At 37.2% G+C, this 57,671-nt stretch carries 53 protein-coding genes and 4 pseudogenes (1 of these 57 running past the window's edge); 23 read left to right on the top strand and 34 right to left on the bottom strand.

The annotated features are described in order from the left end of the window. The 9 genes and pseudogenes from recO to B3P17_RS05665 form a co-directional block, all read left to right on the top strand. A protein-coding gene (gene recO, locus B3P17_RS05705; protein WP_252637689.1) for a DNA repair protein RecO crosses the window boundary here: on the top strand, positions 1–131 show its 3' end. Its footprint begins 592 nt before the window's first position; the window shows 131 of its 723 coding nt (coding positions 593–723); the start codon falls outside the window, past its left edge; its stop codon occupies positions 129–131. A 38-nt stretch (positions 132–169) separates the two neighbouring features. Then, positions 170–1,911: pseudogene (locus B3P17_RS05700) on the top strand (MutS-related protein). 22 nt (positions 1,912–1,933) lie between these two features. Next, positions 1,934–3,199: a DUF2851 family protein gene (locus B3P17_RS05695; RefSeq protein WP_252637687.1), complete on the top strand. Its 1,266-nt coding sequence runs from the start codon at positions 1,934–1,936 to the stop codon at positions 3,197–3,199. A 7-nt stretch (positions 3,200–3,206) separates the two neighbouring features. After that, complete coding sequence (locus B3P17_RS05690; protein ID WP_135103794.1) at positions 3,207–4,421, top strand: DUF6051 family protein; 1,215 nt, start codon at positions 3,207–3,209, stop codon at positions 4,419–4,421. Between the two features lie 126 nt (positions 4,422–4,547). Next, a complete protein-coding gene (ybaK, locus tag B3P17_RS05685) occupies positions 4,548–5,024 on the top strand; it encodes a Cys-tRNA(Pro) deacylase (protein WP_252637686.1) in 477 nt (158 codons plus the stop codon). A 201-nt stretch (positions 5,025–5,225) separates the two neighbouring features. Further along, on the top strand, positions 5,226–5,456 hold the full coding sequence (locus B3P17_RS05680; protein WP_006842397.1) for a 4Fe-4S dicluster domain-containing protein: 231 nt from the start codon (positions 5,226–5,228) through the stop codon (positions 5,454–5,456). Positions 5,457–5,519: 63 nt separating this feature from the next. Further along, on the top strand, positions 5,520–6,602 hold the full coding sequence (locus tag B3P17_RS05675; RefSeq protein ID WP_006842396.1) for a 3-methyl-2-oxobutanoate dehydrogenase subunit VorB: 1,083 nt from the start codon (positions 5,520–5,522) through the stop codon (positions 6,600–6,602). An 88-nt stretch (positions 6,603–6,690) separates the two neighbouring features. Beyond that, a complete protein-coding gene (locus tag B3P17_RS05670) occupies positions 6,691–7,449 on the top strand; it encodes a thiamine pyrophosphate-dependent enzyme (protein WP_006842395.1) in 759 nt (252 codons plus the stop codon). Between the two features lie 10 nt (positions 7,450–7,459). Then, complete coding sequence (locus tag B3P17_RS05665) at positions 7,460–8,014, top strand: 2-oxoacid:acceptor oxidoreductase family protein (protein ID WP_006842394.1); 555 nt, start codon at positions 7,460–7,462, stop codon at positions 8,012–8,014. Positions 8,015–8,080: 66 nt separating this feature from the next. On the opposite strand, the pseudogene B3P17_RS05660 reads toward B3P17_RS05665, so the two are convergent. Then, a pseudogene (locus B3P17_RS05660) lies at positions 8,081–9,973 on the bottom strand (beta-galactosidase). 130 nt (positions 9,974–10,103) lie between these two features. Here B3P17_RS05660 and B3P17_RS05655 point away from each other — a divergent pair. Together B3P17_RS05655 and B3P17_RS05650 are read left to right on the top strand one after the other, a co-directional pair. Beyond that, positions 10,104–10,904, top strand: a complete 801-nt coding sequence (locus B3P17_RS05655; RefSeq protein ID WP_252637684.1) for a threonine/serine ThrE exporter family protein — start codon at positions 10,104–10,106, stop codon at positions 10,902–10,904. A gap of 6 nt (positions 10,905–10,910) precedes the next feature. Further along, positions 10,911–11,420, top strand: coding sequence for a threonine/serine exporter family protein (locus B3P17_RS05650; protein WP_006842391.1), 510 nt, complete (start codon positions 10,911–10,913; stop codon positions 11,418–11,420). Between the two features lie 27 nt (positions 11,421–11,447). Here the strand turns inward: B3P17_RS05650 and B3P17_RS05645 are convergent, their stop codons facing one another. The 12 genes from B3P17_RS05645 to B3P17_RS05590 all read right to left on the bottom strand — a co-directional run bounded on the left by B3P17_RS05645 (position 11,448) and on the right by B3P17_RS05590 (position 25,905). Next, the gene (locus tag B3P17_RS05645; RefSeq protein WP_252637683.1) at positions 11,448–12,290 is read right to left on the bottom strand and encodes a metal ABC transporter permease; all 843 of its coding nucleotides are present in this window, start codon (positions 12,288–12,290) and stop codon (positions 11,448–11,450) included. Between the two features lie 136 nt (positions 12,291–12,426). Beyond that, on the bottom strand, positions 12,427–16,119 hold the full coding sequence (gene metH, locus B3P17_RS05640; RefSeq protein ID WP_252637682.1) for a methionine synthase: 3,693 nt from the start codon (positions 16,117–16,119) through the stop codon (positions 12,427–12,429). A 4-nt stretch (positions 16,120–16,123) separates the two neighbouring features. Then, positions 16,124–17,470, bottom strand: coding sequence for a DUF3329 domain-containing protein (locus B3P17_RS05635; RefSeq protein ID WP_291104279.1), 1,347 nt, complete (start codon positions 17,468–17,470; stop codon positions 16,124–16,126). A 38-nt stretch (positions 17,471–17,508) separates the two neighbouring features. Further along, positions 17,509–17,961 carry an SsrA-binding protein gene (smpB, locus tag B3P17_RS05630; RefSeq protein ID WP_006842387.1) on the bottom strand — a complete coding sequence of 151 codons (453 nt, stop codon included), beginning with the start codon at positions 17,959–17,961 and terminating at the stop codon, positions 17,509–17,511. Positions 17,962–18,178: 217 nt separating this feature from the next. Continuing rightward, a complete protein-coding gene (dnaA, locus tag B3P17_RS05625; RefSeq protein ID WP_252637680.1) occupies positions 18,179–19,582 on the bottom strand; it encodes a chromosomal replication initiator protein DnaA in 1,404 nt (467 codons plus the stop codon). A 322-nt stretch (positions 19,583–19,904) separates the two neighbouring features. Continuing rightward, positions 19,905–20,792: an MlaD family protein gene (locus tag B3P17_RS05620; protein ID WP_135103784.1), complete on the bottom strand. Its 888-nt coding sequence runs from the start codon at positions 20,790–20,792 to the stop codon at positions 19,905–19,907. A gap of 38 nt (positions 20,793–20,830) precedes the next feature. Beyond that, the gene (locus B3P17_RS05615; protein WP_252637679.1) at positions 20,831–22,000 is read right to left on the bottom strand and encodes an N-acetylmuramoyl-L-alanine amidase family protein; all 1,170 of its coding nucleotides are present in this window, start codon (positions 21,998–22,000) and stop codon (positions 20,831–20,833) included. A 24-nt stretch (positions 22,001–22,024) separates the two neighbouring features. Continuing rightward, on the bottom strand, positions 22,025–23,032 hold the full coding sequence (locus B3P17_RS05610; protein WP_006842383.1) for a 2-hydroxyacid dehydrogenase: 1,008 nt from the start codon (positions 23,030–23,032) through the stop codon (positions 22,025–22,027). A gap of 252 nt (positions 23,033–23,284) precedes the next feature. Beyond that, positions 23,285–24,814, bottom strand: coding sequence for a ribonuclease Y (gene rny / locus B3P17_RS05605; protein ID WP_006842382.1), 1,530 nt, complete (start codon positions 24,812–24,814; stop codon positions 23,285–23,287). 115 nt (positions 24,815–24,929) lie between these two features. After that, positions 24,930–25,235, bottom strand: coding sequence for a cell division protein ZapA (locus B3P17_RS05600; RefSeq protein WP_006842381.1), 306 nt, complete (start codon positions 25,233–25,235; stop codon positions 24,930–24,932). Between the two features lie 15 nt (positions 25,236–25,250). Further along, positions 25,251–25,547 (bottom strand): hypothetical protein, encoded by a 297-nt coding sequence (locus B3P17_RS05595; RefSeq protein WP_135103781.1) that lies wholly within the window; start codon positions 25,545–25,547, stop codon positions 25,251–25,253. A gap of 160 nt (positions 25,548–25,707) precedes the next feature. Beyond that, positions 25,708–25,905 carry a winged helix-turn-helix domain-containing protein gene (locus B3P17_RS05590; RefSeq protein WP_006842379.1) on the bottom strand — a complete coding sequence of 66 codons (198 nt, stop codon included), beginning with the start codon at positions 25,903–25,905 and terminating at the stop codon, positions 25,708–25,710. A 188-nt stretch (positions 25,906–26,093) separates the two neighbouring features. Here B3P17_RS05590 and B3P17_RS05585 point away from each other — a divergent pair. Further along, a pseudogene (locus tag B3P17_RS05585) lies at positions 26,094–26,669 on the top strand (RNA polymerase sigma factor). Next, entirely contained in the window at positions 26,666–27,484 is an 819-nt protein-coding gene (locus B3P17_RS05580) for a hypothetical protein (RefSeq protein WP_252637677.1), read from the top strand. Before B3P17_RS05585 ends, B3P17_RS05580 begins: the two are co-directional and overlap by 4 nt. Here B3P17_RS05580 and trmD read toward each other — a convergent pair. The 6 genes from trmD to B3P17_RS05550 form a co-directional block, all read right to left on the bottom strand. Continuing rightward, positions 27,481–28,164, bottom strand: a complete 684-nt coding sequence (gene trmD, locus B3P17_RS05575; protein ID WP_252637676.1) for a tRNA (guanosine(37)-N1)-methyltransferase TrmD — start codon at positions 28,162–28,164, stop codon at positions 27,481–27,483. The genes B3P17_RS05580 and trmD overlap by 4 nt on opposite strands. A 421-nt stretch (positions 28,165–28,585) precedes the next feature. Continuing rightward, the gene (locus tag B3P17_RS05570; protein ID WP_252637675.1) at positions 28,586–29,497 is read right to left on the bottom strand and encodes an EamA family transporter; all 912 of its coding nucleotides are present in this window, start codon (positions 29,495–29,497) and stop codon (positions 28,586–28,588) included. Positions 29,498–29,731: 234 nt separating this feature from the next. Then, complete coding sequence (locus B3P17_RS05565; protein WP_252637674.1) at positions 29,732–30,496, bottom strand: SDR family oxidoreductase; 765 nt, start codon at positions 30,494–30,496, stop codon at positions 29,732–29,734. 6 nt (positions 30,497–30,502) lie between these two features. After that, on the bottom strand, positions 30,503–31,777 hold the full coding sequence (locus B3P17_RS05560) for a DUF4468 domain-containing protein (protein WP_252637673.1): 1,275 nt from the start codon (positions 31,775–31,777) through the stop codon (positions 30,503–30,505). A gap of 134 nt (positions 31,778–31,911) precedes the next feature. Continuing rightward, positions 31,912–32,805 carry a DUF3078 domain-containing protein gene (locus tag B3P17_RS05555; RefSeq protein ID WP_393925031.1) on the bottom strand — a complete coding sequence of 298 codons (894 nt, stop codon included), beginning with the start codon at positions 32,803–32,805 and terminating at the stop codon, positions 31,912–31,914. Positions 32,806–32,839: 34 nt separating this feature from the next. Beyond that, entirely contained in the window at positions 32,840–33,778 is a 939-nt protein-coding gene (locus B3P17_RS05550; protein ID WP_291104269.1) for a glucosaminidase domain-containing protein, read from the bottom strand. Positions 33,779–33,813: 35 nt separating this feature from the next. Here B3P17_RS05550 and B3P17_RS05545 point away from each other — a divergent pair, with 35 nt between their 5' ends. Then, a complete protein-coding gene (locus tag B3P17_RS05545; protein WP_252637671.1) occupies positions 33,814–34,296 on the top strand; it encodes a cytidine deaminase in 483 nt (160 codons plus the stop codon). 1 nt (position 34,297) lies between these two features. On the opposite strand, the gene B3P17_RS05540 is transcribed toward B3P17_RS05545, so the two are convergent. From B3P17_RS05540 to B3P17_RS05485, 12 genes are all read right to left on the bottom strand, one after another. Continuing rightward, the gene (locus B3P17_RS05540; RefSeq protein ID WP_291104265.1) at positions 34,298–34,996 is read right to left on the bottom strand and encodes a M48 family metallopeptidase; all 699 of its coding nucleotides are present in this window, start codon (positions 34,994–34,996) and stop codon (positions 34,298–34,300) included. Positions 34,997–35,058: 62 nt separating this feature from the next. After that, positions 35,059–35,817, bottom strand: coding sequence for a uroporphyrinogen-III synthase (locus B3P17_RS05535; RefSeq protein ID WP_252637669.1), 759 nt, complete (start codon positions 35,815–35,817; stop codon positions 35,059–35,061). Then, positions 35,814–36,653, bottom strand: coding sequence for a DUF4271 domain-containing protein (locus B3P17_RS05530; RefSeq protein WP_252637668.1), 840 nt, complete (start codon positions 36,651–36,653; stop codon positions 35,814–35,816). Before B3P17_RS05530 ends, B3P17_RS05535 begins: the two co-directional genes overlap by 4 nt. A gap of 99 nt (positions 36,654–36,752) precedes the next feature. Beyond that, the gene (gene metK, locus B3P17_RS05525) at positions 36,753–38,021 is read right to left on the bottom strand and encodes a methionine adenosyltransferase (RefSeq protein WP_291104261.1); all 1,269 of its coding nucleotides are present in this window, start codon (positions 38,019–38,021) and stop codon (positions 36,753–36,755) included. Positions 38,022–38,239: 218 nt separating this feature from the next. Continuing rightward, positions 38,240–39,892: a tetratricopeptide repeat protein gene (locus tag B3P17_RS05520; protein ID WP_135103769.1), complete on the bottom strand. Its 1,653-nt coding sequence runs from the start codon at positions 39,890–39,892 to the stop codon at positions 38,240–38,242. 55 nt (positions 39,893–39,947) lie between these two features. Then, positions 39,948–40,931: a PstS family phosphate ABC transporter substrate-binding protein gene (locus B3P17_RS05515; RefSeq protein ID WP_252637666.1), complete on the bottom strand. Its 984-nt coding sequence runs from the start codon at positions 40,929–40,931 to the stop codon at positions 39,948–39,950. Positions 40,932–40,952: 21 nt separating this feature from the next. Then, a complete protein-coding gene (locus B3P17_RS05510; protein WP_252637665.1) occupies positions 40,953–41,147 on the bottom strand; it encodes a hypothetical protein in 195 nt (64 codons plus the stop codon). Positions 41,148–41,259: 112 nt separating this feature from the next. Further along, positions 41,260–42,096, bottom strand: coding sequence for an energy transducer TonB (locus B3P17_RS05505; protein ID WP_006842363.1), 837 nt, complete (start codon positions 42,094–42,096; stop codon positions 41,260–41,262). 24 nt (positions 42,097–42,120) lie between these two features. Then, the gene (locus B3P17_RS05500; RefSeq protein WP_006842362.1) at positions 42,121–42,783 is read right to left on the bottom strand and encodes an ExbD/TolR family protein; all 663 of its coding nucleotides are present in this window, start codon (positions 42,781–42,783) and stop codon (positions 42,121–42,123) included. 33 nt (positions 42,784–42,816) lie between these two features. After that, complete coding sequence (locus B3P17_RS05495) at positions 42,817–43,428, bottom strand: ExbD/TolR family protein (RefSeq protein WP_135103764.1); 612 nt, start codon at positions 43,426–43,428, stop codon at positions 42,817–42,819. 70 nt (positions 43,429–43,498) lie between these two features. Then, entirely contained in the window at positions 43,499–44,320 is an 822-nt protein-coding gene (locus B3P17_RS05490) for a MotA/TolQ/ExbB proton channel family protein (RefSeq protein WP_006842360.1), read from the bottom strand. Between the two features lie 410 nt (positions 44,321–44,730). Next, complete coding sequence (locus tag B3P17_RS05485) at positions 44,731–46,116, bottom strand: aspartate kinase (protein WP_006842359.1); 1,386 nt, start codon at positions 46,114–46,116, stop codon at positions 44,731–44,733. Positions 46,117–46,311: 195 nt separating this feature from the next. Between B3P17_RS05485 and B3P17_RS05480 the strand changes: the two genes are divergently transcribed. The 8 genes from B3P17_RS05480 to secG all read left to right on the top strand — a co-directional run bounded on the left by B3P17_RS05480 (position 46,312) and on the right by secG (position 54,280). Beyond that, positions 46,312–48,759, top strand: coding sequence for a DUF5686 and carboxypeptidase regulatory-like domain-containing protein (locus tag B3P17_RS05480; protein WP_291104245.1), 2,448 nt, complete (start codon positions 46,312–46,314; stop codon positions 48,757–48,759). Positions 48,760–48,866: 107 nt separating this feature from the next. Next, on the top strand, positions 48,867–49,772 hold the full coding sequence (gene menA / locus B3P17_RS05475; protein WP_252637663.1) for a 1,4-dihydroxy-2-naphthoate octaprenyltransferase: 906 nt from the start codon (positions 48,867–48,869) through the stop codon (positions 49,770–49,772). Beyond that, positions 49,772–50,272: a metallophosphoesterase family protein gene (locus tag B3P17_RS05470; protein WP_252637662.1), complete on the top strand. Its 501-nt coding sequence runs from the start codon at positions 49,772–49,774 to the stop codon at positions 50,270–50,272. Before menA ends, B3P17_RS05470 begins: the two co-directional genes overlap by 1 nt. A gap of 59 nt (positions 50,273–50,331) precedes the next feature. Then, positions 50,332–51,168 carry a lysophospholipid acyltransferase family protein gene (locus B3P17_RS05465; RefSeq protein WP_252637661.1) on the top strand — a complete coding sequence of 279 codons (837 nt, stop codon included), beginning with the start codon at positions 50,332–50,334 and terminating at the stop codon, positions 51,166–51,168. A 127-nt stretch (positions 51,169–51,295) separates the two neighbouring features. Continuing rightward, positions 51,296–52,582: a sigma 54-interacting transcriptional regulator gene (locus B3P17_RS05460; protein WP_252637660.1), complete on the top strand. Its 1,287-nt coding sequence runs from the start codon at positions 51,296–51,298 to the stop codon at positions 52,580–52,582. After that, entirely contained in the window at positions 52,579–53,082 is a 504-nt protein-coding gene (gene lptE, locus B3P17_RS05455; RefSeq protein WP_006842353.1) for an LPS assembly lipoprotein LptE, read from the top strand. Before B3P17_RS05460 ends, lptE begins: the two co-directional genes overlap by 4 nt. Before the next feature lie 38 nt (positions 53,083–53,120). Continuing rightward, entirely contained in the window at positions 53,121–53,900 is a 780-nt protein-coding gene (locus B3P17_RS05450) for a hypothetical protein (protein ID WP_291104241.1), read from the top strand. Beyond that, positions 53,897–54,280: a preprotein translocase subunit SecG gene (gene secG, locus B3P17_RS05445; RefSeq protein ID WP_252637656.1), complete on the top strand. Its 384-nt coding sequence runs from the start codon at positions 53,897–53,899 to the stop codon at positions 54,278–54,280. The genes B3P17_RS05450 and secG overlap by 4 nt, the downstream gene beginning before the upstream one ends. A 281-nt stretch (positions 54,281–54,561) precedes the next feature. Here secG and B3P17_RS05440 read toward each other — a convergent pair whose 3' ends face one another. The 3 genes and pseudogenes from B3P17_RS05440 to B3P17_RS05430 form a co-directional block, all read right to left on the bottom strand. Next, positions 54,562–54,987 (bottom strand): DUF5606 domain-containing protein, encoded by a 426-nt coding sequence (locus B3P17_RS05440; protein WP_252637655.1) that lies wholly within the window; start codon positions 54,985–54,987, stop codon positions 54,562–54,564. Between the two features lie 137 nt (positions 54,988–55,124). Then, positions 55,125–56,067 (bottom strand): annotated as a pseudogene (locus B3P17_RS05435) (bifunctional methionine sulfoxide reductase B/A protein). Continuing rightward, entirely contained in the window at positions 56,064–56,402 is a 339-nt protein-coding gene (locus tag B3P17_RS05430; RefSeq protein ID WP_135103752.1) for a hypothetical protein, read from the bottom strand. The pseudogene B3P17_RS05435 and the gene B3P17_RS05430 overlap by 4 nt, the downstream one beginning before the upstream one ends. Before the next feature lie 117 nt (positions 56,403–56,519). Between B3P17_RS05430 and B3P17_RS05425 the strand changes: the two genes are divergently transcribed. Beyond that, a partial coding sequence (locus B3P17_RS05425; protein ID WP_291104237.1) for a DNA recombination protein RmuC occupies positions 56,520–57,671 on the top strand: 1,152 nt, incomplete at its 3' end.

Here is a 57,671-nt window from a genome sequence, read left to right as displayed (position 1 = left end):
ATATGCATCATTTTGTTTTCTCTCGGCAAGATCGGATTAACATCATAAATAGAATATTGGAATACTACCGTTTGCATCTGTACGACTTTCCGGCACTGAAGTCGCTCGATGTCTTACACGAATTGTTTTAGCATACGATTAATTATAATAAAATCTATAACTTTAGCGAATGACACTAGAAGAAGTACAAGAATCATATAAGGATCTTATAAAAAGAGAAGACGAAAAGCTGACTAAATTAAAAAGTTCTATTTTTCAGATCGGAACTTTGCGATTAGTTACTGTTTTGGGATGTATCCTCCTTTGCTGGGTAATGTGGGGACATACTGTTTCGGTTGTCTCTATTATTTTTATAACAGTCGTCATCTTTCTCTATCTGCTGAAATATCACAACAAGCTATNNAAAGTATCGATTATGATTTTTCAGCTTTCGATGGAGCACCCGAAAAGGTTGATGGCAGCCATAGCTATAGTGTAGATCTCGACTTATTTGGAAATCACTCATTCTTTCAGTCTATAAACCGTACTGTTACTTCTTTTGGCAAGAATAAACTGGCAGACTCCCTGCTAAAGACCTTTGAGAAAAAAGATGATATTATTGCACATCAGGAAGCCGTAAAAGAATTGAGTCGCAACCCACGGCTACTCAACCACCTGAGAGCAACAGGACAGATGAGCGAAACCGAAGGGCTGGATATAGATCACTTCTCCCGTCAATTTATGCAAACTCGCTTATTATCTGAAAGCTATTGGCGATACTTTGTATATATCGCCCCTGCTGTGTTTACTCTATCTATTATTCTAAGTTCTTTTGGATTGATGCCTATTGCAATACTAGGATCTTGTTGGACTATTTTCTTTATAGCAAGCCTTACTCCGATGAAAGACATTCGACTGAAGATGAGTTTTTTTCAAAAGAAAATAGAAACACTACAAACATACTCAAGCCTATTTGAAATAATAGAGACCGAAGAGTTTAAATCACCGTTATTAATCGAATTACAAAATAAAATTAAAGATCGGGAACTTGCCTCACTAGCTATCCGCCAGCTAAAATCATATAGCAACAACCTCGATCAGTCATCCAATGTCTTGGGGTTGCTTCTTCTCAATCCCATTTTCTTCTGGAATATTATTTATTCAATAAAGATTGAAAAGTGGATAAGCCGCCATCAAGAAAATATCGGAAGCTGGTTAAAAGTTTTGGCAGAGTTTGACAGTCTGGTGTCTTTTGCTGTATATGCTTACAACCATCCCGACTATATTTATCCCGAGGCATCTGAAACATATATATTGGAAGGTGAAAACCTTGGTCATCCGATGCTCCATCGGAAGGTATGCGTAAGCAACGATGTAACAATAAAGAGCCATCCCTTTTTCCTTGTAGTCACGGGAGCAAATATGGCAGGCAAAAGCACATACTTGCGAACCGTAGGTATAAACCTCATGCTGGCTTGCGCCGGGGCTCCGGTGTGTGCCTCTTCATTGAAATTCTATCCATACAAGCTAGTGACCAATCTTCGTACCTCCGATTCGCTTACAGAAAACGAATCTTACTTTTTTGCAGAGCTTAAGCGTCTGAAAATGATAATCGACCGTCTGCAATCGGGCGAGCCGTTATTTATTATCCTCGACGAGATACTGAAAGGCACCAACTCGGAAGATAAGCAAAAAGGCTCTATAGCTTTAATGAAACAATTGGTGTCACTTGTGGCGAATGGTATCATCGCTACACACGATTTATTGTTGGGCGACCTTGAAAAAGAGTTTCCCGATGCTATAAAGAATTACCGCTTTGAGGCGGATATTAAAGACGATCATCTCTCATTTACCTACAAAATCAGGGAAGGAGTAGCTCAAAATATGAACGCAAGCTTTCTGATGAAAAAAATGGGTATTACCGGATTATGATCGACAACCTAACACTTAACTTATGGAAGACATTTTACACTACATCTGGAAATTCAAACTCTATCAGAAAGAACTGAAAACGACTGATGGTCGTCAGATAGAAGTTTTGGACGTAGGCTTGCCAAATACGAATGAGGGTCCCGACTATTTTAATGCTAAAATAAAAATAGATGGTGAACTATGGGCAGGAAATATAGAAATACATACAAGCTCTGATCAATGGAAAGTGCATAACCATCATAAAAATAAAAGCTACAACTCGGTGATACTTCATGTCGTAGAGAAGGCTAATTGTGAAGTGTTTAATGAACTGGGGCAATCTGTTATCCAGTGCGAGATAGTCTATCCGCAGCATATAAAAGAGAATTATGATTTCCTCATTCATTCCAATACAGACATTCCTTGTCGCAACTATATAGGAAACATTCCATCTTTTCATCTCAACTCGTGGATGAATACGTTACTGATAGAGCGTCTTGAAAGAAAAGCAAACCATATAGAAAGCTTACTTAAGCGTTTCCAGAACTCGTGGGAAGATGCTTTTTATGTGCTGCTTACCCGAAATTTTGGATTCGGTCTCAACTCCGACTCCTTTGAGCGATTAGCTCTTAGTCTGCCGTTGAAATGTATTCAAAAACAAGGAGACAATATTATTCAAATAGAAGCTCTTTTATTCGGACAGGCGGGTATGCTTGATAATGTGAAAGTTGAAGACGATTACTTCTCTTTGTTGAAAAAAGAATATGAGTTTCTGAAAAATAAATATGATTTGAAACCGTTAGATTCATATATATTCAAAAGTATGAGATCACGGCCTACGGCTTTTCCTCAGATAAGAATTGCCCAACTGGCTTCTTTGTTGCATAGTTCACATGGATTATTTTCTAAAATTACAGCTTGTGATGATATCGGACGTATCCGGCTGATGTTTCATGTCAATGCTTCTGAGTATTGGCAAACCCATTACGCATTTGGAGTAACATCGGAACGTAAGTCTAAATATCTAGGTGATTCGTCTCTCGACATTTTACTGATCAACACTGTAGTTCCGATATTATTTATATATGGGAAAAGTATAGACAATGAAACCCTTTGCGAACGAGCTCTAAAGTTTTTGGAAATGCTAAAACCTGAACAAAATAGTATAACCAAGCTTTTTGCAAAATTGAAAATGCCATTAAACAGTGCAGCCGACTCACAGGCTATGATTCAACTGAAGAGAGAATATTGCGAACTTCGCAAATGTTTGTTTTGTAGAATAGGACATCAATTACTGGTAGAAAAATAAAAATAAAATGAAGTACATAGACCTTTTTAATCATCTAAAGAAGATCGAGAACTATACAGATAGTGAGATCGAGATCGATCAAAATTTGGTAATGCGTAACTTTACCTTCGACTCCAATTATCGTTTTATCCTTCCCGGAGGATTGGGCAATAACGATGATTATGAATTTATACCGAGTGTACCTGAAGATTATGAACCCGATGTGATTCAGGAAATGTTGAACAAGAGAGATGCTGAAATATTAGAGAATATCAAGTTCAGATATCACATGATAATGCCTAAAAAAGAAACGAAAGCGAAAGGCATTATACTCATGTTTCACGGCTTTAATGAGAAAACTTGGTATAAATATTTACCGTGGGCTAAGCATATAGTCGACAAAACGGGTAAATCAATAGTTATGTTCCCTATAGCATTTCATATGAATCGTGCTCCTGCGGTTTGGAGTAGTACTCGTGAAATGTACAGAGTGAGCGAGCAACGAAAAATGCGCCACCCCGATGTTATCTGTTCCAGTTTATCCAATGTAGCCATCAGTACACGTTTGCATAATAAGCCTCAACGTTTTATTTGGTCGGGGTTGCAAACTTACTATGATGTAATCGACTTTGTAGAGAATTTCAAGGAAGGATTACATCCCGCTATAGATAAGGATGCTTCTATCGATTTCTTTTCATATTCTATAGGTACATTCTTAGGCGAAATACTGATGATGAGTAACAAAGACGGGCATTTCTCTAACTCCAAGTATGCTACTTTTTGTGGAGGAGCAGTATTCAACAGACTATCCCCTGTGTCAAAATTTATTCTCGACAGTGAAGCCAATGTAAGTCTTTATTCCTATGTCGTAGAACATCTGGATAGCCATATGAAGCGCGACGAAGTGCTTCGTCATTATATGCATACACATCCGGAAGGCAACAACTTCAGAAGCATGCTCAATTATAGGGTACTGACAGAATGCCGAGAAGAAGTATTCCGAAAAATGAGCCATCAATTTTATGCTATAACATTGGCGAAGGATGAAGTTGTTCCCGCCTATGAAGTGATAAATACACTGCAAGGTTCACGCAGGGATATCCCGATCAATATCGAAATTCTGGATTATCCATACAAATATATACATGAAGATCCATTCCCTGCGCTACCAAAAATCGCAGATGAAGTAGACGAGCAATTTAGATTTACGTTTGACAAAATCAGTGCTTTTCTCCAATCTTAGCGCTGTATTTTTTCTTTCTGAACTTAATATATGAGAAAGCAATAATGGCAATTAATATGAGTAGAAAACATACTTTGTAAACATCTATCGTGTTTAGTTGTTTTATTTGCAGGAAAATAAGAAGAAATGAAGATTGATAAAACAAACGCCGTCCGGCTTTTGGATAAAGAGAAAATAGAATATAAGCTTATTCCATACGAGGTTGACGAGTCCGATCTTAGTGCCATACATGTGGCCGAACAGTTACAAGAACCTGTTGAACAGGTCTTTAAAACACTGGTACTGAAAGGAGATAAATCCGGTTATTTTGTTTGTATTATACCCGGAGCAGAAGAGCTTGACTTGAAAGCAGCTGCGAAAATCTCAGGAAATAAGAGTTGTGATATGATACCGATGAAAGAGCTTCTTAACATCACAGGATATATAAGAGGCGCTTGCTCTCCTATTGGTATGAAAAAATTATTTCCAACCTATATCGATAAATCTTATGAAGCGTTCGAATATATTTACATTAGTGCCGGAAAAAGAGGTTTACAAATTCAGTTAAATCCGCTAGATTTAGTACAAATAGTAAGTACAACCAGCGGAAACCTAACCAAATAAAGACCGAACCTCCCCAAAGATAGAGATTATTGGATTTTGTATGATAAAATGCTAGCTCAATATGTTTTAAGACATCTTTTTTTTAACATCTTTATTCATAAAAAAAAGGAATATAATAAGAATAACATCTACCTTTGTGTGGGGATCAAATGAGAACTTTATTATAGTTAGCGATTACTAAAAAAATTATTATAAAGAAAAATGGCCAAAATAAAAGGAACAGTAGTTGTAAACGAAGAACGTTGTAAGGGCTGTGACCTCTGTGTGGTTTCATGTCCTTGTGATGTTTTAGAACTTCAACCTCGTGAAGTTAACAGTCGGGGTTATCACTACGTTTACATGAAAAATCCAGATGCTTGTATAGGTTGTGCCAATTGTGGTTATGTATGTCCTGACGGATGTCTCACAGTCTACAAGAAAAAATTTGAATAAATGATGACGAATCAATACAGCTTTTTCGCTTAGTAGATTCGTTTTTTTAATTAACCAAAAATTATGTCAGAAGAAATAGTTTTAATGAAAGGCAATGAAGCCATAGCTCATGCTGCAATTAGATATGGGACAGACGGATATTTTGGCTATCCTATTACTCCTCAATCGGAGATAATGGAAACGTTGATGGCCGAAGCACCGTGGAATACTACCGGTATGGTTGTACTTCAGGCTGAAAGCGAAATAGCATCTATAAATATGGTTTACGGGGGAGCCGGATGCGGCAAGGCCGTGATGACCTCATCTTCAAGCCCGGGCATGAGCTTAATGCTCGAAGGGGTGTCTTATCTTGCCGGAGCCGAATTGCCTTGTTTGTTAGTGAATGTTATGCGTGGAGGACCCGGATTGGGTACAATACAACCATCGCAAGCCGATTATTTCCAAACTGTAAAAGGAGGAGGGCATGGCGATTATAACCTGATAACTCTTGCTCCTGCGTCGGTACAAGAAATGGTGGACTTTGTTGCATTGGGATTCGATCTCGCGTTCAAATATCAAACACCGGCTATGATACTTACCGATGGTGTTATCGGGCAAATGATGGAAAAGGTAAAACTTCCGGAATTTAAACGAAGAAGAACCGAAAAGGAGATACGCGAACAATGTCCTTGGGCTACCCTTGGAAAACCAGCTGATAGAAAACCGAATGTAATAACTTCGCTGGAACTTGATCCGTATAAGATGGAGATAAATAACCTCCGTTTTCAAGCTAAGTTTAAGAAGATAGAGAAAGATGTTTGTTTGCACCAGGAAGTAAACTGCGAAGATGCAGATTATATACTTGTTGCATTTGGGTCTGCTGCCCGTATATGCCAAAAGGCAATGGAGATAGCACGTGCTCAAGGAATAAAGGTGGGTCTTATACGCCCAATAACTTTGTGGCCGTTCCCATCGAAGGAGATTGACAAATATTCAACAAAGGTAAAAGGAATGCTTACAGTGGAAATGAACGCCGGACAGATGGTCGAGGATGTTCGTTTGGCTGTAAACGGTAAAGTAAAGGTTGAACATTACGGACGTTTGGGTGGAATTGTTCCTACACCAAGCGAAGTAGTAGACGCCTTGCAGAATAAATTTGACTGTTGAAAAACGATATTAAGATAGGCAAGTGTTCATTACATTTGCGAGAATAGTAAGTAGGTCTGAGACCTTAAAATTCAAAGTTTAAACAATTATGAGTACAAATATTATAGATCCGGCTAACCTAGTATATGCCAAGCCTGCGTTGATGAACGATGTGGACATGCATTACTGCCCGGGTTGTTCACATGGTGTAGTTCATAAGTTGATAGCTGAGGTTATTGATGATATGGAATTGCGTGATAAAACAATCGGTATAGCTCCGGTTGGTTGTGCTGTGTTTGCATACAACTATTTGGATATCGACTGGCAGGAAGCTGCACACGGACGTGCTCCGGCACTGGCTACAGCAGCAAAACGACTGAATCCCGATAAAATGGTATTTACATATCAGGGAGACGGAGACTTAGCTGCCATTGGTACTGGTGAAACGATACATGCGGCTAATAGAGGTGAAAATATTGCTATAATCTTTATAAATAACGGAATTTATGGCATGACCGGGGGACAAATGGCTCCAACAACCCTTAGCCAAATGATAACATCAACATCTCCTAACGGACGCGATACTCACGAGAGTGGATACCCTCTCAAGATTCTCGATCTGTTGGCTCAGTTACAAGGAGTTTGTCTGGCTACTCGTCAGAGCGTTCATACAGCAGCCTCTGTAAAGAAAGCGAAACGCATGATACGTAAAGCGTTCGAAAACTCGATGGAGAATAAAGGTACATCTATTGTAGAAATTGTATCTACATGTAATGCCGGATGGAAAATGTCACCTCAGGCAGCTAACGATTGGATGGTAGAAAATATGTTTCCTGCATATCCATTAGGCGATTTGAAAAATATTTAAACAAAGAAACATGACACAAGAAATAATTATAGCAGGTTTTGGAGGACAAGGTGTATTATCTATGGGTAAAATCCTTGCTTATTCAGGTCTGATGGAAGATAAAGAAGTTTCATGGTTCCCTTCTTACGGACCGGAGCAACGTGGTGGCACAGCTAACGTGACTGTAATATTGAGCGACAGCCCCATCAGCTCGCCGATAGTGAATGAGTTTGATATTGCGATTATTTTAAATCAGCCGTCATTGGACAAATTCGAGTCGCATGTAAAACCGGGAGGAATATTAATTTATGACCCGAACGGATTTCAACATCCACCAACACGCAAGGATATCAATATCTATAAAGTTGAAGCTGTGGATACAGCTATATTGATGAAAAATACGAAAGCATTCAATATGATTGTTCTAGGTGGATTATTGAAAGTAAGCCCAATGGTAAAACTCGAAAACGTTATGAAAGGATTGAAAAAATCTTTACCTGAACGTCACCATGGTTTACTGCCAATGAATGAGCAGGCAATAATGAAAGGTATGGAGATTATACAAGAAGTTCAAAAATCTGAATAAGATTTCGTTTCTTTGAAAATAAAAAAGAGGCTGTCTGAGACTAGACAGCCTCTTTCTATATTTATTTTATTGAGGCAACTTAAGATTTGTCAACACAGGAACTTTTGTTGTTCTTACTTCTGTGTGATGCTTATCATGCTGTTGTTCAAAAATTACGATCTCATTTTGTCCTTTTTTCAGCCATACCCCCGGAACATATAACGTTTGTTGAGGTCCTACATGCCAATAACGCCCGATGTTCTTACCATTTATAAAGACAATACCTTTGCCCCAATCTTCCATATCGAGGAATGTATCCCCTGTTTCTGTCAGATTGAATGTTCCTTTATATAAGGCCGGAGCTCCGAGAAGACGTTTCGCTGCTGATTCGGTGTTACCAAATACGCTATTTTTTTGCATCTTACTAAAATCAGGAGCTTCATCCATCGGTATCTGGTACATTTGCCAATCACCTTCTATCTCCATTCCGTTTATTATAACAGGGCTGATGATTCCTTTTGTGTTATGAACAATCTCTGATCCGTAATTGATGCGTCCCATGTTCTCTACTAAGATCTCTAACGTAGAATTGAATGGAATGTCAACATCGATAGAATCTTGATTAAAATATCGGTTAAGCTCCCCTACCTTTTCATCGTTTGCATATATAATGGCATAATCGCGCAAACCATTTATCTTCAGTGTACCGCTTATTGGCTGATTGAAGTGCTTTTTATATAAAACATATCCATAACCTTGGTTTAACTGTTCGAAAGTCATAGGTTTATTATTTTCCACTACTTTTGAGTTCAATCCGTCTAAGGTAGCGATCTTGTCAAGTTTAATAGATGGGATCTCTATAACAGGTATAGCAGCGGGAACCTTAGGCAAAGAGTAATTGACATATTTTTTAATTACATTACGAAGCGAGTCGTATTTTGGTGTTACCCATCCGGCTTCGCTAATAGGTGCATCGTAATCGTAGCTAGTAAGATCGGGCTGAATATCATGTTTCTTATCATAGTTAGCGCCACTGGTAAAACCAAAATTAGTTCCGCCATGCACCATGTAATAGTTGATAGACACATTATTCTGTAAATACTTTTCTGTTTGACGAGCTATACTTGTAGCACTTATCTGAGGATGAGGTTCGAGCCAGTGAGCAAGCCATCCGGGATAAAACTCTGCAACCATATAAGGTCCTTGTCCTCCATTATACTTATCTACAGCTTTCTTTAAATTCTCTATATTACTTTCTCCATTTGCAGTTGGCAAAGCTCCGGGAACAGCACCTCCTTCAAACAACCAACTTCCATCCGAAGTAAAAGATGGAACATCGAAACCTGCATCTTTTAATTGCTGAACGATTTTTGCATTGTATCTGCGATGCTCTTCCAATGGAATATCTTTACGTTGGGAGACATAAGATCCGAATTCATTTTCTGCCTGCACCATAACAATAGGGCCACCTTTAGTTATTTGCAAATTTCCAACTTCCTTATACAATCTATTTCAATATAACTGGGTATATTTTAGAAATTGTTCGTTATCACGTCTCAATTCCAAACCCTCTACATTTTGAAGCCACCAAGGATAACCTCCAAATTCCCACTCAGCACATACATACGGACCGGGACGAAGTATCACCATCAATCCTTCTTCACCTGCTATTTTTATATATTCCGCAAGATTCTTATCTCCTGTAAAATCCCACTTACCAGGTTCGGGTTCATGTATATTCCAGAATACATAAGTAGCCACAGCATTCAGTCCCATTGCTTTCAGCATCTGCATACGATGACGCCAATATTGATGAGGAATACGCGGATAATGCATTTCGCCTGAAATTATTCTTACCGGTTTTCCGTCATATACAAAATCTCCGTTCTTAATCTCAAACGTATGTTTCTTCTGAGAAAAAGAACTGATGGAAAAAACGAATAATAATATAAAAAAGGTTGAACAAATCTTTTTAAACATGGTTTTCTTTTTAAATTACTAATTTAAAGCTATATATTATTATAAATTAAATTCACGTTTATAAACTCAATTATAAGTGTTTACTACATTAAATATTCTTTAATATCTTTGTCGTAAAATTAAGGTTGGAATGTTAGAGTATAAAGATACAACAGAAAAAGTAAAAATACCAGCGCAACGCTTAGCCGATCTCATTTTAGATATAGGAACTTATCTACTTGCATCGGGAGCGCATTGCGGAAGACTCAATAGTAATCTGGGGAGAATGGCTTCGACATGGGAGTTTGATCTGCATATAGATCCTACGTTCAAAGGACTGTTAATTACTATAAAAGATATGAACGACCCTGCAAATACAGTCACCAGATTTAAGAATTCGCCCCCTCACAATGTCCACCTTGCTGTTTTGACCGAAATATCACATTTGTCGTGGAAAGTAAAAGAAGAGAAACTTTCCATCACTGAAGCGGAAAACGAATTTGCTCTAATCAAAGCTAAACCATATTATAAAGATATATATGTTGCTATAGCTGTCGGACTTTCATGTGCAGGCCTATGCCTTTTCTCATTAGGAGATTCGATGAACGCTATGGTTGCTTTTGTTGCCGCTTTTTTAGGATATTTCGTACGTGTTGCCTTCTCTAAGAAGAATTTCAACTCTATGATTTGTATCTCGATAGCAGCTTTTGTTACCACTCTTATTACAGGACTTGGAAGACTATATGGAATCGGAGCACACCCCGAAGCTGCTATGGCTACAGGCGTATTATATCTTATACCGGGAGTCCCTCTTATAAATTGTGTTATAGACCTGATAGAAGGCTACCTCTCGTCTGCAATCAACAGAGCCTTATTCGGAGGGTTTATTTTACTTTGTATTGCCGCAGGGATGACCTTATGTATTACATTAATGGGGATCAATAATTTTTAGAAAAAAATGGAAGAACTTACTATTATAAATATACTACGCGACTTTGGCATTGCATTCATCGTCGGCTTCTGTTGGGCTATATTATTTGGTTCACCTAAACGTTTGTTATGGGTAGCCGGCCTGCTGGGAGGAATGGGGCATTGTATCCGTTTTATTTTGGTTCAGCTCGATTTCGGGTTAATAACCGCAACTCTGGCTGGGTCTGTGCTGATAGGGCTGATAGGCATTTTTGCGGCACATAAGGTAGACAGTCCACCTGTTGTATTTACAATGCCGGCATGCATTACGATGATACCGGGTATGTTTGCTTATAAAACAATGCTTGCCGGAATAAAGGTTACAGATCTAACAATTGTAGAACAGAATCCTCGCATACTTATAGAGATGTCACACAATCTTATGCTGACAATGTCTCTTTTATTCACCTTGGCAATAGGAATATGTATCAGTGCGCTGCTTTTCCGAAAATCCAGTGTAAAAAATATATCTCTGAAAGATATAATAGGAAAGGGCTGATACTCTAGTTTACTTTACTATCTGTCATCAGTTCCTCTCTAAAGAACCGATCAATTGTTTCTTATGTATTAATTTGACTATCCATCTGGATACAAGAAATACTATTATCTGTGTGAAAATAATAAATACGCCGGAAGGCACATCCAAAACAGCAGAAAGAAACAATCCGACCAAACAGCCTACGAACCCTATAAGAATGGACAGCGAAATCATCTTCACAAAATTAGAAGTGAATAGATTAGCTGTCATCTGAGGAACCGTCAATATAGACATAAGTAAAACAATTCCAACCAAACGGATAGACAAAACGATTGTTATTGCGATACCCATCATCATCGCATACTTAATCAGATTGACAGGAAGATTGCGCGTCTTTGCAAAATCAGAATCAAATGCTGCAAAAAGTATTTGTCGCCCAAAAAGTAAAAAAACAATGATGAGCACCAAGGATAAAACAGCCAGATATAAAATATCCGGTTTTGTTATAGTTAAAATATTTCCAAAGAGATAATCGGAAAGGTTGGGTGCAAACCCGGGCTTAAGATAGATAAAAATAATACCAACAGCCATCCCTAAAGACCAGAATGAGCCAATAGCAGAATCTTCTCTAACTCCCTGCCTTGAAGAAAGCCACTCAATACCAAATGCCGACAGTATAGAAAAAATCATTGCCGACAGAATTGGATTCCACCCAAAATAAAAGCCCATTCCTATACCTCCGAGCGAAGCATGTGTTATCCCTCCACTAATAAAAACTAATCTGCGGATAACAACATACGATCCTATAATTCCACATGCAATAGAGGCAAAAAGACTACCTAGAAGAGCATTCTGAAAAAAGCTATAGGATAGAAGATCAAAAAATTCCATTGTGATAATATTATTTTTTCTGAATCATATATCTCCGGAATGGGGAATAATCATCATTTCTATTTTCCAGAAAAGTGACAAAAGTAACACTTTATTGAAGGTTTCTTATTTACCTGTTTTGTCACTTATTTTATATTTATATCAGATTCGCACTTAAAAATTTGCGAATAACCTCTGCGTCCTCACCTCTTCTTTCAACATAGGATTCCATCTGATCATCAAGAATATTTCCAATATTAAAATATTTCGATTTAGGATGAGATATGATTATTCCACTTACCGAAGCATTGGGTAACATAACGCCATTTTCGGTAAGTTCTACTCCTATTTCTTTCGATTGTAGCAGGTCATTATTCAACAAAAAGTTGATAGACTGATCGGGAATAGACGGATAGCCTACTGCTGGACGAATACCCTGATATTTAAGAGTAAACATATCATTTACGGAAATATTTTCTTCGGCAGCAAAGCCCCAATACTCTCTTCTTATTTTTGCGTGCAACCACTCAGTTGTAGCTTCTGCCAACCGGTCTAACACTGATTTTAGTAATAGAACTTTGTATTCGTCACCCTGCTGCTCGAATTCGCTCATCAATTCATTCGAGCCTACTCCGGCAGTTACTGTAAAACCTCCTACATAGTCCTTCTTAACAGATGATTTAGGTGCAACAAAATCGCAAAGAGACAAATATTCTCCTCTGTCATTCTTTTTTTGCTGACGCAACATCGGAAAACAGACATCATTGATGTAGAGACATTCATTTTCGCTATATGCCTCAAAAACACCAAAAACAGCATTGATATACTCCACTTTCTCAAATATCAATTGATCTAACAATGCCTTCGCATCTTTATAAAGCTGCATACCTTCGCTTGCTTTTTCTCGTTCGTGCTCGGGAAAAGAATTCAGCCATGTCGTACGACACGAAGAACAATCATCAATATGCTGCACGGATGCATAACGGGCTGACAAATTCCATGAATGGAAGAAGAACTTCCAATCCACATACGGAACTATCTCATCCACCGGTATACGCTTCAAAACCTGTCGCCCTTTTACTTTCGGCTCGGGTGTTTTATATTCAGACCAGTCTATTAGCATTCCTTTATCTAAAACTTCAGACAGAGGTAACAGATCTGCCTTTTTATCTCCGGCATTATCTCTTAATTGAGAATATTCCTGTTTTACTTCATTTATATAATTTTCTTTTGTATTCGGATTTATTAATTTACTTACAGCAGCAGGAGCCTGAGACGCATCTTTGACATAAACTACTGATCCATTATTATACTTAGGATCTATCTTTATTGCGGTATGCAGTTTAGATGTAGTTGCACCGCCAATCATCAATGGAATAGAGAATCCTGCCTTTTCCATCTCGTGAGCAACAATACTCATTTCTTCCAGCGATGGGGTAATCAGTCCGCTTAAGCAAAGAATATCCGGCTGTTCTTCCTTCACTTTTTGGATAATAACTTCAGGAGGAGTCATAACCCCTAAGTCTATAACTTCATAGTTGTTACAAGCAAGAATTATAGCTACAATGTTTTTACCGATATCATGAACATCACCCTTCACAGTCGCAATAACAAGCTTTCCGGCTTTATTGCTCCCTGCCGAAGATGATTTCTGCGCTTCCAGTGTTGGTTGAAGAATAGCCACGGCACGCTTCATTGTACGAGCTGTTTTCACCACTTGCGGCAAAAACATCTTACCCGAGCCAAACAGGTCACCTACCTTGTTCATACCGTCCATCAGAGGCTTATCGATTATATCCACAGCTTTAGGATACACTCTAAGGGCTTCTTCCAAGTCTTCTTCCAAGTGATCGCTAATACCCTTTATTAATGAATATTGGATACGTTCATCGAGCGGGAACGATCTCCACTCTTCCACTTTTTGTTCAGTCTGCCCGTTCTTTTCATTTTTAATGCGTTCTGCATATTCGATAAGTTCGTCAGTAGCTTCCGGTCTACGGTTAAAGATCACATCTTCTACCAGATTTTTAAGTTCGAGTGGAATATCATCATACACCACTGATTGCCCCGGATTAACAATTCCCATATCCATACCCCTCTGAATAGCATAATAGAGGAATACGGCATGCATCGCTTCACGAACATAGTCGTTGCCTCGGAAAGAGAAAGATAAATTACTTACCCCTCCACTAATTTTTGCATGCGGAAGGTTTTTCTTTATCCATGTAATAGTTTCTAGGAAATCAACAGCATAGTTACGGTGTTCTTCTATACCGGTAGCTATAGCCAAAATATTAGGGTCGAATATTATATCAAGCGGATCGAATCCGTCATTTATCAACAATTTGTATGCTCTCTCACAGATTTCGATTCTACGGGAGAATGTATCAGCTTGTCCTGTTTCATCAAAAGCCATTATGATAACAGCTGCACCATATTGTCTGACAAGACGAGCATGATGAAGAAATTCCTCTTCCCCTCCCTTCAGGGATATAGAATTTACAATAGCCTTTCCTTGTACACATTTTAGACCGGCTTCCAACACTTCCCACTTCGAGGAGTCGATCATCACAGGAATGCGTGACACATCAGGATCGGAGGCCATCAGGTTGAGGAAAGTTGTCATTTCTTTTACACCATCAAGCAGTCCTTCATCCATATTCACGTCGAGTACCTGTGCTCCATCTTCTACCTGCTTATGAGCAATAGTTAGAGCCTCTTCATATTTCTCTTCTTTTATCAGACGAAGAAACTTGCGAGAACCTGCTACGTTGAGACGTTCCCCTATATTGATAAAATTAATTTCAGGCTTAGCCTCTAGCAACTCCAAACCTGAGAGCCACATATATTTTGGCTTCTCAGCTGGTTTGTGAGGTTTTGCATCCTTCACCAAATCAGCATACTTTGCTATATGTTCGGGTGTCGTACCACAACAGCCACCAATAATGTTTACCAATCCTTCTCCGATGAATTCGCTGATCTGCTCAGCCATAATATCAGGTGTCTGGTCATATTCTCCAAACTGGTTTGGCAACCCCGCATTTGGATATGCTGAGATAAAACTTGGAGCCATTCGAGCCAATTCTTTTAGAAATGGTTTCATATCTGATGCTCCAAAAGAACAATTAAGCCCGACCGAAAGATAGTCTATATGATTGACCGATGCCAAAAATCCTCCTATTGTTTGCCCTGATAATGTACGCCCTGCTTTATCTGATAAAGTCACAGATATCATTATCGGCAACTCAATATTTCGTTCTTTGCGAACCTCTTCGGCAGCGAATAAGGCAGCCTTTGCATTTAGCGTATCAAATATCGTTTCTATAAGCAATAGATCGACACCACCATCCGCAAGCCCCTCTATCTGTTCCTTATAAGCAGAAGACAAGTCGTCAAAAGTAACAGCACGATAAATCGGGTTTTCAACCTTAGGACTCATTGATGCCGTTTTGTTAGTCGGCCCAATAGAACCCGCAACAAAACGAGGCTTATCCGGATTCAGGTTTGTATAATCTATAGCAGCTTTTTTTGCAATCTTCGCTGCCTCTCTGTTTATTTCTTTTGCCAGATGCGACATGTTATAGTCCTCTAGGGATATAGCTGTTGCATTGAATGTATTCGTTTCAATAATATCAGCTCCCGCATCCAGATATTTTCGATGAATTTCTTCTATTATATCGGGGCGTGTGAGATTAAGCAGATCATTATTCCCTTTTTGTAATATTGCACTATCACGAAAACGCTCGCCTCTGAAATCCTCTTCTTTCAATTTATACTGTTGAATAAGGCTTCCCATAGCACCATCAAGGATAAGTATCCTCTCTTTCAATATATCTTGTATCTTTTGCATCAATTTATTTATTTTCTACATCAAAAATTTTAACTGAGTTTACACCCATATAATTTCCATACGCATTCTGCATCCACACAATCGAATCTAAAGGAATATCTCCCGTTTTGGGACGTACCAATATAGATTCGGATGCACTAAAACGTCCGTATATTATAATATCTTTTATTCCTTTTTGTTTTTCAGCAAGCACAATCCGATCTCTTTCTGCCCATATTTCGTGTATTCGTTTAAAGTCTTCGAGACTTAGCCAATAAGAATAAACAAAGACTAAAAAAGCAACTCCAATGATTGAGTATAAAAACTTCTTTATCACAGAAATGGAAAAATCCAGATTGGCATATAGCAACCCTGTAGCAATAAACAGGAATATCAGTATAGCAAACCACACCCGGGTAGGGAAAGTAGGTGCACCGGTCATAGCCAACGTTCCCACACCTGCTGTAACGGCAAATAACAGAGACAGAAACAATGTCTTCTTATTACTTTCTTTCTTTTTGAATTTGAAATATAAAAATAAAGAAATTAGATATATAACCGTTGGAATAAGTGCATACCATGTAGATATTTTCAAAATACTTGTAAACCTATAAACATAAAACATGTATATAGGTTCAGTGCCTCCCGAATTCAGGTTGCTAAGTTCTCCTGCATTTCTTATATAATTACCTGGCGCTAAGAGCATAAAAGCACACCCTACAATAGCTCCTACAAGCCCTAATATCATCCATTTGTGTAGCGTTTGCTTTTCCTTTTTCGCTAATATAATTAAGCATACAACGAAAAATATCATTGCCACAGCCATATTCTCATTTGTCCATCCGGCGATAATACCAAGCAAAAATATTGCACAGGTTTTTATCCAACTATCCTTAGACTTTCCTGTAAGGTAAGCAGAGCAATAGAAAGATAGAAACAACAAGATAAGTAAGGTTCCCCACATATAATTTGCACTCCCCGTAATCCAAAAAACATTTTCGATCAATGCAGGCGTAAGAAACCATATCAACAGATTTATTCCAACAAAAAGTGACAAATTACTCTTGTTTCCCTTATTTGCTATATAATAGATTGTTAAAATTAATACTATATACCCAATGCTATTGATGATATCACCCCAGAAAACACCTGCAGCAAGCATAAACTGAGCTATTGCATGAACAACTGAACGTCCTCCCCACTTGAAATAATGAACATATTGATACGGAATAATGTCAGAAAAGCCAACTCTATTGCCTTCGGCTGTCATACTGTATGTCCAGTCATCAAGCGTTATAGGGAAATAATGATTCAGTCCATAAATACCGAAGAACAGTAATATGGAAGCAAGAACAATGTATTTTTGCTCCAATAAAATCCTTTTAAATCCCTGTGACATTCCCTATACAATTAATGCTTCATAGCACGATCCATAGCACGTTTATCGTCTTTCTCGCGTAGCGACTGACGTTTATCATATTGTTTTTTACCTCGTGCTACAGCTATATTTACCTTAGCTAAACCCCGTTCATTTAAGAAAATACGGGTAGGTACGATCGTATATCCTGTTTCTTTTACCAATCGCTGTATTTTTTTCAGCTCTTTCTTATTCAACAAAAGTTTGCGATCACTACGTGCAGCATGATTGTTATACGAACCATAAAAATATTCTGCAATGTACATATTACGTACCCACAGCTCATTCTTTTCGAACATACAAAATGTATCCACCAGACTGGCTTTACCAAGGCGAATAGATTTTATTTCTGTTCCTGTAAGCACAATGCCGGCAGTATATGTTTCGATAAATTCATAATCAAAACTTGCACGTTTATTCTTTATATTTATGTTTGATTGATTCATAATTATATAAGCATTCTTATCCAAACTTACAAAAATACTAAATATTAGGCTTAAGTATCTATTTCAACCTGAATATTCTTAGTTGATGCATTCAGAACAAGATAATCTCAAGCGTTGATTATGAAAAAAGAAGAATTTTGATATTGTAAAGCTAGTTTGCGGACACATAATTTTGCGGAGAAAAAAGTGGCGAAGAAAAAAGGTTGAATTCTCAAATTCAACCTTTTAATTTCTTTTCTATTTCAGCAACTTCCTCTCGGAACGTTTTATCTACTTCCATTTGCTCCCGTACTGTCCTACATGCATGGAGTACCGTCGCATGGTTTTTCTTACCTATCAAGGAACCAATCTGAGCAAGAGACATTTCCGTATAGCTCTTAGAAAGATACATCGCTACCTGCCTTGCTTGCACAATCTGACGTTTCCTTGAAGCCGTATGAATAAGTTCGCTCTTGATATTGTAGAAATCACAAACAGCAGATTCTATTGTATTAATTGTGATTTTCTTTGCTTCTATCTTCTTTATTGCCTGACCAATAACTCGTCTGGCTAAAGGTAAATCTATCTCTTTGTTATATACCAAAGAGTGAGCCATAATAGAAACAATGATACCCTCTAAGTCACGAGCATTATCTGTTACATTTTCAGCTATATAATCTACTACATCCTCAGGAATAGACAATCCATCGTGTAATATCTTATTCTGAAGGATTTTCAATCTTAACAGCTTGTCCGGATTATCAACTTTAGTAGTTAATCCCCATCTAAAGCGAGTCAGCAATCGTTCTTCAACACCGTGTAGCTCCGAAGGAGACTTATCGCAAGTGAGAATAAGCTGCTTATTGTTTTGATGTAAATGATTGAATATATGAAATAATGTATTCTGCGTTTTCTCTATTCCGGCCAATTCGTGAATATCATCTATAATAAGGACATCTATGCCCTGATAGAAATTGATAAAATCATTGGTCGTATTGTATCGTCCCGCATCTGCATATTGTACTTTAAACAAATGAGCAGATACATACAATACACGTTTCTCCGGATATTGTTCCTTAATGCTATTTCCTATTGCATGACACAAATGCGTTTTACCCACACCTGATGTTCCATGAACAAACAAAGGATTGAAGGCTGTCTTCCCTGGATTTCTTGTTATAGTTTCTCCTGCGGTACGAGCCAGCTTGTTACTTTCCCCTTCAAAAAAGTTATCGAATGTATATTTATTATTCAGTTGCGAATCGAAATCATCCGCTACTACTTTTTGGAATGGATTAGGTACTTTGTTTGTATTCTTTCCTAGTACAATCTTATCTGTAGAAGATTTTGCATCGCCACGATAGTCTACTAATGTATTCGTAGTATTTTCCATAAGTATGCGATATTGCAATATCGTATCGCTACCTATTTCTCTATATAATGTGGCTTTGAGCAAATCAATGAACTTGTCTTCTAAATATTCGTAAAAGAATTGGCTGGGAACTTGTATCGTAAACACCCTGTTTTCGTACGAGAGTGGGACAATAGGCAGAAACCATGTCTTGAAAGCGGCCTCAGTTACATTATCCTGAAAAACCTTCAAACAATTTGACCATAATTTCTGAGCTGACACTTGTTCCATTTACGTTATTTAATATGAATTTGAATATTTATTAATTGCTTCCGAATGTAAATTTCTAAAATATTTTCAATAAAAAAAAGTGGGTATAAATTTGGAATTCCTCGCAAGCAAGCATCTCGTTTAATATCAACCACTTATAGAGCTTTAACCCAATCAGAGGGGAAGTACCTTCAAAAGCCTATCTAAATCAAGACCTTAGTAGCCAATAATGAAATGTAACAAAATTTTAACAATTCCGAAATATCTCTCAGAAAGCATTCGTGTTACACCTTTACAAAAAATAATGTTTTTTGCTTATTTAGAACAATTCTAAACAATGGTCTTAAAACACCTTGACATTAATATAACGGGAAGGGTTTTCTTTTACATCTTTAAGAAGCAGAGATGCGTTACTCATGGTATTGACAATACTATCATAGAGTTGTCTATCATTCAGCAACAGACCAATAGATCCGTCTTTCGAATTCATTTTTGCTGAAAGATTTTCTAAGCTTTTCACGGTTGCATCAACAGACTTATAAGTAGAAGCCAAATCAATTTGGTTGAATTGTTTCGACATAGTAGCAAAATCGGTTGAAGCCTGGCTAAGGTTTCCGGTAATTGTAGGCACATCTTTATTTAATGCTGCCATCATTACATTCAGCTGTTTTGTTGTTTTAGCTAAATCTCCTGTTATTTGATTCACATCAGACAAAGATTGAGATAAAGCAGGGTTATTGACCAGTACATTTATACCGGTCAAAATAGAATCTATCTTCGGCATGAGATTCTGTATTTGAGGGATCATCCCCCCTGCAGCATCCAGCATGCCCTTATTTCGAATGCCAATTATAGTGTCCGAAGGAGAAATAAACTCTGTCTTATTATCGCTTTCTTTAACAATTATTGTGGCAGAGCCCAACATAGATACATCTAATATCATTTTACTACCTTTAGGTAGTTGCACTCCTTTGTTCATATCCAAATAAGTAATGATACGATTTCCGTGTTCTGTATCCAATTTCATAGAAGATACCAAACCGATCGGATAACCGTTTAGAGTTACCGGTGTAGCCTGTGTTAATCCGGCAACATCGTCAAAAACTACCATATACGAATTAGATGGCCTGAACAAGTTAATTCCTTTCAAGAAACTGATTCCGTAATACAATATAAATATTGCAATTACAAAAGCCATGCCTATTTTTACTTCTTTAGATATTTTACCCATAATGTATCTCTATTGTATGTTAGTTAATCCGGTGCTTATTACTTTATACGCTTCCCATTCTTCATTCTTATAACAAATGCATCTTTAAATTTCAACCTTACCTGATTCTGTATCTTTGTTATTTCATTAAAATTGGTAGTAGAACCGTATGTATATCTATACACACTACCATCTTTATAAAAAGACACGGGAGACAATCCCTTCAGAGCCGGTGAATTTCCAGATAACTTGCGAGGCGATACAAGAAACTGCACTCTATATTCTATTTGATCTTTTTCTATTTTTTTACTTGATGACGCAGTATTGTTTCTTACTTTTTCAGAAACTGACACTTGAGGTATCCTGTCTTCATTCTGATCGTTCTTAACTGCTATCGTTTCTTCTTCTACATCATCAAAACTAATATCTTCTACTTCTGTAGATTCTACAACTAATTTCCCTTGTTTTTTATCAAAGTCACGTTTGTATTTTCTAAAACCGGAGTAGATAGCTGTAGCCATCGACTGTTGTCCTGACTTTGTTGATAAAAACTGTGCCTCCGATTGATTATTTATAAAACCTAGCTCAATCAATACACTCGGAGCACTTGTTTTTCTTAACACCAAAAATCCGGCCTGACGAACTCCTCTATCCACCCGCTTTGCTACATTCCTAAAATCAGACTGAACAAAAGAAGCAAATTGTAGACTTTGCTCCATAAAGGTGTTCGTCATGAATTCAAAAATAATATACGATTCGGGCGAATTCGGATCAAAGCCCTCATATTTGGTTTTGTAATTATCTTCTAATAATATCACAGAATTTTCCCGTTTGGCAACTTGTAGGTTTTCTTCACTACGAGCCAACCCTAGAATATAAGTATCAGCGCCCGATACTGTAGTTGACTTTGCTGCTGTAGAATTGGTATGAACCGAGATAAATAAATTAGCTTTAGCCTTATTTGCTATATCAGCTCTTTTATCAAGATCTACAAAAACATCTGATTTTCGAGTATATACAACTTTTACATCTTTATGATTTCGCTCTATCAATTGGCCTAAAGCTAAGACAACTCCAAGATTTATATCTTTCTCTTTATATCCACCTCTGGTTGCCCCGGTATCTTTTCCTCCGTGCCCGGCATCAATTACTACAACAAATCTTGAGCCTATTGCATAAGTTACATTTGCAATAAAGAGTAAAAAAAGAAGACTCAAAACTTTGTTCATAAGGAAATTAATCGGTGTATAAAGTTACGCTTTATAAACTACTTGGTTTTTAAGTTCTTTGCCTGCAAAGAAATCAGAAATACTATTCATTGTAGTATTTGCGATATTCTCCATCGCCTCCTGAGTAAAGAATGCCTGATGCGAAGTTACTATCACATTGTTAAAAGACAAAAGTCGAGCCAATACATCATCTGTCATCACAGCATCAGAGTGGTCTTCGTAGAAGTATGCTCCTTCTTCTTCATATACATCTAACCCGGCATAGCCAATCTTTCGGCTTAACAATCCATCAATCAAATGTCTTGTATGAATCAACTTTCCTCTACCTGTATTAACAATCATCACGCCGTCTTTCATTTTCTTGATAGACTCATCGCAAATAAGATACTCTGTTTCTTTTGTCAATGGACAATGTAAAGTAATTATATTAGAATTGGCATATAGCTCATCCAAAGTAACATATTTAATACCTTCTGCTTCGGCGAAAGCATTATCAGGATATAGATCATAAGCCAGCACATTCATTCCTAAACCTTTGAACAAACCTATAGCGACCTTACCAATCTTGCCTGTACCGATTACACCGACAGTCTTTCCGTACATATCAAAACCTTCGAACCCGACAAGAGAAAAGTTTCCGTCGCGTGTTCGTAAAAAAGCACGGTGGACTTTGCGGTTAAGGCAAAGCATCAAAGCCAAAGTATGTTCAGCAATAGCATGCGGAGAATAATCGGGTACACGTACTACTTTTACTCCATGCTTTTCAGCAGCCAAAATATCTACATTATTGAAACCGGCACAACGTAATGCTATCAGATTAATTCCATATGATTTCAATTTTGCTACAACGTCTGAATCAACGACAGCATTAACAAAAATACATACAGCATCTGCACCGTTAGCCAGCACAACATTATTTATATCGAGATGTTCTTTGTGATATGTTAGTTCGAATCCATATTTTTCATTTACTCTATCAAAAGTAACTCTGTCATATGGTTTTGCATCAAAAACTGCGATTTTGTACGCCATTATTTTATTTTTTTAATTCTTATAACACTAAGTTACAAAAGTAAACAAAATAACTTTTATCCTCAAAACTATCATTGAGCTATTTGTTTTACAGTATTACATTTAAAATATTTTTCACATATACCCCACTCATTAGTCAATCCTGCTATACAATCAGAAAGTATATATAACTAGCCCGTGACCCCGTAAGTCTCTAAAAACAACAAAGGGAGCGAAAAAGCTCCCTTCATTTATAATCTTAAGTCTAATTTATTATTTAGCGTAACTTACTGCACGGGTTTCACGAATGACAGTGATTTTCACTTGTCCCGGATAAGTCATCTCATCCTGAATACGTTTAGCGATATCTGCAGACAGTTTTTCAGTTTCCACATCATCAATCTTATCTGCTCCAACTATAACTCTCAACTCACGACCAGCCTGAATAGCATAAGTTTTCAATACGCCCGGATACGAAAGAGCTAATTGCTCCAGATCATTCAAACGTTTGATATAAGCCTCAACAATTTCGCGACGAGCACCCGGACGAGCACCGGATATCGCATCACAAACCTGCACGATCGGTGCCAATAAGCTTGTCATTTCCACTTCATCGTGGTGAGATCCTATCGCGTTACAAACGTCGGCTTTTTCTTTATATTTTTCAGCCAACTTCATACCAAGCAAAGCGTGTGGAAGTTCCGGTTCATCATCTGGAACTTTACCTATATCGTGTAATAATCCGGCTCTCTTTGCTTTTTTAACATTCAGTCCTAGCTCGGATGCCATAATCGCACAAAGATTAGCAGTTTCACGAGCATGCTGCAACAGGTTCTGTCCATAAGATGAACGATACTTCATCTTACCAACTAAGCGTATCAACTCTGGGTGTAAACCGTGTATACCTAAGTCAATAGTCGTACGTTTTCCTGTTTCTATTATTTCTTCTTCTATTTGCTTTCTCACTTTGGCTACAACCTCCTCAATACGTGCCGGGTGAATACGTCCGTCTGCAACCAACTGGTGCAAAGCCAAACGTGCAACCTCACGTCTCACTGGATCAAATCCTGAAAGGACAATTGCTTCGGGAGTATCATCTACTACGATTTCAATCCCTGTAGCAGCCTCTAATGCACGAATATTACGTCCTTCACGTCCGATTATACGACCTTTTATTTCGTCAGACTCTATATGGAATACTGTTATGGCATTTTCAATTGCAGTCTCTGTTGCCACACGCTGAATAGATTGGATAACAATCTTCTTCGCTTCTTTATTGGCTGTCATTTTAGCCTCTTCCATTATCTCACTGATATAAGACTGAGCATGAGACTGAGCCTCATCTTTCAAAGCTTCTACCAGTTTTTCCTTCACTTCTTCTGCCGACAATCCCGACAACGCCTCAAGCCTTTCCACCTCTTGTTTGTGAAGCTTATCCAGATCTTGCTTTTTCTTATCTATCACCTCTAATTGAGCCTCTAGATTAGTTTTGATTGTATCTACCTCGCTACGCTTGCGTTGAAGCTCTTCCTGCTTTTGGGTCAAACTTAATTCTCTTTGCTTAATTTTAGCTTCAGCAGCTTGTAGTTTCGAGTTCCTACTATTCACTTGCTTTTCAAATTCAGACTTCATCTGTAAAGCCTGCTCTTTTACTTCAAGTAGTTTATTTTTCTTGATCACCTCTGCTTCTTGTTCCGCCTCTTTTACTTGACGTTTGAATTTTGAATTCGCCATAAAATTCAAAACCACCCAAGTCAGTATTGCTCCAACAAGAAAGGTAATTCCATACAATAATATATCCATATTCTATTTTTCTTTGATAAAAACTTATATTCAATAAACAAAAAAAACACCAACCCAAATATGAAACTTATCTCATATCTGAAATTAGTGCTTTATATATCATCAATTTAAAACTTTACTTTACCTGCGCTTTCAAATATTCATCCAGTTCATTTGTCAAACTCTGGATTCTATGCTCGAAAGTTTCGGCTCGCAGTTGATGTTCAACTTTCTCTGCCACTGCCTGAATTGATGTCATTGCCATATAGTCGACATCCCTCAACGGCTGAGTAGAAACTCCTGTAAAATAATTTTTATATTGTACTAACTTATAATCTATTTCATCTGCAGCTCTACGATAAACTTCCTCATCTCTACGTTTTATACGAAGAGGGTATCTCATATCAGCCACTCGTAGATTAATAATTAAATGCTCATCCATAACATCATTTTTAGTTTACGCTTTCAGCATGGTGATACATTTATCTACATCTCGCACTAATTTCGACAACCGTTTTTTAGCATTCATCCTCTCCTCTGGGTCTGCTGATGAAAAAGATTTTGCAAACTTCAAATTGTCATATTTAGCATTTAACGCATCCAACTTTAATGATAATGCTTCTATCGCTGTTTCTTTTTGCTTCAATTCCTGCTTCATCTGTGCATTTTCCTCTTTAAGCATATCACAGAGATACATTAACTGCCTCATTCTTATCTCAAACTCGGCAAGAAGTTTTTCATCATTTTCAGTCATATAATAGCCAAAATGCTACACAAAAATAGATAATACCAACGAATTAACAAAATTATTACGCTCCTTAATTATTGAAAAATACATTATAAGGAAAAAAAACAAAGAGGGGCACTTACTATACGTAATAAGTACCCCTCTTTTGTAAGCTTGTTTAGGTCTTTCAAAGCAAAACGACTTGCAAGTCGTCCTTTAATTCGTTAAACGCAATTTTCCCTTCTCTGGCTAACCAGCCAAGAGCTGCATACATGTCTTTTTCTGTAAGTTTGCAGGCTTTCTTGATTTCCTTTAAAGATTTACTACCTTCCGCATCAAGATAAGTCCAAATGATTCCTGCATTTGTTCCAATTTTTTCTTTCATAATGGGTGTAAGTTAAAAAATTAAACTCATCATTAATTATCACTTACAAAAATACATAAAATTAACTACCCCAACAATTTAATATTACATTTATTAGCAAATAGATAATATTATGACAAAGTAGTTAAAGGGATCATTTATTTGGATTTTAACCAAATTCTTGTAGTTTTGTGATAAAAATAATTGCCTTGCGTTTTTTTAGTCTGCATAAGAGAAAGGAGTATAGTGACGAAGAGCTTTTGTCACTTTTTAAGGATACGAGTAAAGCTGAATACTTCCAACAGCTTTACGAACGCTACATACCTCTCATCTATGGGTTGTGCCTGAAGTATCTGCAAAACACAGAACAATCGCAAGACGCTGTAATAGATATTTTTGAGAATCTTTCACAGAAAATACAGGGCTATGAAATAAAGATTTTCAAGAACTGGCTGTATAGTGTTGTTAAAAATCACTGTTTTCACATTTTAAAAGAAAATAAAAGAGAAATTATAGTAAATTTCGACTCTCAACTTATGGAATCTGAACCTATTTTGGATCTATTAAGCGAGAATGCGAATGAAGATAAAGAAGATGCATTGAACTAATGCTTGGAGCAGCTTCCCGAGCCTCAGCGCATATCTGTGGAGAAGTTCTTCTACGAAGACAAATCCTATGCTGAGATTGTGGATGAAACTGGATTTCATCTGAAGAGTGTAAAAAGCTATATACAAAACGGAAAAAGGAATTTAAAAATCTGCATTGAGAAAAACCTGAAAGAATGAATTTTTTAGATTACATAAAAGGACAAAGGAAAGGCGTTGATGCTCATCGGATCGAAAAAGATTCGATGAAAGATCCGTTTATGTATGAGGCAATAGAAGGTTTCGACAGTATCGACGATGATCACTTGGCAAGTATCAACAATATACACGAACGCCTGAATGCCAAAACAAAAACAATCAAGAAACATCATCCTATATGGCAAAGTATAGCGGCGGCAGCTGTTGTAATTTTTGCTATAGTCGGATATATGATTATCGGATACCATGAGTCTAACGACCTACAGGCACAAGATAAAGGCTTTAGCTCTATTATCAACATATACGTGCCTGAAGAATACTATGTAGAGAATATAGTTGTAATAGCAAAACATAATACCGAAGCAACCAAAACATATAAGCCCAACATAAGCAAGTTCAGATTAGACAAAGAGGAGTCTATCAATACCGAAGCTCTGACTGTACTATCCGAGCAAGAGGACAATGGCATGATAGAGGTTTATGCACCCGAGAACTTCAGAGACGAAGCAAATACTTCTCTTACGACAAAGAAGGGGAAACCTGAGCCAATAGGTGGATATGACAGATATAATGCTTACTTAAAAACGGCAATGCGCCGACCTACCGACGATTCGTGCAAAGACAGGAAAGGTAAAGTAGCCATTGAATTCTCGGTTGACGAACAAGGACGCCCATATCTATTTGAAGTAAAACAAAGTCTTTGCGGAACTTGTGACAATGAAGCCATTCGCCTGATACAAAACGGAGCCAAATGGACTACTGGTACTGAGCGTGTTATGGTGAGGGTAATGTTCTAATCTTTCTTTTCGAGCAAATCAGGGCGCAAACGTTCGGTGCGCTCCATAGCTTGCTGCAAGCGCCATTCATCCACCTTAGCCTGATGACCCGACAACAAAATATCAGGTACACGCCAACCCTTATATTCTGCAGGACGTGTATAAACAGGAGGAGCCAGTAAATTATCCTGAAAAGAATCGGACAAAGCCGATTGCTCATCTCCTATTGCGCCGGGTAAAAGTCGAACAATGGCATCAGCCATCACAGCAGCAGCCAATTCTCCTCCCGTAAGAACATAATCACCTATAGATATTTCACGGGTTATCAGATGTTCGCGCACGCGATAGTCGATACCTTTGTAATGCCCACACAGGATAATTATATTGTTATACGACGACATTTGGTTTGCTATTTTCTGATCAAATACTTCTCCATCCGGTGAAGTATAGATCACTTCATCGTAAATTCGCTGTTCCTTTAATGCTGAGATAGCATTATCGATCGGTTCTATCTGCATTACCATGCCTGCTTCGCCTCCGAAAGGATAATCATCCACACGTCGATGTTTGTTCGTTGTATAATCACGAAGATTGTGAACAACTATCTCTACTAAGCTTTTGTCTTGAGCTCTCTTAAGAATAGAACAATCCAAAAGACCTGTAAACATTTCAGGCAAAACACTTATTATATCTATGCGCATACTTATAGTAAAATGAATTGCAAAGGTAGAGTTTTCTTTCAATTAATAAATAAGAGCCCGGGATATAACTAAAAAGGTGACAAACACGCAAAACAACACAACACAGACAATCAATACATTACAAACAAAAGGTGACAAAAGTGACACTTTTTAAGTTGTTTTTATTTGTCACTTTTTCTTCTTTCGAAGAAGTCAATAATAATGAATACTATACGTTGTTCTCATGCTTTAGGAACGAAGCAAGAAACTCCGTATTACTCTTTTTACTCTGAGGTTAAAAAGAATAGATGGGAACGAATGCGAGAACAATTCGTTTTTATGAACTAATAAATCAAAGAGCGTTTATAATAGATAATCTTTTTCATATAAATTATAAGCTCTCATTATTACTTTTCTTCCTATACCGTAGTTTAAATTACACTCAACCGCTTATTCCTTTTGTTCTAATATTTGTAGCCACTATAGCCGACAAAATGAGGGCTACTCCTAGCCAGCGAAGTGCATCTACCGATTCTTGCAATATAAATGCCGAAGATGATATTGCGACAGGCAACTCGACAGCACTAAGGATTGCACCTATAGAGACACCCACACGGGGCATACCCATCGAAAAGAAAAGAGGAGGAACCACCGTACCCAACAGAGCCAACGCCAGCCCCCAAAAGACCAATCCACCAAAATATATACCATTAAAGAAGAATAATGGAGGAAAAATTATCCATGTAATAACACACGATCCAGTAATCATCAACGCACTCTTTTTCAGTACAGGCAGATCGTTACCTACACGTCCACTTGTCATCAAGAAAATAGCATAACTAGTGGCCGCCAGCAACCCGAAAATGACTCCTTTCAGGTTCAACATGATCTCCTGACTAAATATTCCACCGGCAAGCAGTGTCCCTATCAAAACAATACCAAGTAGAAGCAATTGCTTACGTCCGGGTTTCTTCCCGAAAACGACAGCTTCTATCAGCATACTTATCCACAGATATTGCATCAGCAATATAATAGCGACCGATGCAGGCAATAGTTTCACACATTGGTAATAGAATATACCAACCAGCCCCGTAAAGGTTCCGGCAACGACTATTTTCCACCATTTAGTATTAGGTTGAGTATTATAAATCGTTTCTTTTTTATCACCTTTCTTTACCGATTTGGAAATGAAATACAATAGCCATAAAATGACCATTCCCGAGAAAGATTGCGTTCCTGTGATTTCGCCGAGTGTGTAACCTTCGGCATATGCAAATTTTACGATAGTGGAAAGTAGTCCGAAGCTTGCCGCTCCAATAAACACTAACAATCCGCCTTTTATTCTTTGATCCATTATTTATGTTAAGTTCTAAATCATTATACCTCAGAGGTAAGCACAAAAAAAAGGAATACCCTTTTTCGGATACCCCCTCCATTTACATTTTCGTTCGCATACAACAAATTCAAGAATTATTATATACGCTTTGGTACTGCAAAATTACAATATTTTTTTCTTCATGCAAAACACGTTGGAAAGTTTATATATTTCTTTACAACAAGAAACTACGCCTTTTATGCTCTACTCTTCCTATTTCTCCTTTTTATGGAACATATTCCCTGTAGCCTGTGCCGTAGGCATCACCAGCATATCCTGAATATCCACATGCGGAGGTTGTGATATGGCAAAATAAACAGATTCCGCAATATCGTCGGCAACCAGATTCTCATAACCTGTATATACCTGATCGGCACGACCTTTATCGCCTTTGAAGCGAACTAATGAGAATTCCGTTTCTACAGCTCCGGGACAAATCTGAGTTACTCGAATATTATAAGGTAGCAAATCCATACGCATACCCTGATGCAATGCATTCACTGCATACTTAGTCGCACAATATACAGCACCATTCGGATAAACTGCCTTCCCGGCAATAGACCCTATATTGATTATATGCCCTGAGCAACGTTCTACCATAGCCGGAGTAACCACCCGAGTAACATATAACAAACCTTTGACATTTGTATCTATCATTCTTTCCCAGTCGTCAACTTCACCTTTGTAAATTGGGTCTAACCCTACAGCAAGCCCCGCATTATTGACAAGGACATCGATATTTTTCCATTTTTCAGGAAGGTTGCCCAAAGCAGCCTCTACCTCATTATATTTTCTTACATCAAAGCATAGAGGGAGAACCGTAGAACCATAGTTTATGCTTATTTCTTTATCCAGTTCTTCTAATTTATCCTTTCTTCGTCCGGTAATAATAAGGTTGTACCCTTCCTTGCCCAGCCGCAAAGCGATTGCTTTGCCCAAACCGGATGTAGCACCGGTTATTAATGCTATTTTTTTCATTTGAGTTTATTTAATCCAAACATTCAATATTTCACCGATATACATTTTATGATATCCGCTTTTACTCCAATCTTTATTCGGTAAAGATTTATCAACTACAGCTTCGGGCGTAATTGGCTGCGCTACTATTTTCTTACATTCAAAGATCATCCAAGCTTCAGCAAATGCCGTAGCACCTGATGGAGTTTTGATAGGTGTCAACCCCGATCCTTTTATTTTATCTGTAGTACGACCACTTACCGAACCGCAATACCGCAAAGCATCTTTATACGCTTCAGTGTAAAACGATATTGTATAGGTCTCACCTTTATCCATTGTTTGTACCGAGTAGCGTGAAGGATTGAGGAAACAGAATGAGACCGGCTTTTCCCAGAAAGCACCAAGTCCGCCCCACGAGGCAGTCATCACATTCATTTGATCGGCTGTACCCGAAGTGATCAATGTCCAATCTCCTAACAGTTTAATAATATTGCCCGGTATTTTATCGGGAGTTATCTGCCTGAATCCATTCATTGTAGCAACCGCACCTCCGGCAATCGTTTGCGAGGCATTATTAGATGTTATCGGAATCGATGCAGCAACCTGAACAGGATCGGTTATAGATTGAGCGACTACAGGCACTTCTACCGGACTTTCTTTTTGAGGTACTGCAGGAGCTGAATATGTTTTCGCCTCTGCTTGCAGTGAGGTTGTTGCACCTGTTGTATTAATACCGTTCAGATAAATGTCTATAGATTTGTATATGCTGTTTACAGAATCTACAGTATGCATTCTGAATTTATCATAATAGCGATTTAGTTTATCTCCTTTTTTGTTGAGCGCTATTTTGTCAGAGATCATCTCCTCAGCCGGAAGCAGTTTCTTACTATCAGAATAGCTATATTTTATATTCCTCAACGTTACTTCGCATGCTCCATCTTTCGTTTCCAAAATCAACTGATAAATCATCTTAGCTCGATCAAGCACAAGAGAACTTCGCTTAAACTCAAGATATTTCTCTCCAAAACATGCGATCATTTTATCATCAGCCTTACTTAGCAGAACCCGATTATTCAAATCTTTCTCATCAGTCTGTACATTATCATAGTTGTTTATTGTCCATTTTTGCATCAATGAAAAAAGCTGTTCGTCGGAGATTTGCCCCTTTACAGGTATCTTCTTCGAAAAAACAATCTTACCGTCCACTTCGGGGACAGCTCCTACTAGATATTTCGGGTTGTCTTGTGCACTTACTACCAACGAGAACACTGCACATAAAAAAAACAGAAGACTATTTTTCATTTTATCAGAGTTATTATGTTATATACCATAAAAGTAGTATAATTTCAGAAACAAGACAATAGAATATTAAAACAAAAAAAATGGTATCGACCGATTACTGTTGATACCATTTTCGTCTATATTTATTATTTTCTTTAGAAATTATATGCAACGCCTATACCTAGCATTTCTTTGAACTGCACCTTCGGTCCTTTTTTTATTTCTGTACCGTCATCTGCTTTTTCTATAATCTTCACGTCATCGTCGTATTTGAGTGTTGTATTGATCGATGCCGACAAGAATTTATTAATCTTCATACTGAGCAGTAAGTCCCAGTTAACATCAACGTTACCAAATGATTTGTCGTACGCTGTAAAAAGATCCATAGTAGTTATCATCTGTACATTTTCCATTATTTTCTTTTGGACACGAGCTTTCACATATGTACCTAATTGGGCTTTAAACTTATCGCCCGGATCAACGCCAAAAGCACCTATACTAGACAGGTAGTCATCTTGTACAAATGTTAGTTTTCCGGCAAGAGGAGAAAAGTAAACCGAGTAGCTCTCATTAGGACGATACTCTAAACCCAATGAGATATTAGAATATGCGGGAGCAAAGAATTTTGAGATATAATATTCCTTATTCGGATAATTATATCCTTTATAAAACTGAGTTTTAAGGTCACCCATAATTGTATAATACCACTTATTGTTGGTAGAATATCCGAGCTGTGTTGTAAAATCGATCTTATCACTTACCTTCTGAGTTCCCTGTGTTTCGGTTCTGGTCAAGCCATAATCAAGAGCCAAAGCATTTGACCAAAGCCAATTTCCGCTTTTGCGATTCAATGTTCCATTGAGATAGAGATTTCCGGCGAAGGAACTCTCACCACCTGCAGACCAATTACTAAGAGAAGTTTGTGATAGATTGAATCCGGTAACACCTTTTAGGTTCCATTTGCCGTCTTCCAATTTGTTCTTGTCGTCCTGAGCTTTAACCGACATAAATGAGCCCGCAATAATAAATGCGATAAGTAAATATTTCATCATAAAAATTTAAATATTGTGTATATCGAAGCTGTTATCTTAATTTTAAGACATCTCCTTCGGTAGGAACATATTCAAAATCTTTTTTGTTCATTTTGTACAAGTTTTTCACCTTGATGCCATACAGCTGGGAAATACTATACATAGACTCTCCCACCTGAACTTCGTGCTCATAATATGGTTTATCGGCTTTCGATTTTTTCTTCTCAAAATAGACCAAATCACCTGCCTTTAAAGGAAAGCCTTCGGGTACTTCATTGTATTTATACAAATCTTTTGGCTTAAAATCAAATTCGCCCGCAATACCCTCGTACGTATCACCGGCCTCTGCTATCACATAAACCAAATTATGTGTTTTATAAGGAATATGACGATATTCCTTATTTCTTACCTGAGTTTCTTCTATTTCTCTTATCTTCTCTTTGGAGAATCCTCTTTTATCGTGTTGGTAAAGTTCATAATCTTCAATTAGCTTTATCAGTTTGTTCGCATAAGCTTTATCAGTTGCATACCCTGCTTGCTGCAATTCTTTTGCCCATCCTCTATAATCAGTAATTTCCAAAGCAAACAGGCTTTTATATCGTGGTTTATCGGCTAGAAATCTCGAATGATCTTCAAATGAATCTTCAGCTCTTTTATATTTCCTGAAACAATCATTCGGGGTATCATCCGCTTGATAGACCTTTCCTCCTGTCCAATCGTTGTGACACTTAATACCAAAGTGATTATTCGAATTTTTAGTCAAAGCACTTTTACCCGCACCTGATTCTAACAACCCCTGAGCGAGCGTTATACTTGCCGGAATTTTATATTTTCTCATGTGATCTACAGCTATGCCTTTGTAAGTCTCAATATACTCTTCGTATATCTTGTATCGTTTTGCCTGAGAATAGGCGGATGTAGTAGACAGAAAAACAAGTACAGAAAGGATAATAAATTTGAGAGATATATCCGAGCTATTTGCTTTTTTCATATATTTAGAAGTATTTTATTTGTAACAGTAATAAAATGGAAAATTTAAATTTAACAACAAAGATACTCGTTTACACCTTTGAAGAGGCTACCGAAAGTATAAAAAAACTTATAATAGAGGCTAAAGCGGTTGCGGAAAAAGCATATGCGCCCTACTCAGGCTTTCATGTAGGAGCGGCAGTTCTTCTTTCCAATGGAAAAATTGTTACGGGCAACAATCAGGAAAATGCGGCTTACCCTTCAGGGTTATGTGCCGAACGGGTTGCTATGTTTTATGCAAACGCACAATATCCGGAGGCTTCGGTGGAAGCGATTGCGGTGGCAGCTTGTCATGACGGAGCCTTTACAGCAAACCCTTGTAGCCCGTGTGGCGGTTGCAGACAAGTTTTGCTAGAAACAGAGAACAGATACAATTCTCCAATGAGAGTAATATTGTATGGCGAAAGTAAAATCTATGAATTAAAATCTGCCAAAACACTTCTTCCTGTAGGATTTGGAAAGGAATCGCTAGACGACTAATTTATAACATTGTTTTATGGTCTTTTAAAGCCTTTGTCAACTCTTTTGCTTTATCATCCGATACTTTATCCAGCAATTGCCAAAAACGTTCTCCATGATTCATTTCTACCGTATGGCATAGTTCGTGTAAGATTACAAAATCCACAAGGTATTCAGGTAAGAGCATACAGTAAAACGACAGGTTTATTGTCTTCTTTGATGAACAGCTTCCCCATCGGGTACGACTTTTATTAATCTTTACTTCGGTATATTTAAAACCGTACCTTTCTGCAAACAATTTTACTTTTGCCGGAAAGAGCCTGTTTGCCTCATAGCGAAGAGCTTTTTCTACAAAGCTTTTTATTGTCGATTGAACCGTTGAGTCATTGTAGTCTGTACCAGCCGGACATGAGATGGATAGCACCCCTTCTTTCAGACTCATATAATAATTTTTGGTCGATGTTCCGGTAATCAGCTTCAAGGTAAAACTAAAGGTCTTAAATTCTATATCGGGAGTGAAAAGTATGCGGGTAGTTTGTTTTTCTACTAACAACATCAGACGAGGCTTCATATCACGAATGGTCTTCTCTACAAAAGACATACTTACTGATGGTGGATATGTAAGTTGCAGATAACCATCTTTTTTTCGAACGATTATCCTCTTGGCTCTTGCATTCTTAACAAGCCTTATTTCTCCCAGAACTTTATCTACAATAACCATCAGAAATGATATAAAAAAAGCTTAACCCAAAAGTTAAGCTTTATATTTTATTTGCTTCAAACCTATTTGGCTTTATGATTTTCCTTTATAAACGCTTCTAATGCAGCCGTCATAGATGGCATACCGGGAAGCGGAGCTTCACAATCAAGCCTCAAGCCCGCATCGCGAACAGCTTTTGCTGTAGCGGTACCAAAACAGCCAATAGCCCTCTCTCCTTGTTCGAAATTAGGCACGTTCTTAAATAAAGAAACAATACCGGCCGGAGTAAAAAATATCATCATATCGTAAGATAATATCTCAGACTCGGTTATTTCATTACTCACAGTTCTGTACATAACTGATTTTGTGTAATCAACTTTTTTCTCGTCCAATACTGCCGTAAGGTCTTCTGTATGTACATCCGAGACAGGTACAATAAATTTTTCTTTGTTATGTTTTGTTAAAGCTGTTGCCAGACCATCCATCTTACCTGTTGCACTAAAGAATATCTTACGCTTTCTGTAAACAATATATTTTTGCAGATACAAAGCGACTGCTTCTGATATACAAAAATATTTCATTGTTTCGGGCATTGTTACTCTAAGTTCCTCACAGAGAGAGAAGAAATGATCTATTGCAATCCTTGCTGTAAAAACGACTGCTGTATAATCTTGTATATTAATACGCTGTTGCCTAAACTCCTTTACGTCAATTCCATCTACACGAATAAACGGACGAAAATCCATTTGCACATGATATTTCTCGGCAATATCAAAGTAAGGCGATTTCTCTGTTGTCGGAGCAGGTTGAGAGATTAATATCTTCTTTACTTTCAAGGTCATAATAGTGTGTTAAATACGTCGGTTCTATATAATTGAATCAATCCTATCGCTAAATACACATAAGGTAATATTTCAAAGGTGCAAAGGTAGGCAATCAAATACAAAAAGTTAAATTTTTGACCAATAAAAAAGACTATTATTTGATAAAAAAGTGTTATTTGAACAATTAAGAAGAGTATTAATATAAGTATTAATATCTCAGTATGATAAAAATTAGAATAAATCAAGAGCAACGTAGGCAAAAAATATAGTATCCCCAGCACCTCGATAGACACCATATGCATTCTTCGCCACGAATTCATCGCTTTCTTCTGATTAAAGATATAACCTATCAGTTTGTAAATAAAATCTTTAATTCCAAAAAACAAAGCTATGGCGACGATAAATGTGACAATAGTCAGAAAAGCCTTACTATTGCTTTGCACAGAAGATTCATACTCTACAAAAACATCATAAATACATATTGCAGACAAAACAACAGATTGAAAAATAAGGATATAACTATATATCATTTCCCTAGAAGTCGTCTGATTATGTATCCTCGAAGCCTTTACAGGAGTAAAGAGGTAGGAAATACTTTCTTTCAAGAAAGATAACCCGCCACTATATATATATGTAAAAAGAAATAAGCATAAAAGCAACAGGCAGAAAATTCCATCTACTTGTTCCAGATTGAAAGGCAGAAGATCGCCGGAATATCTTACAACATCGCGAATGCTATCCTGATGAGCAGAATATAATTGTTTGTTAGTCATATTCACAATCTCACCTTCTACAGGATTTAATGAAAAACGATGAATATAGACAGTATCCTGCAACAAGACACTATCTTTCATTACACCTATGTATGGTACTGTATCGTTAATCAAAGCTCTTATATACTTGAAAGCACATACTTGCTCTATTGCAGAACATGTATGTGCTATATTATTATATTACAGATTAAACTCTTTTTTTATCACATCTACATAATCTAACTTCTCCCATGTAAACAACTCTACTTCGCGAGTTATTCCCTGAGGATTGTAGCGTGATTGAAAATGTTTAGTTACGATTTCCGGCTCACGACCCATATGCCCATAAGCAGCAGTCTCAGCATAGATAGGATTGCGTAATTTCAGGCGTTGCTCGATTGCTTTTGGTCGCATGTCGAACAATTTCTCTACTTTCACGGCTATCTCTCCATCCGAAAGATTTACTGTACCCTTACCATATGTATTTACATAAATATTCATAGGCTTGCTAACACCAATTGCATACGATACCTGAACAAGTATTTCGGAAGACACACCGGCAGCAACAAGGTTTTTTGCAATATGACGTGCCGCGTAAGCAGCCGAACGGTCTACTTTTGAAGGATCTTTACCCGAAAAAGCACCACCGCCATGCGCACCTTTACCTCCGTAAGTATCAACTATGATTTTACGTCCAGTCAGGCCGGTATCTCCATGAGGCCCTCCTATAACAAAACGTCCGGTAGGGTTTACATGATAAGTAATATCAGTTGTAAAGAGCTTCGTAATATCATCTCTGAACTTATACTTCTCCTTCACACGAGGTATAAGGATATTGATCACATCTTCTTTTATTTTAGCTTGCATTGCCTCGTCGTCAGTAAAATCATCATGCTGAGTAGAAATAACGATTGTATCTATTCTCAAAGGCGTGCCGTTGTCATCATACTCGATCGTTACCTGCGATTTGGCATCAGGACGAAGGTATGGCATCAAATGCAATTCATTTTTGCGTATAACGGCTAATTCTCTCAACAATGCATGAGACAAGTCTAGTGCTAATGGCATATAATTGTCTGTTTCGTTTGTTGCGTAGCCAAACATCATACCCTGATCTCCCGCTCCCTGATCCATCGGATCGGATTTGCCATCAACACCTCTGTTGATATCATCGGATTGCTCATGTATGGCAGACAGCACCCCGCAAGATTGAGCCTCAAACTGGTATTCACTTTTAGTATACCCTATACGCTCGATCACTTTACGTGCCGTTTCGGGAATATCGATATATGCTTTTGATTTTACTTCTCCTGCCAAAACCACCTGCCCGGTAGTTACCAATGTTTCGCATGCGACCTTCGAATCAGCATCATAGGCCAAGAATTCGTCCAATAAGGAGTCTGATATCTGATCTGCCACTTTATCAGGGTGACCTTCTGATACAGATTCAGATGTAAATAAATAACTCATAAATATTGTTTTATTGTAATAAAAACAGGAAGATATGTATTATAATGCAGTGCAGAAAATGGTTTAGCATTTTTTCATGTGGTTGCAATCAATACAAATCTATCCACTTAATTGAGTGCAAAGATACATCTTTTTCTCAATTTAAAATTATTCTATATAAAAAAACAGCCTGTATCAAAATTGGTACAGGCTGTTTTTCATATTTTATATCTACTTATTTACTTGCCGTTAGCAAATTCAAATAAAGCTTTACCATTTGCATTTTCAGGATCTAGTTCAAGAACCTTTTCTGCATATAGTTTTACATTTGCTTTATCATCAGCCTTTTTGCTTTTCTCGAACTGTAAATAATAATAGTAGCTCAAATAGCTATATGCTTCTATCAATATTTTGCTGCTTGGTTCCGGATCAGCCAACAGAACTTTAATTGTTTCTTCATAGAATGGTTTTGCCAACCCTTGCTCCGAGTCCGGGTCCATCTGATAGTTTGTACGTGCTCTCTGATAGAATCCTAAATAACTATCTGGCTTACGTTCTGCAACTACAGCAAAAGCTGCATCTGCTTGTTTGTATAGCGCAATAGATTGTTCTTTTACTTGCTCCGGAGTTAACGATTTATCAGATTCAACTTTAGATGCTGCAGATAGATAGTAGCTACCTAATTGATAATAATCAGTAGCTTCTGCTCTTTCTCCAAGCATCTGGATGTATTCTTTGTAATAATTAGCCGCTTCAGCGTACATCTGATCTTTGGCAGAAGCTGTAGCGATCTCTTTAAACAAGCTTACTTTGCTAGGATCTAATTTTATAGCTTTCTGATATTGCTCTATAGCCTTAGCTTTATTGCCTGTTTCAGATAGTATATTTCCATAAGCCATATAGTCTGAAACCAAATATTTCACTGTATCAACCTCAGATCTAGGTATACTGAAGAACTTGTCTCCTGCAGCTAAACCGTCCTGATAGTTTTTTGTTTCATTTTCGATATACATCAACAAACGATTCAACACGAAGCTGTTTGGTTCGCGTTTCAAACCTTCATTAATCAGATTCTTTGCACCTGAATATCCTTGTGTAAAGTACTCTGATGCAGCATAACGAGTAATATCATCTACGGTGTAATCGCCACCCTTGAAGAATTCTTTGTATGCAGCAATAGCATCCGGATAAAAACCGTCTCTGTAATACAAGTCAGCAAGGTCTTTGTAAGCAATCTTATATTCAGGTTTGATTTCTATCGCTTTTTTCAACAAATCGGCTGCTGTATTACGATTAATATATTCATATACCTTAGCACCTTTCATATAAGCCAATACACAGTTAGGGTCAAAGTTGATAGCCTGATCATATTGACCTGCTGCTCCGCCCGGATTGTTTTCTTTGGCTAACATATCTCCTTCGAGAATGTATGAATATGGTGATTTCTTATCTGCCTTCTTAGCTTCAGCAATCATCAAAGTGGCTTTGTCTTTCATGCCATTATCAAAATATGCTTTTGCGATTGCTAAAAGAACAGTTACATTCTTTTTATTCTTTTTTTGAACTTCTTTTAATTGATCTTCTGCAACCTTAGGGTTTGACTTTAATTGTAATTTAGCTAATCCTACAGCACCAAGACCTAGTTCAGTAGTTGCTGCCGCACTTTGCTCAAACTGAGACTTAGCTTCAGTCAAGTTATTTTCCAGAATTGCAATTTCTCCCAGATAATAATGAGATTCTTCAGGATTCTGTCCTACGTTTTTAGTAAAATATTCTTTCGCTAGTTTGGTTTCACCAAGGCTCAGATAATCTGCTCCCGGGCTATTTTGCGCAAATGCCGACAAGCTTATCGCTAAGCTCAAAAATGCGCTCACTAAATACTTCATTTTCATCTTCTATACTATTTTTATTAATATTTATTTATATGTGACAGATATCAGGCCTATCCTAAAATGTTGGGTTTGCTCTTACCAGTCTGGTAGGTACATTTGCGGGATAGAGCCCGGCCTTGAGTATAATACGTTGTCCTTTCTCTCCTGCAGCAAAGGTAACAAAACCTGAAGGTAATCCACCTTTGACATCTGAGATTATAATAAAAATATCTCTCGTTAGCGGATATTTTTTTAAGACTAAATATGCGGCAAATGGTTTAAAACTGTTTTCCTCAGTGGCTTTATCTTCTGAGCTTACCGACATAACATTTATACTATTAATAAAGCTTAAATTTTTAGGATCGGATGGATTACTAATCCAATTTACACCGATAACACCTATTGCATTAGGAACAGCAGCAACATAATCTATCACTTGCTGATTGGGTGTACGTTCTTGCAGATTGACATTTTTAACGCTGTCTGCCGATCTCGCTTTCACATTCTGACTAAGAGGCTCGCCTCCACAGATCGAATCTTTTATAAATCTGACAGTACTGGAATTAGGGCTATCGAATACGACCGATATTTCACCCAGTTTAGATTTCGGATTTATCTCCTTCCAATCCTTAATCTTCCCTGTCATTATTTTTTTTATATCAGACACTGTAATCAAAGTGTCCATATTTTCTTTGTTTACAATAAGGGCAATACCATCAATAGCAAGCCGCTGTGTACGTGGTGCTTGTTTGCGTTCTTTTATAATTTGTGTTTCGTTGGCAGTAAGTTGTCGTGTAGCAATTATTACACGCAAGCTATCTTTCATAAATAAATTAAATGCCTCATTCTCACTGGTAAATATGGGAATAACCAGAGCTTCGTGATTTAAAGCTCCAAAAACATCAACCTGTTCTTGTATTACAGGAGCAAAGCATTCATCAACAGCTATCTCAGCTATACCACTTGTGGGCGTATCTGTTCGTGTTATCTTTCTCTGGTCGCTACAAGAGAAGAGAAAGATAAAAGCAAAAATACATACAATAAGACTAAGATTTTTCATAACAAAAAACAGATAATTCGTTTAAAATTGTTTCCATGCACGGTATCCTCTGAATATGCCGTACAAAAACAACAGCACACCCATGGCCACACGAAGTAAGATATGTACATTCTCAAAAATAGGGGTAAATACCATCAAAACTGACACACATAGATAAAACAATATCATAAATATACCAAATATTGCTTTTCCCGATATTTTTTTTCCTTCTTTCATACCTTTTTTTATTGGAAAAAGAAGAGAAGATGTGTCTTTCATACTCCAACTTCTCTTCTTTACTAAGTCTTATTTACAATTTTTTTATAAAAATCTCAATAGATATTCACTTTTACTGTTTCAAACGGAATACGATAGGGAGAGTAAAGTACACAGGTACATTCAATCCATTTTGTTTTCCCGGTATCCATTTCGGCATCGATTTAACCACACGTACAGCTTCTTTGTCGCACGATGGGTCGATACCACGAATTACGTTTACATCTTCAATTGCTCCTGTTTTAGAAACAACGAAACGTACTGTTACACGTCCTTGAATACCTGATTCTTGAGCCACTACCGGATATTTGAGGTTGGAAGCAATATACTTTTGCATTTCCATCTCGCCTCCGGGGAAAGTAGGCATCTGTTCTACAGTAACGAAAGGTTTTTCAACGGCAGGTTTTTCTTCTACTATCACCTTGTGTTCTCTCAACTCAGCGATATCGACACCTGTCTTATCATTTGTACCTTTCACGTCAGCCACCGAAATTTGGATTTTAGTTTCCTGAATTTCATCCTGTGACTTCATTTGCTGATCGTCACGCACCTCATCGTCTTTTGCAATCTTAGGAGGCACAAACTTCACTGTTGTTTTCAACGGTGGAGGCGGCGGAGCAGTTTCTTGTTTAATCTTATTCTCTTCCGGAATTTCTTGTTCTACCGGAATATTAGATAACTCGAAAGTGTCTTCCATTGGTCCAGTATTGCCTTGTGTTAGATTCTTTACCACTGATACCAGACTCGGTAAAGCCGACACAAATATTGCAACAGCAAGGATTACTAAAAACGCAACGATATGTCTCTTCGATGATGATTGACGTAGCTTGTAAGCTCCATAGTTTTTATTCTTACCTTCAAAAACTACATCACACCATTCGGAGGAATTCAATTTTATATCTTTTCCCATAATTTTACTCCTTTCTTAATGTGATTAATTTTTTGGTGGTGCAGCACTAGCGCCATAAGCCCCTTTACTTTTCAGGTTCTCAAGCAAGAATTGGTCACCCTCAGTCATATCCACAATTGCATATTTTGCAATACTGCAAATCTGCATTTCATCAAGAGCATCAACAAGATTTTTATAACTAGCTTCGGATGTAGGTTTAATAACCACTACTTGTCCATCCTTGTCATCTTTTATTTCTTTTGATCTTGTCTTAAATTCTTCCTCTGACATTTTATTCTTCTTCTCAAATTTTTCCTGTCTCAATTCCCTCATCTTTGCTACAATAGGGGCATTGCGTTCCAGTAATATTTTACGAAGTCCTTCAGGGGAATAATCAGTTTCTTTCAAGGTAGTATAGTCACTATAGTTAGGTATACCTGTATAGTAATATACTTTATTGTCTTCTCCTAGAATCAAAGTAATAGCTTTAGACTCCTTGACCTTCACTTCATCCTCTTCAGTAAGTTTCTGATCTGTAGGCATCGCAATATCCATGATTTGCGGTTTACTCAATGTTGTACAGAACATGAAGAATGTAATCAAGAGCATGTTCATATCCACCATCGGAGTAAAGTCTACTCTCAGGGTCTGTTTCTTGGGTTTACCTTTTTTCTCTTCTCCACCACCGGACTGTTGTACTTCTGCCATAATTTTTTCTTTTTTTAATGTTTAAATCATGTTTTATACGCCTTCCGGCATTCCCCTTAGAGATGTTATGAGGCTATAACGGTTTTCTTTCATCTTCACAAGACTTTTCAATACCTTATCCACCAATGGATAAGCTGTTGACTGGTCTGCTTTGATAGCAATACCCATATCATCGCCTCCAATTTCGCGTGCATGTTGTACCCAACGTGAAAACTGATCGTTTACACTGTCGGATGGCACACCCCACTTCTTTATCTCACTATCTTGAGTGCTCAATGGCATATCAAGGAAAGCAGCCATTCTGTTCATAGGCACACCAATGTGTGTTTGTTCTATGAAAGATCTAATCTGCTTATCGGTGAATGTAATACCATAATCTTGCCCCATCTTTTCCAATACCGCCTTTTTATTTTCTGGTTTGTCTATATTCAAGAATACCTTTCCTTGTGGATCTATCAATATATTCAACACATTATATTCAGGCACTTTCACCTCAGATACTGACTGTGGAGTCATTACCTGAACCGGTTCTTTTGGTAAGAAGGTAGCAGTAAGCATAAAGAATGTGAGCAAGAGTACAGTAACGTCACTCATCGCCGTCATGTCGATGAATGTGCTCTGTTTTTTTACTTTTGTCTTTCCCATTTTCTTACTTTTACTTATTAGAGTGGAATCTTATATAAATTCCACAAATTGTTCTGAAAAAAATTGTTAATTATTTAGATAGACCTCCGTGAAGAGTAGTATAAGTTTGACCGATAGCAAAACCTACTTCATCAACAGCGTTAGTTATATCCTCAACTTTTCCAGAGAAATAAGAATAAGAAATGATAGATGCAGCACCGGTACCGATACCCATAGCTGTATTGTAAAGTGCTTCAGAGATACCTACTGCAAGAGCTGTAGAGTCTGGAGCTCCTTCTTGACCCATCGCACCAAACGAACGGATCATACCAAGTACTGTTCCGAATAGTCCCATCAAAGTACCTAGAGTAGAGATAGTAGCGATAACTGATAAGTTTTGTTGTAGATATGGAAGTTCAAGAGTTGTAGCTTCTTCCAGTTCTTTTTGAATCATTGCTGCTTTTTCGTCATTGTTCTTGTCAGCAATTTTCTCAACATCTGCATATCTGATTAATCCAGCTTTTAATATATTAGCCACAGATCCTTTTTGTTCGTCACATAGCTTTGTTGCACCTGCGATGTCACCAGCTTCTAATTTAGCTTTAGCGTTCATCACAAATTTAGCTGTGCTTCCTTTTCCACTAGCTCTGTTCAATGCAAAGAATCTCTCTACAGAAAGAGTAAGTGTTGTTAGTAACAGCGTGATAACGATAGGAATTACCCATCCTCCTTGGAATAATGCACCTAGTGAATTGCCTGGTAGTGGATGACCTTTTTCGTCAAAGTTAGCCTTATCCCCGGCAACTAGGTAGAAGAATAGGTGAGCTACAATCGCACATCCAATAACGACTATCATAGCTGAAACGCCTTTAGATCTTGGTTTTTGTTTTGGTTGTTGTTTTTTAGTTTCCATAATGATAATAAATAATTTAAGTTTAGTGAATCAATTTTTAAATTTATATCTTTTAATTTTCAATAGTCTCCTTATTTTAAAACAATAAAATTACACAGTGTCAATTATTATAGGATGCAAATATACTATTATTTTGATTTTTTAAGTATTTCGCATCTAACATTGCACTTTTATTCACACTTCTAATCAAATGTAACGGTGAAATCAGTTTTTTATTTTCCAATAAAAGCAACTTTTGTAATAGAGAATGTTCAAGCAAATTCAAAGGTCTATATATCTGTAATTGTGGATATTCTTTTTTATTTAAGTGCCCCACAAGGTATTAAACGATCACTCTAGTTTCAGCTAACAAAAATAGAACTAAAAATCAATTCACACAATAAAAAAAATATAAAAAAACCCTTATTAACCTATTTCTCTATACACAATTCATCATTCAGTGCAATTACCGCGTCTTTATAAAATTCTCTTTTTATTACAAACTGCATATTCACCTGCCGTAGAGATTGAGCAAAACTCTCGACATTAATCCCTTTTTGAAACAGAGCTTTCGAGGCTCTATACAAGAATCCGGGCAATGCAATATTGGTACCCATTACACATACTAAAGCTACACGCTCTACAATAACCTGATAGAATGTCGTCTCCAGATCGGTTATCATTTCGCGTGATTTATAATTGTCCCAAACCACCATTGTAATAGAGTTTGCATTTGTAGATTTGAGAATGTAACTCACATTATATTTGGCAAATATCTGCATGATTCTCAAGTCAAATCCAACCTCTCCAACCATCATCGGATCATGAATTTCTACAGCTAATACCTTATCTGTACCTGAAACGATCTCTATCTTCGGTATTTCCGACACATATTCTTTTGTTATCAATGTACCCGGATGTTCGGGCTCAAAGGTATTTTTGATACGAATATCGATATTGGCAAGTTCCAAAGGTTTAGACGCTTTCGGATGAATAGCCTCCATACCAATATCAGCTAGCTGATCGGCCACGATAAAATTTGTTCGCCCTACAGGAACCACCTTATCCACACCTACTATATTCGGATCAGCGCTCGACAAGTGATATTCTTTATGGATAATAGCCTCGTCGGCATTTACTTCTACGGCAATTTTGCTAAAAGTTACCTCTGTATAACCTCTATCGAACGCACGCATAATACCCTCAGTACCTTTTGTATAGCCGGTAGCGACACAAACATCCTTACTAAAATCAACGCCTTTGAATGCTCTATGAATACGCTCATCTATTGTAAGAGGCAGAGAGTCATTAAATCCGCAGAGATCGATAAACCGAGCAGAGATACCATTGTTATTCAAAATATTTACAGTATTCCACGCTGAATGAGCCTCTCCTATCGAAGCTAAAATTTCGCGTGCGGCTAAACAGATATCTTCGGCATTTACGTATCCTGAAGCCAAAACTTTGCTCAAACTATGAAGCATTGTTTTAGCCTGTTTGAGGCGAAAGGTTATAAATTCTCTTGCTTCTAATAGATTCAGGCCGATTTCTTCAAAGCCCTTATTTATAAGCAAAAGCCTTTGACACAGACTATCTAATCCGATGCTATAATCTGCATTTTCGAGAAATTGAACATATACTCCGGGCTCTCCTGTTTTTTTATGTTCCAATAGCCAGTTAGTGACATTATTATATGCGGATACAACAAATATACGATTGTACATTTCTTCCGGCTTTCTCTTCCCTACAATGACGTTCTCCAGCACATCTTTAAACTGCGACATGGAAGTTCCGCCAATTTTCTCAACTGTAAGCATTTTAATCTTTAATATTTTGAAAAAAATTTAGCGCAAAAATAATAAAATAATCTTATTTCACAGGGGAATATAGAATAATGTCACTCCTTTGTAACATTAAATCGAATAAAAACAGGAAATAAGTAAAGAATAAATCGATATTTCCGATATATTTGTAGAGAATGTTAAAAAGTGTCCCTAAATAATAAACTAATAATGAGATTATATATTGCCTTGGTTTTATCCTTTTTTTGCTCCATTCATTTGCACGCACAAAACTTTAAAGGAAAAATTACAGACACAAATGGCGAACCGTTATATGGAAGCACAGTATATATAAAAGGTGTAAATCAAGGGTTGGTATGTAACGAAACAGGAAGCTATCAAACGACTATACCCAACGGAGAATACGAAGTTGAATATAAATGTTTGGGGTTTAAACCCGAAGTGCGAAAAATAAAAATCAGTACAGACAAAGTAACTACATTAGATATAGTACTATATGAAACACCTTTCAACCTGAAAGAAATTACCGTATCAAATCAGGAAGACCCGGCCTACCCTATTATGCGGAAAGCAATAGAAAAAGCACCATTATATGCCGCTTCAGTAAAAGAGTACACTGCCGAAGCCTACATAAAGGTAAACGCTGAATTGCTTAAAGTTTCGTCATTGATAGACAAAATGGCAAAAAGAGAAGAAGGGGTTAAACTATCAGATTTTAAAGAGTTGCTATTTACACAAGAATCCTTCAACGAAATACGTTTTACAGCACCCGACAAGTACGAACAAACAGTAAAAGCATTCTCCAGCAGTATTCCCGACAATATAGATTCGAAAGACGCGATGGGAATATTAAGCACTTCCTTGTACAACCCGAAGATTGGTTCATACATTTCGCCGTTGCATCCTCAAGCATTTTCTTACTACAAATTCAGATACGAAGGGTTTATAGAAGAGAATGGATTAACAATAAATAAAATCAAAATAGAACCCAAATTAAAAGACCCTTCGCTTTTTGAAGGCTACATATATATAGCAGATTATACATGGCATATATATTCTGCGGAACTTCATTCTAATCCATACGGAGCAAAACAAGCATATACAATCTCGTTTCAGGAATTAGCACCAAATGTATATCTGCCTATCACTTATTTGATAGCATCTGATATTGACATCTTCGGAATTAAAGCTACAATGAACTACTACACATCACTAACCTATAGTAATATTACAACGAATAAATCGGTGATAAGTGGTGCAAAAAGCAAAAAAGAGAAAAGAACCTTTGAAATCGCACGTCAAGACTCCTTATATATAGTAAAATCGGATAGTTTGGCATCTAAGCGTGATACGGCATATTGGACCAATGTAAGAACGATACCTTTGGGAGAACGGGAGATAAAAACATTAATTAAAAGGGATTCCATACAGCAACATCTCGATTCGGCGAGAGAAAAGCACCGTAATCCAATGCTGACATTTTCAAATATAATAAATGGAGGGCAGATAGGAAGTGACTCCAGCAAGGTGAAAATCAAATTCAATGGGCTACTCGAAGGTAGTATCTATGAGTATAATTTTGTAGATGGGCTATGGATGGGGCAATCATTCAGGTTAACGATAAATATCGGAAAACACAACAAGCTCGAAATAACACCTTATATATATTATACCTTATCAAGGAAAAGGTTGGTAGGTGGAGGTAATATAAATCTCACTTATGCGCCACTAAGATTAGGCAGCCTTACTATCTCTTTAGGAAGCACTAGTGAGGATTTCAATCCACTAGGTATTCACCGCTTCAATAACTTTTCAAATTCACTAATAAGAGGTAAGAATTATAATTACTTCTATCAGAAAGATTTTATTTCCGCAACGAATAGTATAGATATTTCGAACGGATTATCTGTATCTGTAGGACTGGAGATAGACAGGCGTCATGGATTATCAAATAATACGGATTACACCTGGGGTAAGAAAAGTAAAATCACGCCTAACATATACCCTGACGACAGGTTTGACAAAACAGCATTCAACTTAGGCATAGAATACACCCCTTACGCCTATTTCTCTATAAAAGATGGAGCGAAAAAATATGAAAAATACGCTTCTCCTACATTCTATGTTAATTATGAGCAGGCATTCTCCGGATGGCAAACCAACAATGCTCAATATCAAAAATTATCGGGAGGCATAAAACAAAATATAAAGTTAAGTGAGTTTAGCAACTTCAACTACCAACTCGAAGGAGGTCGCTTTCTGGGCGAAAGAGACAAAATACACTTTGTGGATTATCAACATTTCAACACATCGAATGTAACAGTGAATCTGAAATCTCCATTCACATCCTTTATGCTGTTAGACAATTATGTTGCTTCAACAAACAGATATTGGATCAGAACCAATTTCAACTACGAAAGCAAGTATATATTAATTAAGCGACTGCCATTTCTTCAAGGAAAAATGTTTACAGAAAGCCTACATCTAAAAAACCTATACACCGCCGACATGAAATACAGTGAGATGGGCTACTCACTAAACTTCACAAAGCTGCTTAATGTAGGAGTATTCGCCTCATTCAAGAAAACAAAATATCAGGATTTCGGAATAAGAATATTGTTCGATTTAGACAATATAAAGAAAACTATAAACAGGTAAAAGTAAGCGTAACGTCATCTTTCTATTTTTAGGTAATATTAGAATTTGACCTGATAATAATATTTTTCTCATCAGACTAAAATACATACCTTTGCACAAATTTAATTATGGCATCTGTAAAATCTTGGGTATCGGCTCTGCGTCCACGCACACTATTCCTGGCGGGAGCTACAGCACTATGTGGCAGCGGGATCGCATATAGCACAGGAAAATTCAGCATATTCGTATTTATTCTGACCATTTTGGTCGCGAATGTATTACAACTGCTATCAAATATGGCAAACGACCTTGGTGACTACCAACAAGGTACAGATATCACAGGCGAAAGAATAGGACCTCAACGAACAGTTCAAAGCGGAGCCATTACTCCCGAAGAGATGACTAAAGCTATAAAAATAGCTATAGCATGTGCTATTGTGATCGGGATATTACTTGTTTACGTTGCTCTTCAGTTTATGGCATGGCAATATATTTTACTCTTTCTAGGCTTGGGACTGGGTAGTATTGTCGCCGCAATAAAATATACAGCCGGAAAAAATCCTTATGGATACAAGGGATTGGGAGATATTTTCTCTTTTATCTTTTTTGGACTTGTATCGGTAGTTGGAACATATTTTTTACATACCCATACTATAGATTTCAAGCCGTGGCTACCTGCTATAGCTTTGGGTTTGCTAACAGCTGCCGTACTCAATCTTAACAATATGCGCGACATAGACAATGATAGAAAATCAGGGAAAATAACAATCCCTGTACGGATAGGAATCAAGAATGCTAAGATATACCACGCCCTATTAATTATAGGAGCGTTCGTTTCCCTTACGGCATATTCTATATTATATAGTACCCACTGGTATCAATATATGTACCTATTAAGTTTTCTTGTATTTTTTAAATTGTTAATTAACATTATCAAAATAAAAGAGAATCGTCTACTCGACCCATACTTGAAATATACTTCGATGGGAACATTTATCCTATCTGTTTGTTTTTGTATTTGTATCAATCTATAATGAAAAAGATAGGATTACTTTCTGACACCCATAACTGGTGGGATGAGAAGTTTGCAAAATATTTTTCCGACTGTGACGAAATATGGCATGCGGGAGATATAGGTTCAATGGAGTTGGCTTTAAAGTTCGAAGCTTTGGGCAAACCCTTTCGGGCAGTGTACGGGAATATAGATGATAGTCGTGTACGTGCAGCATACCCCGAAACGTTACGCTTCACACTCGAAGGTGTAGATGTGTTTATGATTCATATCGGAGGCTCTCCGGGTAGGTATGAACGAAAAGTACAATCAATATTACTTATGAATCCGCCCAAATTATTTATAACCGGGCACTCACATATACTGAAAGTCATATTCGATAAAAAAATAAACGGATTATTCATCAATCCGGGTGCAGCAGGCAAATATGGAATACATAAAGTCAGAACCCTTCTTAAGTTTAACTTGAGTGAAGGCAATATCTCAGACTTGGATATCATCGAACTTCATGACGAATCTTAATTAATACTTGTCTAATATTTCTATTTTAACGAAATTTGCAACAGTAAAAAAACAGCAGCATGAAGGAAAAATTACTGAGCTATGATGATGTTCGCAAAATGAGCCCCATTTTGCGTGGCCCATTTGGAAATATACTTATAAAATTTGCTATGTGGCTGACCGGGATGAATAAAGTCAACCGCATCTACGATACTTCGAAGCAATACGAAGGCCCTGAATTTTGCAAACATTTGCTACAAGACGTTGGAGTCAATATAGTAGTCGAAAATATAGAGGTGCTTAACCAATACGAAGGAGCTTCGTTTATCACTGTCTCGAACCATGCATACGGTCACATAGATGGTATTGCCGCCATTGCCACAATCGCATCGGTTCGTCCCGACTATAAAATGATGGTAAATTTCATTCTCGGCATGATAGACACAATGTCTCCCAACTTCATTGCTGTTAATCCTTTCCAAAGCGGAAAAATGGCAAGTAAGTCGAGCCTCGAAGGAATAAAACAATCCATCGAACATATCAAAAGCGGACATCCATTGGGATTCTTCCCTGCCGGTGCTGTGTCTAAGACAAAAGTAAGAAACTTCAGAATGGAAGTCGAAGACCGAGAATGGCAAGAACCAGTTCTAAAGCTCATAAAGAAGTCGAAAGTACCTGTGATACCCATGTACTTTAGCGGTAAAAACTCTTGGTTCTTTAACTTTCTTGATCTTGTAAATTGGAGACTCCGCTCATTGAGGTTAGGACATGAAGTATATAATAAAAAGGGTAAAACGATATACTTACGATTGGGTGAGCCAATATCACCGGAAGAACAGGCAAAACATACAGATATAAAGGAATTCGGAGAGTTTTTGAAAGCTAAAACATACGCTTTAGCTAAATCTACAGATTAAACTCATCACCTTTAGAAATCTTCACTAAAAAAGACTGACAAAACTAAAATTAATATGTAATTTTGTCAGGTTTCGTTAAACTTCACATATAAACTTTTGTTTATTTGTGACTTATCTATCTAATAAAATGGCAAGACCAGATATACAACAGGTAAAACAACGCTTCGGCATCATAGGGAACACACCCGATCTCAACCGAGCTATAGACATAGCGCTTCAGGTAGCACCTACCGATATGTCTGTACTGGTGACAGGAGAGAGCGGAGTGGGAAAAGAAAGTTTTCCGCAGATTATCCATCAGTTCAGCCATCGCAAACATGGAACTTATATTGCGGTCAACTGTGGGTCTATCCCCGAAGGTACTATAGATTCAGAACTTTTCGGACACGAAAAAGGATCCTTTACAGGAGCTACAGGCGAACGAAAAGGGTATTTCGAAGTAGCGAATGGAGGTACATTGTTCCTCGACGAAGTGGGAGAATTACCACTTTCTACACAGGCGCGTTTACTGCGTGTGCTGGAAACGGGTGAATTTATAAAAGTAGGATCATCAAAAGTAGAGAAAACAGATGTACGTGTTGTTGCGGCTACAAATCTGGACATGATAACTGCTACACGAAACGGACGTTTTCGTGAAGACTTGTATTACCGCTTAAACACTGTACCCATTCGGATACCTGCCCTAAGAGACAGGAAAGACGATATCCCTCTACTCTTTAGAAAGTTTGCAAGCGACTGTGCTGAAAAATACAACATGCCGTCTATCGTTCTGACCGAATCGGCAAAGCAAATGCTCAAAGATTACTATTGGCCGGGGAATATTCGCCAGCTAAAGAACATTACCGAACAAATATCAATTATAGAACAGGCAAGAGAAATAACTCCGGATATACTAAAACTTTATCTTCCGGCAAACGAGGTTGGCTTAATTCCCATACACACTTCTGCGGGACATAATGATCCTAAAAGCTTTAGTAATGAGCGAGAAATACTCTACCAAGTACTTTTTGATATGAAAAAAGACATGAATGAGTTGAAAAAAATTGTTCATGATATTGTTGCCGGAAATCTAAAAGCCTCAGATGCTGTCTCTGCATCCACAATCAGCAAAAGCGATAGTGCTTTACCCACTATGGTAGTTAGCGCAGCTGACAAAGGAGCAACTACTCCTCTGACTATAAAAAATGATCCTCATACTATTACCCCTACCAGAAATGATATTGCTGACGTAGATATAATAGAAGCTCCGGAATATGAAGAAGAAACACTTTCTCTACAGGATGTAGAAAAAGACATGATAATAAAAGCGTTGGATCGTCATAACGGAAAGCGTAAGAATGCGGCTCAAGACCTGAAAATATCGGAACGTACACTGTACAGAAAAATAAAAGAATATAATCTGGAAAATTTATGAAAAAAATCGGTCTGTTGATCCTAGTGTCAATCATGATGACAGCTTGTACAATCTCATACAAGTTTAACGGTTCGAACATTAACTATTCCGAAACACCCACTTTAGAGATTCGCGACTTCCAAAACCAGTCGCCGAACGTATATCCTATGTTAGCTCAAATGTTTAACGAGGAAATGAAAGATGTGTTTATACGCGGAACCAAACTACAGTTTACCAGTGTAGCACCGTCAATGGAAATAGAAGGCGAGATTGTACGTTGGGATCTGACACCTCTGGCTGTACAGGAAAACAATCTGGCTTCGCAGACTCGACTTACAATGGCGGTTAAATTCCGATTTAGAAATAATGTAAGACCAGAGGAGGATAAAGAGGAGACAATCTCGGCATATCGAGATTTTGAGAGTAGCAAAATGCTTACCGATGTACAAGATAAACTCGGAGAAGAACTCACAAAAGAGATAGTAGACCAGATATTTAATGCAACCATGTCGAATTGGTAATAAACAATCATTTTAAATATTGCTATAAGATCTTAAACATGGATATTCAGAAGCTTAATGAATTTATTATTCAAAAAAACTCTCCCTCCAAATCCGATATCGGAAGTCTAGAGAGGATTGCTTTCGAATACCCTTTTTTTCAAGCTGCCATTTTCATATATCTAAAAGCTGTGTATATACACGAACCTGAAAGATATAAAACAGAACTGGAAAGGCTCAGTATTACAATAACTGACAGAAGAGCTCTGTTCTATTATATATTCAGTGAAGAATATGAACAATTTTTTGTAGAAACAGGTAAAAAAGAAATTGCTGAAGATAAGACGAACATTCTATTAAATGCTTTTTTTGAATCTCGAGGCGAAACAATCAGCGATGACATGCAACTGGAGTATAATATATCTCATTCGAGCATAGCCACAACCGATTATTTTTCATACATACAGTATCAGCCTCAGGAAGAAGAGAACAAAAAAGAGAGCAACCTGCAACTCAAGCATCAAGATATTATAGATACCTTCATTACTAAGTCGGAAGAAGATGGCATCCATATCCAAATAGAGAAAGAAGATGAGTCGCTCCGAGATCATACTTATGAACTAAAAGACAGCAATGAAGATCAGGATGAATTCAATGAAGACTTGTTTTTCACCGAGACCCTTGCCAAAATATATATAAAGCAGCAGAAGTATGAGAAAGCATACAAAATAATTAAACATTTAAGTTTGAATTATCCAAAAAAAAATATTTACTTTGCAGACCAATTGAGTTTTCTCGAAAAATTGATTATAAATTCAAAATCTAAAGATAAAAAATGATCGCACTTATTACCATATTAATTGTGATAGCAGCTATAGCCTTGGTACTTATAGTTCTTGTTCAAAACTCAAAAGGCGGAGGCCTTTCATCAGGATTTTCATCTTCAAATGCAATCATGGGAGTTCGTAAAACCACAGACTTCTTGGAGAAAGCAACTTGGGGTTTGGCTGGTTTCATCATGATAATGAGTATTGTTTGTGTTATGATCAGACCTAAAGGTGGTTTAGGAACAGCAAAACCGGATATAAGCATACCAACTACTCCTGCTACAGGAACACCTGATATGTCTACTACTTTACCTCTTAATCAAGGTCAAAGTGCAGCAAGTACAACAACTCCGGCTCCTACCCAACAGCCTACAACACCTCCTACTGAATAAGGAAAATATATAAATCATATAATATAAGGAAGCTTATCTGCAAACAGATAAGCTTTTTTTGTATACCTATACATCGGAAATAGAAAGAGGCTTATCTATAAAATATAAGACAATAGTCGCAACTATCTTTGAAAAAAATAGAGAGCCCACAAAATAAGAATCCCTCCAAACTTCTCCATTTTCGGGGAGGCCTTTGAAGGGGTTCCTATTATAAAACGTAGACCTTAGTAAACACTTAGAGAATACTTTTAAGGTCTGATAACAATATTACTTAACAAGCATTACTCGTTATCTTCCGTATTCTCTTCGCTGCTGTTATCTTCTTGTTCGAAGTCGAAACCAGATTCTATAATTATATTATACCAGTTTATTATTTTCTTGATATCTGTCGGGTAAACACGATCCTTGTCAAACTCAGGTAATACCTCTTCGAAGTATTTCTTTAATTCTTCAGGCTTTGAGTTTGCACTGATCGATACTTTAGCCCCATTTTCTTTCTCTTTGATAGAAGCAAGAATGCTTTTTAAAGGCACATCATCAGTTTCTGTGTATATAGAGATATCTCCCAATGATACAACTTTATCACGTGGATGAATAGGAATCTTTTTGTTATCTGCGAGAGACTCTACAATAACCATATTCTTACTGTTCGATACAAGTTTGTAAAGTCCGGGTTTTCCAGAAATAGATAAGATTGTTTTAAGCATAAAAAAATAATTTAATTAAAATACTTTTCTGATTTTTAGTTAAGACACAAAAATAATATGAATACATTAAATATAATAATTTAATGTATTCAAATTGATAATATATTTATTAACCTGTTAACTAATAGACACTCCAACTATTCGAATATCTTTTTATATACATGGCAATAAGGAGTTGTTCCTTTGTGCTCGTAATATTGTTGATGATAATCTTCTGCTTTCCAGAATGTAGATAAGGGTTTTAGCATTGTTGCAACCTTATACCCCTTTTTTTGTAGAATCGATATATATTTTTCAGCAATATTTTTTTCATTCTCATCGGCATAAAATATACAAGAAAGATACTGAGGCCCAATATCCGGACCTTGCCCATTTGTTTGAGTAAAATCATGCGTTTCGAAAAACAACTTGACAAGGTCTTATNNTGGTTTTAGAAGTATCATATTCTACTTCTGTTGTTTCTAAATGTCCGGTATTTTTCTGACAAACTTGTTCGTAACTAGGATGATCTACATGCCCACCCATATAACCTACGGCGGTATGTGCCACACCTTTGGCTTTCATAAAATAATACTCTGTGCCCCAAAAACAACCGGAGGCAAAATAAGCTTTCTTAATCATTTTATTCTCTTGAGGTATAAATTTTAGTGATATCGAGTTTACGCAGTGCCTTGTCTCTTTTGCCGTGAAGCCTTCGTTGAGGAATACATGTCCTAGATGAGCACCGCAGTTTGTACATATTATTTCAGTTCGTCTTCCATCGGTATCAGGAACACGTTTTACAGCACCCTTTATTTCATCATCAAAAGAAGGCCACCCACAATGAGAATCAAATTTATCAGATGAATTATACAGAGGGGCGTTGCATCTTCTACACACATACACTCCAGTCTGCTTATTATTCACATATTCTCCTGTATAAGGAGCTTCTGTGCCTTTATGTATTATTACCCTTTCTTCTTCGGGTGTCAGTTTATTGTATTTCATATTACCTTGTTCTATTTTATTTTGACTCTGTACACATGATACTCCCCCTACGATCACGGTACATAATAAATATATGAATAATCTAAGTTTCATACCGTTTTTTTATAATAATTTTTAAAAGTAAAAGGTCTTCTCTTCTTCAGATATTCAATATTATACATATTGCTATACGCCTCGCGTTCGTACGAAATGTTTACATAAGCATCAAACATATTCCTATATTGTATCAAGCGAACGATCCACTCTATCAAATAGCTTATATAAAAGAATATGACGAGCATTTCTGCCATTTGTCGTGTATGTATACACTCATGGTTTATTTCGGCATCAGTCAGCCTACCATAATCCTTACGAGCAATGATTATTCCAAACAGGTTGATTGCTCCGAAATTCCCCGGTGGAAAATGTTTACTGTATAATATTTTCATTCCTTCATTTACCAGACAAAAATATCTTTGAACAAAGATGTTCACAAGTTTTTTGAGGCAAATTTTGTTAAAGGGAATCTTTTAAATAACTTTCCGTTTCTTTTAAAACAAATCAATATGGAATTAGTTTATGCCGGCGTAATATTGATCCTGGCTACAATTGTTATTTATTTAATCCAAAGAAACAATAAGCAGAGAGAATCTGAACTGAAAGAAGAAGTTGTTCGCTTAACTCGCGATAAGGAGTCTTTACAAATGGCTCAATTAGAGCATGTGAAAGAGATTGCAGAAAATAAAGCTTTACTACAGTCCAGAGAAGAACAATTACGCATTCAGCAAGAAGAGTTATTGAATACCCGGACTCATCTAAATAAAGATTTCCAAATATTAGCGACACAGATATTGGAAGAAAAAACCCTTCGCTTCACCGATGTGAACAAGGCGAATATGGAGGCTATACTGAAACCCTTGAATGAAAAACTGATTGAGTTTAAAGTAAAAGTAGAAGAAACGTACGATAAAGAATCGAAGCAGCGCTTTTCGCTCGAAGAACGTATCAAAGATCTGGTTGCTCTGAATAATCAGATAAGCGAAGATGCTAATAACTTAACGAAAGCACTGAAAGGTAGCAATAAGATACAGGGTAACTGGGGCGAAATGATTCTGGAATCTATATTAGAAAAATCGGGACTCAAAAAAGGAGAAGAATATTTCACTCAGGAATTTATTACCGACGAAAACGGAACACGCATTCAGAACACGCAAAATAAATATATGCAGCCCGATGTTACAGTTGTTTATCCCGGTGGACGAAAAATTATCATAGACTCGAAAGTATCCCTGAGTGCATACATTAAGTATGTGGAAGCTGAAATAGATGCAGTAAAAATCTCTGCCGAAAAAGAACATATTACTTCTGTAAGGCAGCATATTGATGAGCTGAGCCAAAAAGCATATCAAGACTATGTAGAATCTCTCGACTTTGTGATGATGTTTATCCCTAACGAACCGGCTTATATATTAGCGATGCAGCTCGATTCTACGCTGTGGGATTATGCATATCGCAAACGGATCTTATTGATAAGTCCTACAAACTTGGTAGCCTCATTGAAAGTGGTAGCCGACCTGTGGAAACGCGAATACCAAAGCCGCAATGCCATAGAGATAGCCAAACGAGGAGCTGCCTTATACGATAAGTTTGCGGGCTTTGTAGAAACGCTTCAAGATGTAGGGAAAAACATAGAACGTTCTCAGAAAGCATACGATAAA

Source organism: Dysgonomonas sp. UBA7630, from assembly GCF_002483985.1.
GTDB lineage: Bacteria > Bacteroidota > Bacteroidia > Bacteroidales > Dysgonomonadaceae > Dysgonomonas.
Note: the sequence above shows the minus strand (reverse complement) of the source record. Positions and strands in the feature narration are given on the sequence as shown.

Coding starts and splice junctions, on each gene's coding strand:
- lptE (WP_006842353.1), top strand. CDS start 52,579: ATGAAAAAAATCGGTCTGTTGATCCTAGTGTCAATCATGATGACAGCT.
- B3P17_RS05600 (WP_006842381.1), bottom strand. CDS start 25,235: ATGGATGAGCATTTAATTATTAATCTACGAGTGGCTGATATGAGATAC.
- B3P17_RS05665 (WP_006842394.1), top strand. CDS start 7,460: ATGACACAAGAAATAATTATAGCAGGTTTTGGAGGACAAGGTGTATTA.
- B3P17_RS05645 (WP_252637683.1), bottom strand. CDS start 12,290: ATGGAATTTTTTGATCTTCTATCCTATAGCTTTTTTCAGAATGCTCTT.
- dnaA (WP_252637680.1), bottom strand. CDS start 19,582: ATGGAACAAGTGTCAGCTCAGAAATTATGGTCAAATTGTTTGAAGGTT.
- B3P17_RS05470 (WP_252637662.1), top strand. CDS start 49,772: ATGAAAAAGATAGGATTACTTTCTGACACCCATAACTGGTGGGATGAG.
- B3P17_RS05680 (WP_006842397.1), top strand. CDS start 5,226: ATGGCCAAAATAAAAGGAACAGTAGTTGTAAACGAAGAACGTTGTAAG.
- B3P17_RS05430 (WP_135103752.1), bottom strand. CDS start 56,402: ATGAAAATATTATACAGTAAACATTTTCCACCGGGGAATTTCGGAGCA.
- B3P17_RS05540 (WP_291104265.1), bottom strand. CDS start 34,996: ATGGTTATTGTAGATAAAGTTCTGGGAGAAATAAGGCTTGTTAAGAAT.
- B3P17_RS05560 (WP_252637673.1), bottom strand. CDS start 31,777: ATGAAAAATAGTCTTCTGTTTTTTTTATGTGCAGTGTTCTCGTTGGTA.
- B3P17_RS05450 (WP_291104241.1), top strand. CDS start 53,121: ATGGATATTCAGAAGCTTAATGAATTTATTATTCAAAAAAACTCTCCC.
- B3P17_RS05595 (WP_135103781.1), bottom strand. CDS start 25,547: ATGACTGAAAATGATGAAAAACTTCTTGCCGAGTTTGAGATAAGAATG.
- B3P17_RS05675 (WP_006842396.1), top strand. CDS start 5,520: ATGTCAGAAGAAATAGTTTTAATGAAAGGCAATGAAGCCATAGCTCAT.
- B3P17_RS05550 (WP_291104269.1), bottom strand. CDS start 33,778: ATGAAAAAAGCAAATAGCTCGGATATATCTCTCAAATTTATTATCCTT.
- B3P17_RS05615 (WP_252637679.1), bottom strand. CDS start 22,000: ATGAACAAAGTTTTGAGTCTTCTTTTTTTACTCTTTATTGCAAATGTA.
- B3P17_RS05620 (WP_135103784.1), bottom strand. CDS start 20,792: ATGGGTAAAATATCTAAAGAAGTAAAAATAGGCATGGCTTTTGTAATT.
- menA (WP_252637663.1), top strand. CDS start 48,867: ATGGCATCTGTAAAATCTTGGGTATCGGCTCTGCGTCCACGCACACTA.
- B3P17_RS05530 (WP_252637668.1), bottom strand. CDS start 36,653: ATGAAAGATAGTGTCTTGTTGCAGGATACTGTCTATATTCATCGTTTT.
- B3P17_RS05480 (WP_291104245.1), top strand. CDS start 46,312: ATGAGATTATATATTGCCTTGGTTTTATCCTTTTTTTGCTCCATTCAT.
- rny (WP_006842382.1), bottom strand. CDS start 24,814: ATGGATATATTATTGTATGGAATTACCTTTCTTGTTGGAGCAATACTG.
- B3P17_RS05690 (WP_135103794.1), top strand. CDS start 3,207: ATGAAGTACATAGACCTTTTTAATCATCTAAAGAAGATCGAGAACTAT.
- B3P17_RS05505 (WP_006842363.1), bottom strand. CDS start 42,096: ATGGGAAAAGATATAAAATTGAATTCCTCCGAATGGTGTGATGTAGTT.
- smpB (WP_006842387.1), bottom strand. CDS start 17,961: ATGAATCAATCAAACATAAATATAAAGAATAAACGTGCAAGTTTTGAT.
- ybaK (WP_252637686.1), top strand. CDS start 4,548: ATGAAGATTGATAAAACAAACGCCGTCCGGCTTTTGGATAAAGAGAAA.
- B3P17_RS05490 (WP_006842360.1), bottom strand. CDS start 44,320: ATGGAAACTAAAAAACAACAACCAAAACAAAAACCAAGATCTAAAGGC.
- B3P17_RS05610 (WP_006842383.1), bottom strand. CDS start 23,032: ATGGCGTACAAAATCGCAGTTTTTGATGCAAAACCATATGACAGAGTT.
- B3P17_RS05555 (WP_393925031.1), bottom strand. CDS start 32,805: ATGAAATATTTACTTATCGCATTTATTATTGCGGGCTCATTTATGTCG.
- B3P17_RS05655 (WP_252637684.1), top strand. CDS start 10,104: ATGTTAGAGTATAAAGATACAACAGAAAAAGTAAAAATACCAGCGCAA.
- B3P17_RS05670 (WP_006842395.1), top strand. CDS start 6,691: ATGAGTACAAATATTATAGATCCGGCTAACCTAGTATATGCCAAGCCT.
- B3P17_RS05570 (WP_252637675.1), bottom strand. CDS start 29,497: ATGGATCAAAGAATAAAAGGCGGATTGTTAGTGTTTATTGGAGCGGCA.
- B3P17_RS05590 (WP_006842379.1), bottom strand. CDS start 25,905: ATGAAAGAAAAAATTGGAACAAATGCAGGAATCATTTGGACTTATCTT.
- B3P17_RS05535 (WP_252637669.1), bottom strand. CDS start 35,817: ATGACCTTGAAAGTAAAGAAGATATTAATCTCTCAACCTGCTCCGACA.
- B3P17_RS05695 (WP_252637687.1), top strand. CDS start 1,934: ATGGAAGACATTTTACACTACATCTGGAAATTCAAACTCTATCAGAAA.
- B3P17_RS05545 (WP_252637671.1), top strand. CDS start 33,814: ATGGAAAATTTAAATTTAACAACAAAGATACTCGTTTACACCTTTGAA.
- B3P17_RS05465 (WP_252637661.1), top strand. CDS start 50,332: ATGAAGGAAAAATTACTGAGCTATGATGATGTTCGCAAAATGAGCCCC.
- secG (WP_252637656.1), top strand. CDS start 53,897: ATGATCGCACTTATTACCATATTAATTGTGATAGCAGCTATAGCCTTG.
- B3P17_RS05650 (WP_006842391.1), top strand. CDS start 10,911: ATGGAAGAACTTACTATTATAAATATACTACGCGACTTTGGCATTGCA.
- metH (WP_252637682.1), bottom strand. CDS start 16,119: ATGCAAAAGATACAAGATATATTGAAAGAGAGGATACTTATCCTTGAT.
- B3P17_RS05580 (WP_252637677.1), top strand. CDS start 26,666: ATGAATTTTTTAGATTACATAAAAGGACAAAGGAAAGGCGTTGATGCT.
- B3P17_RS05515 (WP_252637666.1), bottom strand. CDS start 40,931: ATGAAAAATCTTAGTCTTATTGTATGTATTTTTGCTTTTATCTTTCTC.
- B3P17_RS05500 (WP_006842362.1), bottom strand. CDS start 42,783: ATGGCAGAAGTACAACAGTCCGGTGGTGGAGAAGAGAAAAAAGGTAAA.
- B3P17_RS05485 (WP_006842359.1), bottom strand. CDS start 46,116: ATGCTTACAGTTGAGAAAATTGGCGGAACTTCCATGTCGCAGTTTAAA.
- B3P17_RS05520 (WP_135103769.1), bottom strand. CDS start 39,892: ATGAAAATGAAGTATTTAGTGAGCGCATTTTTGAGCTTAGCGATAAGC.
- B3P17_RS05495 (WP_135103764.1), bottom strand. CDS start 43,428: ATGGGAAAGACAAAAGTAAAAAAACAGAGCACATTCATCGACATGACG.
- B3P17_RS05440 (WP_252637655.1), bottom strand. CDS start 54,987: ATGCTTAAAACAATCTTATCTATTTCTGGAAAACCCGGACTTTACAAA.
- B3P17_RS05460 (WP_252637660.1), top strand. CDS start 51,296: ATGGCAAGACCAGATATACAACAGGTAAAACAACGCTTCGGCATCATA.
- trmD (WP_252637676.1), bottom strand. CDS start 28,164: ATGCGCATAGATATAATAAGTGTTTTGCCTGAAATGTTTACAGGTCTT.
- B3P17_RS05510 (WP_252637665.1), bottom strand. CDS start 41,147: ATGAAAGAAGGAAAAAAAATATCGGGAAAAGCAATATTTGGTATATTT.
- B3P17_RS05565 (WP_252637674.1), bottom strand. CDS start 30,496: ATGAAAAAAATAGCATTAATAACCGGTGCTACATCCGGTTTGGGCAAA.
- metK (WP_291104261.1), bottom strand. CDS start 38,021: ATGAGTTATTTATTTACATCTGAATCTGTATCAGAAGGTCACCCTGAT.